Below are 57,671 nucleotides of genomic sequence, written 5' to 3' on the forward strand. Positions count from 1 at the left end.
ATTTTAGGCAAAAACAGAACTTAGTCTGAGACTAAATTCTGTTGGTTTTATGCAGTTTTCTCAGAGTAACTTCTAGATGGACGGGAACTAGAACTTACTTTGAGAATTTACCACGGATTTTAGGAAAATTAAAATAGAATTCTCTTGACTATTTTTGACCAAGTGATACAATAGGAAATGTGAGTTAGCACTCGGAGGTAAGGAGTGCTAAAAAGACCAGGAGGTAATACCATGTTGAAACCATTGGGCGATCGTATCGTCGTAAAAATTGAAGAAAAAGAACAAACTGTTGGTGGCTTTGTTCTAGCTGGAGCAAGTCAAGAAAAAACCAAGGAAGCAAGTGTCCTAGCGATTGGAGAAGGAATTCGTACTCTGAACGGAGACCTGGTTGCACCTGCTGTGGCAGTTGGTGATACAGTGTTGATTGATGCTCATGCAGGTTTGGAAGTCAAAGACGGTGACCAGACTGTTTACATCATTCGTGAAGCTGATATTTTAGCAATCGTTGAATAAGAAACTAATAGAAAAGGATTTGAACCCGCTTGTGAAATTGTAAGAAATGTGAAATAGGATTTTTTATTGATTTAGGCGGGAGGGTATAATTATGGCAAAAGAAATTAAATTTGCAGCAGATGCTCGTGAGAGCATGGTTCGTGGTGTCGATATTTTGGCTGATACGGTCAAAGTAACCTTGGGGCCAAAAGGTCGCAATGTTGTCTTAGAAAAAGCTTATGGATCACCACTCATTACAAACGACGGTGTGACTATTGCCAAAGAAATCGAGTTAGAAGACCATTTTGAAAATATGGGTGCTAAGTTGGTATCCGAAGTGGCTTCAAAAACCAATGACATCGCTGGTGACGGTACAACAACTGCAACTGTTTTGACACAAGCGATTGTTCGCGAAGGCTTGAAAAACGTGACTGCAGGTGCTAACCCAATCGGTATCCGTCGCGGGATTGAAGCAGCAGTTGCAACAGCAGTTGAGGCTTTGAAAGCGCAGGCCAATCCAGTTTCAAATAAAGAAGAAATTGCTCAAGTCGCAGCTGTTTCTTCACGTTCTGAAAAAGTTGGTGAGTACATTTCAGAAGCTATGGAGCGCGTGGGCACAGATGGTGTTATCACCATTGAAGAATCTCGCGGTATGGAAACAGAATTGGATGTGGTTGAAGGCATGCAATTCGACCGTGGTTATCTGTCACAATACATGGTAACAGATAATGAAAAGATGGTGGCTGAACTTGAAAATCCATTCATCTTGATTACCGATAAGAAAATTTCTCATATTCAAGATATTTTGCCACTTTTGGAAAGCATTCTCCAAACCAATCGTCCATTGTTGATTATTGCTGACGACGTGGATGGGGAAGCCTTACCAACACTTGTACTCAACAAGATTCGTGGTACTTTCAACGTAGTCGCTGTTAAGGCGCCAGGATTTGGTGACCGTCGTAAAGCTATGTTGGAAGATATTGCTATCTTGACAGGCGGTACAGTGATTACAGAAGACCTTGGTTTGGACTTGAAAGATGCGACCATTGAAGCACTTGGTCAAGCAGCTAAAGTTGTGGTCGACAAAGATGGTACAACCATTGTTGAAGGTGCTGGAAATCCAGAAGCCATTGCCAACCGTGTCGCTGTTATCAAGTCACAGATTGAGGTAACCACTTCAGAATTTGACCGTGAAAAATTGCAAGAGCGTTTGGCTAAATTGTCAGGCGGTGTTGCAGTTATCAAAGTCGGTGCCGCTACTGAGACTGAGTTGAAAGAAATGAAACTCCGTATCGAAGATGCCCTCAACGCAACTCGTGCCGCAGTTGAAGAAGGAATCGTAGCCGGTGGTGGTACAGCTCTTGTCAATGTTATCGATAGCGTAGCGAAATTACAGTTGAAAGGCGACGATGAGACAGGGCGCAATATTGTCCTTCGTGCCTTGGAAGAACCAGTTCGTCAGATTGCTTATAACGCAGGTTATGAAGGTTCAGTTATCATTGATAAACTGAAGAATTCAGAACTGGGCATTGGCTTTAACGCAGCGACAGGCGAATGGGTCAACATGATGGATGCAGGTATCATTGATCCTGTTAAAGTAACACGTTCAGCCCTTCAAAATGCAGCTTCTGTAGCCAGCTTGATTTTGACGACAGAAGCAGTTGTTGCTAACAAACCAGAACCAGCCGCTCCAGCTATGCCACAAGGTATGGATGGAATGGGAATGGGTTACTAATTAGATGAAAAGAAACACAGTCGAAAGGCTGTGTTTTTCTTGAAAATTTCAATCACATCTATTTGACAATAGGTTTGGGATGTGGTACTATATTAGACGGTACTTTTTACTTTTGGTCTCTCAAGAGTGTACAGGGACGTGCTGACAAATGTTGCAAAAGTACACACAGATAGGGGTTGTCACCAATGCCCTATCACCAAAAATAAAAAATATATACAGGAGAATGTAGATGCCTACAATTAACCAGTTGGTACGTAAACCACGTAAGTCTAAAGTAGAAAAATCTAAATCACCAGCTTTGAACGTTGGTTACAACAGCCGTAAAAAAGTTCAAACAAATGTTTCATCACCACAAAAACGCGGTGTTGCAACTCGTGTCGGAACAATGACACCTAAAAAACCTAACTCAGCCCTTCGTAAATTTGCTCGTGTACGTTTGAGCAACCTTATCGAAGTTACTGCTTACATCCCAGGTATCGGTCACAACTTGCAAGAACACAGTGTGGTTCTTCTTCGTGGTGGACGTGTAAAAGACCTTCCAGGGGTACGTTACCATATCGTTCGTGGTGCACTAGATACTGCTGGTGTAAACGATCGTAAGCAAGGCCGTTCTAAATACGGTACTAAACGTCCAAAAGGCTAAGAAGGGGGAAATATAAATGAGTCGTAAAAATCAAGCGCCTAAGCGCGAAGTATTGCCAGATCCATTGTATAACTCAAAATTGGTAACTCGTTTGATCAACCGTGTTATGTTGGACGGTAAACGTGGTACTGCTGCATCAATCGTTTACGGTGCCTTTGATCAAATCAAAGAAGCAACTGGTAACGATGCACTTGAAGTATTTGAAACAGCAATGGAAAACATCATGCCTGTACTTGAAGTACGTGCACGCCGTGTTGGTGGTTCTAACTACCAAGTTCCAGTTGAAGTTCGTCCAGAGCGTCGTACAACACTTGGTCTTCGTTGGTTGGTAACAATCGCTCGTAACCGTGGTGAGCACACTATGATCGATCGCCTTGCGAAAGAAATCATGGATGCAGCAAACAACACTGGTGCAGCTGTTAAGAAACGTGAAGACACCCACAAAATGGCAGAAGCAAACCGCGCATTCGCACACTTCCGCTGGTAAGATAGGATGTTTTAGCGTTAAACAAATGCTAGCCAAAATAGGAAAATCGACGAAGAAACTTCGGTTTCTAGGAGGTTTTACACCTAAAGGTAGCCACACTTGTAATTGGCTAAAGCCAAAACAATTGCGTCTCTTTTTAGCAGACATTTGTAGCTAAAATTCAACTAAGATTAAGATACGAGGGCGTCAAGCAACTCCTAGACAAAATAGGGAAGCGAAGCAGATTGCTGTGCAATCAATGAGGTTCATCTTTTTGTCAGCGAGTTGTAGCCCGAGTTCAATTAGGATGTGAGGACGTTAAATCAATTCTACATAAATCAATTGAGATTATGGTAGCAACTTATCGTTCAATCATCACAAACCGGATCGAGGCTTGCCTCATCCACTTCACACCATTAGTAAGAAATCAAGCGGGTGGGACTTGCCCACTCGCTTTTCTTAAAATATGGTATAATCAGAATAGAAATCTAAAAATATAGGAGAACAAACCTCATGGCACGCGAATTTTCATTAGAAAAAACTCGTAATATCGGTATCATGGCGCACGTTGACGCGGGTAAAACAACGACAACTGAGCGTATTCTTTACTACACTGGTAAAATCCACAAAATCGGTGAAACTCACGAAGGTGCATCACAAATGGACTGGATGGAGCAAGAGCAAGAGCGTGGTATCACAATCACATCTGCTGCGACAACAGCTCAATGGAACAACCACCGTGTAAACATCATCGACACACCAGGACACGTGGACTTCACAATCGAAGTACAACGTTCACTTCGCGTTCTTGATGGTGCGGTTACCGTTCTTGACTCACAATCAGGTGTTGAGCCACAAACTGAAACAGTATGGCGTCAAGCAACTGAGTACGGTGTTCCACGTATCGTATTTGCTAACAAAATGGATAAAATCGGTGCGGACTTCCTTTACTCAGTAAGCACACTTCACGATCGTCTTCAAGCAAATGCACACCCAATCCAATTGCCAATCGGTTCTGAAGATGAGTTCCGTGGTATCATCGACTTGATCAAGATGAAAGCTGAAATCTATACTAACGACCTTGGTACAGATATTCTTGAAGAAGATATTCCAGCTGAATACCTTGAGCAAGCTCAAGAATACCGTGAAAAATTGGTTGAAGCAGTTGCTGAAACTGATGAAGAATTGATGATGAAATACCTTGAAGGTGAAGAAATCACAAACGAAGAATTGAAAGCTGGTATCCGTAAAGCGACTATCAACGTTGAATTCTTCCCAGTATTGTGTGGTTCAGCCTTCAAGAACAAAGGTGTTCAATTGATGCTTGATGCGGTTATTGACTACCTTCCAAGCCCAGTCGATATCCCTGCTATCAAAGGTATCAACCCAGATACAGATGCTGAAGAAGAGCGTCATGCTTCTGATGAAGAGCCATTTGCAGCTCTTGCCTTCAAGATCATGACTGACCCATTCGTAGGTCGTTTGACATTCTTCCGTGTTTACTCAGGTGTACTTAACAGTGGTTCATACGTAATGAACACTTCTAAAGGTAAACGCGAGCGTATCGGACGTATCCTTCAAATGCACGCAAACAGCCGTCAAGAAATTGAAACTGTTTACGCTGGTGACATCGCCGCTGCGGTTGGTTTGAAAGATACTACAACTGGTGACTCATTGACAGATGAAAAAGCAAAAGTAATCCTTGAGTCAATCCACGTTCCAGAACCAGTTATTCAATTGATGGTTGAGCCTAAGTCTAAAGCTGACCAAGACAAGATGGGTATTGCCCTTTCTAAATTGGCTGAAGAAGACCCAACCTTCCGCGTTGAAACAAACGTTGAAACTGGTGAAACAGTTATCTCTGGTATGGGTGAGTTGCACTTGGATGTCCTTGTTGACCGTATGCGTCGTGAATTCAAAGTTGAAGCAAACGTAGGTGCTCCTCAAGTATCATACCGTGAAACATTCCGCGCTTCTACACAAGCTCGTGGTTTCTTCAAACGCCAGTCTGGTGGTAAAGGTCAATTCGGTGACGTTTGGATCGAATTCACACCAAACGAAGAAGGTAAAGGTTTCGAGTTCGAGAACGCTATCGTCGGTGGTGTGGTTCCACGTGAATTCATTCCAGCGGTTGAAAAAGGTCTCGTAGAATCTATGGCGAACGGTGTTCTTGCTGGTTACCCAATCGTTGACGTTAAAGCTAAGCTTTACGATGGTTCATACCACGATGTCGACTCATCTGAAACAGCCTTCAAAGTGGCAGCATCTCTTGCCCTTAAAGAAGCTGCTAAATCAGCTCAACCAACTATCCTTGAGCCAATGATGCTTGTAACCATCACTGCACCAGAAGATAACCTTGGTGACGTTATGGGTCACGTTACTGCACGTCGTGGTCGCGTTGACGGTATGGAAGCTCGTGGTAACACACAAATCGTTCGTGCTTATGTGCCACTTGCTGAAATGTTCGGTTACGCAACTGTACTTCGTTCAGCAACACAAGGTCGCGGTACTTTCATGATGGTATTTGACCACTACGAAGATGTACCAAAATCTGTACAAGATGAAATCATCAAGAAAAACGGCGGCAACGCTTAATTGATTGCCCAAGCCTGCTCGAAAGAGCGGGCTTTTTTCATACCTTCTATCTCTTTTTCGTCAAGAACAAAATGAAAACCACCAGTTAAACTGGTGGCTGAGAAGATGTTGTAGTTCACTAAAAATCACCTCCAACAGTCTAGGGCTGAACTGTGCAAGTGGAAGTCGGACAAACCAAGTGGAAAGCAAATAATCAAGTAGACGTTTTCCCATCCCTATTAGATATAAAATCATTGTTCTTGGATGGGGAATATTTTAAAATATTGTAATTGTTCTTGATACAGTTTTGTGTATTTGTTGGCTTGTGAAAGGCTGGATAATACTGTTTGTGTACGAGTTGGGTAGTCGGTGATGATACCATCTACTTCTATGGTGTCTGCTTGTTGTACTCCTTCAGGAGTATTGACAGTCCATACGTAGAAAGATTTTCCTGATTTGCGAATATAATTAAGTAAATCATCAGTGAGTTGATCTAAGGGAACACTATAGCCAGTCAGGTTAGGTAATTCAATTTCCGGAGGTGCGCTCATCAATAAGTAGGTTTCAAATTTTGGAGCATACTTTAGAATAGCGTTTATGAAATGAGAGTCAGCAGACTGAAGCTGATGCCCCTCCTCTTCAAAGCTTGCTTGGTATTTCTTCATAAAATTGTCTACCATTTTGGGACTATCTTGTGCAGAAGTTTTAAAATCAATTAAGAGTTTCTGATTTTGTGTTCTGGCTTCAGTTAGAATTTGGTCAAAACTTGCGATTTGAGCAGTATGTCCAGCTGCATCTGTTATGATGGTTTCTGTTAAGTTTGCCAAAGTAAGATCATGGGGACGATAGTCTACACCAGCCCAATTGATTAAACTTGCATCGTGAAAAGCAATAAACTCTAGGTCAGCTGTTTCCCAAAGGTCGATTTCGATGTAGTCTGGCTGGCTCTTACTTGCTAATTGCAGTGCTTCAACGGTATTTTCAATAGCGTGGTGGTCGTTTAAAGCGCGATGAGAAATAATAAGTGGCGCTTTTGGGGTATGAAAGGAGGCTTCATATCGGGCTAATAAGAAGACCGGCACAACTGGAAGGAAGATGAAAAGGAGAGAAGAGGGCTTCCACCAAGTAAATTTTTCGTTAAAGAGTATTTTCCACCAGAACCACAAGGTAAGTGTGAGCGCAAGGATTAAACTACTGTAAAGAAAAGCGAAAAATAGGCTATAGTTCATTTGCACATGACTGGTAAAAATATTTGAGATGACTGGCTGGATAGATATGCTGATTGTATTTAATCCATACCATAATCCTAAACTGAATAAAGGAGTGAGAATGCTGAGGATGGCTTTTTGAAATTTAGACCGATGTTTTCTTTTGGATAAGTGTTTCTGGCGAATTTTTGAGTATTTTGTCGGCATAGGAGTAATAACTTTCTAAAACATTACTTATGATTGTATCAAATTTTATAGGTTTTATCCAATTGATCAGTAAGTTTTCAGAAATTCCATGCAGTTCCGACAATATTAACAATGAAACTATATGAAATTCTTGCTTTTTTATTGAATAAGTTATATAATAAAAACGTTGAAAAGATGCTTGTAGGCTTACAAGTTAATATTTTCACAAAAGGATTAAAAGGCTTGCCTTTTAAAATAAAGAACTCGATTTTCATAAGGAGGAAATCATTCATGGTAGTTAAAGTTGGTATTAACGGTTTCGGACGTATTGGTCGTCTTGCTTTCCGTCGTATCCAAAACGTAGAAGGTGTTGAAGTTACTCGTATCAACGACCTTACAGACCCAGTAATGCTTGCACACTTGTTGAAATACGACACAACTCAAGGTCGTTTCGACGGTACTGTTGAAGTTAAAGACGGTGGTTTCGAAGTTAACGGTAAATTCGTTAAAGTTTCTGCTGAGCGTGAGCCAGGAAAAATTGACTGGGCTGCTGACGGCGTAGAAATCGTTCTTGAAGCAACTGGTTTCTTCACTTCAAAAACTGCTGCTGAGCAACACATCCACGAAAATGGTGCTAAGAAAGTTGTTATCACTGCTCCTGGTGGTAACGATGTTAAGACTATCGTTTTCAACACTAACCACGATATCCTTGATGGTACTGAAACAGTTATCTCAGGTGCTTCATGTACTACAAACTGTTTGGCACCAATGGCTAAAGCTCTTCACGATGCATTTGGCGTTCAAAAAGGTTTGATGACTACAATCCACGGTTACACTGGTGACCAAATGGTTCTTGACGGACCACACCGTGGTGGTGACCTTCGTCGTGCTCGTGCTGCTGCTGCGAACATCGTTCCTAACTCAACTGGTGCTGCTAAAGCTATCGGCTTGGTAATCCCAGAATTGAACGGTAAACTTGACGGTGCTGCACAACGTGTTCCAGTTCCAACAGGTTCTGTAACTGAATTGGTTGCAACTCTTAACAAGAAAGTTACTGCTGAAGAAGTAAACGCTGCTATGAAAGCTGCTGCTACTGAATCATACGGTTACACTGAAGATCAAATCGTTTCTTCAGATATCGTAGGTATCTCATTCGGTTCATTGTTCGATGCAACTCAAACTAAAGTTCTTGACGTTGATGGTGAGCAATTGGTTAAAGTTGTTTCATGGTACGACAACGAAATGTCTTACACTGCACAACTTGTTCGTACTCTTGAGTACTTCGCAAAAATCGCTAAATAATCCTTAGTGAAAATCAAAGAGGCTTCGGCCTCTTTTTTTTTTACACAAAGAACATATATAACCATGTTTTGTACAGAAAAGCTTGTTATACTATGCATAACAAGTATTGACTTACCAGTCAATACTTGTTATACTATGCATAACAAGTATTGACTTACCAGTCAATACTTAACCTAATAGTAACACGGAGAAAGTTATGAAAAAATTTTTTAAACTACATTCCAAGTCGGTTCGTTTTATTTTGTTACTTGTTGCAGCATTGGCTTGTTTGTCATTTGCCTATTCACAATATGAAAATTATCGGTTAACTCCACGTATCAGTGAGGAAGTGAAAAATGCTCCCTTAAAGATTGATACTAGTTCAGTAGTGTTAGAAGATGGTAAGTCCTATCGACTACCGAGAAACATTGCTAATTTAGTAGGTGTTTATAAAGGGCTTGAGAATGGGCATGAAGTTCAAGTGAGAGTTAATCCTGACGGTACCTATGAAATAATTAGTAAGGGGGAGCGACTTACTGAAACATATTTGGATAAGAATGGAGAGCTTCGCTATAAGCAGGAAGAAACGGTTGGATTAGAAATAGGTATTCTTGTAGAGGAGCATGGTTATGTTCGATTTTATCGGTATAAAGATACTATAGATGATGATACGCTGATGGGGCTAGAGATATTATCAAATGGCTTATATATAGATAGTGATGGTAAAGTTGATCTCTTAAAATCTATGTTCCAGAAGCTTCGGAGAGAAGCAGTTTTCCGCCATAATGAATATGTTCCGCAAGATGTGCTGACGATTGATGAAACAAATGCAGTGTTTACTCCTAATTTTTTACTGTTTGACAAGGAGAAACTGGTTAGCTATTCCCATTATCATGCACATAGTTTTAGAGATGGTCCCTTTAAGACAAGTTATACTCCAAAATCTGAATTCACAAAATCCAAAGATGTTTATGACATTTGGGAACAACCGATTGAGAAATGGGCAATTGAGGAAGTCTTGATAGAGGAAGTCACCTTATCCGACTTTTTACAAATGTATGGCTCGAGTATTCGGAAAACAGCTAAGGGGCTGTGGCAGATTGCTAATAATAAAGTTACTGATCCGACAGATACAGAGTTGGAGAGCTACATAAAAGAAAACGGTCGAGCATTAACGGATGAGGAATTGGCTCATATCAAGAAGAAGTACGGAGTGGAGTTTGATGTTTCGTTTGGTATTGAGAATAAGGGATATTTTACGACCATAAATGTTTTCGGCTGGTCTGAGGATACTGGTTTTGACGAATTTGGGCTCCTGAAGGAGAATGGGAGGTTTTAGGAAACATATGTTATCAATAGCATCAGATATTGTCACGATTATTGGAGGTCTGACCATTGTAGGAAGTCTTTATCAGTATCTAAAAGCAAAAAGTTTTGAGAAAGAAGTATCTTTTCTGGAAATCATTGACAGTTTTAATTCTTCTATAGAAGTGATGGAAGAAAAATTAGAGCTAATTGAGGGATGGAATGATTATATTCTATATGAGGAAGGTCCGGAGGTATTTGATAAACAATTAAATCAATTACGGATGCAGGAAAGTCGTTCTCAAAAGAATATGCTTTATTTGGACATGCTCAAGACACTTATTACCTATTCAGGTTCAATGCCTTTGCAGGATATTTTTGAAAGCAATCCGTATATTGTTGAAGAATTGGTAGAGTTGCTTGCTCAAAAATCAGAGGCTCTCCTGTCTGACTATAAGACAGAACAGATACTCAGGTTTCGCAAGTATTGTTTGCAACTATCGGATCACTACCTTTCTATTCATAGAGGTGATCTAGAAGAAGAGGATGTTATGAGATATAAGGAGTTATACTTAGATATTCTCGAAGATATAAAACGTTGTTTAGAAACTTATTTAAAGGAGAAATAATTATGAAAAAGTATTTATCGGCTACAGTATTGGTTTTGGGAACCTTTTTCTTGGTTGCTTGCAGTAAGGCTGAGGAAGTTGTTGTAGAAACTATCAATAATGTAGATGGACGTTATATTGCCAATGCCTATGGTTTCGAGCTCGACCTTGAAATCGATGGTGAAACTATTACTGGTGAAGCCAGTGTTGGTATTGTGGATAGTGACATTACTGGCAGTGTAGATTTGCAGGGGCAAGAGATAGATATCGATCTTTCAGATAGCAAATCGATTTCAGGAACCTATGAAAAATTAGAAAATGGAGATTTAGAGGTCGATTTTTCAGGGAAGATGATTGTATTTGAAAAGCAGTAGTCGCTATCTAAGGTGAAGCAGGACAAGAGTTTTAGGATGAGGAGGACGGAACTGCTAACCAAGAGGCTTCGGCCTCTTTTTTTCATTCGTTCTTTTTGTAGATTTGTGAAAAAACTATCTTTATGAGAGAAAAAATTCAGAAAATATGGTACAATGGTAGGGTAAATATAAATTAAGGAGTTCTTATCTAATGGCAAAATTGACTGTTAAAGATGTAGAATTGAAAGGCAAAAAAGTTCTTGTCCGTGTGGACTTCAACGTGCCTTTGAAAGATGGCGTTATCACTAACGATAACCGTATTACAGCAGCTCTTCCAACAATCAAGTATATTCTTGAGCAAGGTGGACGTGCAATTCTTTTCTCTCACCTTGGTCGTGTGAAAGAAGAAGCTGACAAAGAAGGTAAATCATTGGCTCCTGTAGCAGCTGACTTGGCAGCTAAATTGGGTCAAGATGTTGCTTTCATTGCAGGTGCTACTCGTGGTGCTGAATTGGAAGCAGCAATCAACGCTTTGGAAGATGGACAAGTTCTCCTTGTTGAAAACACTCGTTTCGAAGATGTTGATGGTAAGAAAGAATCTAAAAACGACGAAGAACTTGGTAAATACTGGGCTTCACTTGGTGATGGTATCTTCGTTAACGACGCATTTGGTACTGCACACCGTGCACACGCATCAAACGTTGGTATCTCAGCAAACGTAGAAAAAGCTGTAGCTGGTTTCCTTTTGGAAAACGAAATTGCATACATCCAAGAAGCTGTTGAAACTCCAGAACGTCCATTCGTGGCAATCCTTGGTGGTTCAAAAGTATCTGATAAGATTGGTGTTATCGAGAACCTTCTTGAAAAAGCTGACAAAGTTCTTATCGGTGGTGGTATGACTTACACATTCTACAAAGCTCAAGGTATCGAAATCGGTAACTCACTTGTAGAAGAAGACAAGCTTGATGTGGCAAAAGCACTTCTTGAAAAAGCTAACGGTAAATTGATCTTGCCAGTTGACTCAAAAGAAGCTAACGCATTTGCTGGTTACACTGAAGTTCGCGACACAGAAGGCGAAGCAGTTTCAGAAGGCTTCCTTGGTCTTGACATCGGTCCTAAGTCAATTGCTAAGTTTGACGAAGCTTTGACTGGTGCGAAAACAGTTGTTTGGAACGGACCTATGGGTGTATTTGAAAACCCAGACTTCCAAGCTGGTACAATCGGTGTAATGGATGCTATTGTGAAACAACCAGGCGTGAAATCAATCATCGGTGGTGGTGACTCAGCAGCAGCAGCTATCAACCTTGGCCGTGCAGACAAGTTCTCATGGATCTCAACTGGTGGTGGTGCATCTATGGAACTCCTTGAAGGTAAAGTCCTCCCAGGTCTTGCAGCATTGACTGAAAAGTAAAAACTTACGACGAAAAGAGTTGGATTTCCAGCTCTTTTCTAGTGCATCGCGTAGAGTTTCTACGAAGCTAAGCGAGTTAGAAAGTCTAGCAAGGTGTAAGGCTCTTCCAGGACTTGCGACGGCACGGAGTGCCTAGTGCCATGCCTAGTCTTTCTGGGAAGTGTGACCTAGAAAGACTGGCTAGGTGCAGCCTTGACTGAAAAGTAAAAATTATGACGAAAAGAGTTGGGTGACCAACTCTTTTCTGCCTTTCTTGGGATAATGACCCCATTTTCCATAAAATCATGTTAGAATAGAGATATGTTTGAAAAATATAAGTTTGATCCGAAAAAATTTCGATTAGGAATGCGGACCTTTAAATCTGGTCTAGCGGTTTTTTTGGTTATTTTGCTTTTTGGTTATCTGGGTTGGGCAGGTATTCAGATTGCAGCCTTGACAACGGTCTTTAGTTTGCGTGAGGACTTTGACCAGAGTGTCCATTTTGGGACCTCTCGTGTTTTAGGCAATTCGATAGGTGGTTTCTACGCCTTGATTTTCTTTTTACTAGATAGATTATTTTCTGATCAGTTCTGGGTAACTGCGGTTTTTGTACCTATCTTTGTCATGCTGACTATTATGACTAATGTAGCTATGAATAATAAGGCTGGCATTATCGGTGCGGTATCGGCCCTGTTGATTATTTCTTTATCAATTCCAGCAGGTGATACCATTCAGTATGTCTTTGTTCGTGTTTTTGAAACCTTTGTGGGTGTTTTTATAGCGATTTTGGTAAATTACGATGTTAATTTGATAAAAAAACGTTTCCAAAAGAAGAGATGTTAGAAGATATAACATAATCACTTGACCCATGGTCAAAATTCTCCTATAATAGTCTGCAGAAAGGAGTTCATTATGAGAGAAAAAGAGTTCCGTCGTTCCTTGGCCATTTTTCCAATTGGCAGTGTTATGAAATTGACAGACCTAACGGCTCGTCAGATTCGTTACTATGAAGATCATGGCTTGATTAAGCCCGATCGTAATGAGGGCAATCGTCGCTTGTATTCTCTAAATGATATGGATTTGCTTCTTGAAATCAAGGATTTTTTGGACGAGGGTTTGAATATTGCGGCTATTAAGAAGGAATATGCAAACCGTGAAGCAAAAGCTAAGGTCCAAAAACAACAGAAAACCTTGACCGATGAAGATGTACGCCGTATCTTACATGATGAATTCAGTCGTCAAGGACGCTTTTCAAGTCCTAGTTCTATTTTCCGTTCATCGTAATTACTTTTTAAATAGAGGAGAAAACTAATGGCATTCACAGTGGCAGATATCAAACGCGATATTAAAGAGAAAAACGTTACCTTCCTGCGTCTGATGTTCACAGATATTATGGGAGTGATGAAAAACGTAGAGATTCCAGCAACTGATGAGCAGGTTGATAAAGTATTATCAAACAAGGTTATGTTTGATGGTTCATCAATCGAAGGATTTGTACGTATCAATGAATCAGATATGTATCTTTACCCAGACTTGAATACTTGGACAATCTTTCCTTGGGGTGATGAAAATGGTTCAGTAGCGGGTTTGATTTGTGATGTTTATTCAACTTCAGGTGAGCCATTTGCAGGCGACCCTCGTGGAAATTTGAAAAAAGCCCTTCGCCACATGGAAGAACTTGGATTTTCTTCATTCAATTTGGGTCCAGAGCCAGAATTCTTCCTCTTCAAGATGGATGAGCAAGGAAATCCAACTCTTGAAGTGAACGACAAAGGTGGCTATTTTGACCTTGCTCCAACAGATTTAGCAGATAATACACGTCGTGAAATTGTGAATGTCCTTACTCAAATGGGCTTTGAAGTAGAAGCAAGTCACCATGAGTGTGCCGTTGGTCAGCATGAGATCGACTTCAAATACGATGATGTTTTGAGTGCTTGTGATAAGATTCAGCTTTTCAAGTTAGTTGTTAAAACAATTGCCCGTAAACATGGAATGTATGCAACCTTTATGGCTAAGCCAAAATATGGTATCGCTGGTTCAGGTATGCACTGTAATATGTCACTCTTTGACAAGGATGGAAACAATGCCTTCTTTGATCCAGAAGATCCACGTGGTATGCAATTGTCAGAAACAGCCTATCACTTCTTGGGTGGTTTGATCAAGCATGCTTACAACTATACTGCTATCACAAACCCAACTGTAAACTCCTACAAGCGTTTGGTTCCAGGTTTTGAAGCTCCTGTTTACATCGCTTGGGCTGGTAAAAACCGTTCTCCATTGGTTCGTGTTCCAGCTTCTCGTGGTATGGGAACTCGTTTGGAATTGCGCTCAGTTGACCCAACTGCTAACCCATATTTAGCAATGGCTGTGCTTTTAGAAGTAGGTCTAGAGGGTGTTGAAAACAAGATTGAGGCTCCAGCACCAGTTGAAACCAACATCTATGCAATGTCAGACGAAGAACGCCGTGAAGCTGGTATTACAGACCTACCATCAACTCTTCACAATGCTTTGAAGGCACTTCGTAAAGATGAAGTCGTTCGAGCAGCCCTGGGCGAACACATCTACACTAACTTTGTAGAAGCTAAGAAAATCGAGTGGGCAAGTTACGCAACATACGTTTCTCAATGGGAAATCGACAACTATTTGGATATGTATTGAAAAAAATGGTCCGGTGGACCATTTTTTCATGAGCTTGAAAACTAGATAGCGAATTAGGACCCCGACGGGTCCTTTGTTCACGAGCTTAGAAATTAGAGAGTGAGTAATGGCGCTTAGACCATTTTTTCATGAGCTTGAAAACAAGGGAGCGAATTAGGCCCCCGACGGGTCCTTTGTTCACGAGCTTTAGAAATTTGAGAGCGAGTAATGGCGCTTGGACCATTTTTTCATGAGCTTGAAAACCAGATAGCGAATTGGGACCCCGACGGGTCCTTTGTTCACGAACTTTAGAAATTCGAGAGCGAGTAATGGCACTTGGACCATTTTTCATGAGCTTAAAAACCAGATAGCGAATTAGGCCCCCGACGGGTCCTTTGTTCACGAGCTTTAGAAATTTGAGAGCGAGTAATGGCGCTTGGACCATTTTTTCATGAGCTTGAAAACCAGATAGCGAATTGGGACCCCGACGGGTCCTTTGTTCACGAACTTTAGAAATTCGAGAGCGAGTAATGGCACTTGGACCATTTTTCATGAGCTTAAAAACCAGATAGCGAATTAGGCCCCCGACGGGTCCTTTGTTCACGAACTTGAAAAAGACTACCCTTATATAGATTAAAAAAATTGGAGGCGATGTGGATGGATGAATTTGTAAAAGCTGTATTTGATGAACAGTATAGAGCGGTTTTTGGAGAAGGGCAAGACCTTGCTCCTAGTCAGCAGGAGATTGTGTTGGTAGAAGAGGAAGCAGGTCAATTAGTAGCTGTCTTGCAGGCCCAGCAGACCTTGGAAACGATTCATGTAAAGGCTTTGGTGGTTGTCAAACACAAGCAAGGTCAAGGATTGGGGAGGCGTTTGCTGATTCGTTTGGAAAATGAAGCTAGACAAAATGGAGTAAAGAGTATCACACTGTCAACTAAGTCCTATCAGGCTAAGGATTTTTATCTGAAGGCTGGATATTCTATTTATGCTCATCTAACAGATGTGCCGAAAAAAGGAATTTCCAAATATCATTTTATCAAGTGGTTGTAAGGTATTCCTATTGGAAAACAAGTGAAGCCTCGGCAGTTGCCGAGGCTTCTTTCTTAGTGATCAGGCGTTAAAATCATTGGAATGATAATTGGTTCACGCTCTGTTTTTTCGTATAGGAATGGTCGTAGGGCATTGACGATAGCGCCATTGACTGTCTGGATATTGGCATCTTTATTACGCATAGCGATGCGGATAGCGTTGAAGAGAACGCGTTGGCTTTCGCGGATCAGATCGCCAGATTCGCGCATATAGATGAAGCCTCGGCTGAGGATGTCAGGTCCTGCTAGAATCATCTTGGACTTGAAGTCAACAGTTGCGACAGCTAGAACAACGCCGTCTTCTGAGAGGTCTCGGCGGTCTTTAAGTACAGCTGCTCCGATTTCACCGATGCGGTTTCCGTCCACGTAGATGTCTTGGGCGTTGAACTTGCCAGCCAATCGCGCAGAATCCTTGGTCAGTGCTAGGACATCGCCGTTTTCCATGATGAAGATGTTGTCTTTTGGTACACCTGTATCCACTGCTAGACTGGCGTGGATTTTTTGCATGCGGTATTCGCCATGGACAGGCATGAAGTATTTTGGCTTGATCAGGCGGAGCATGAGTTTTTGTTCTTGCTGGCCACCGTGTCCAGAGGTATGGATGTTGTTGATTTTGCCGTGAATAACATCGACACCGGCTTCAATCAAGATATTGATGAGCTTGTTAACACCTGTGGTATTTCCCGGAATAGGACTGGACGAGAAAATAACCGTGTCGCCCGGCTGGAGTTGAACCTGACGGTGAGTACCGTGGGCAATGCGGGAGAGGGCAGCCATTGGCTCACCCTGGCTACCTGTACAGAGAATCATAATCTCGCTGGCAGGATATTCTTTGATCTCATTTGGTTCGATAAAGGTGTCTTTTGGAACCTTGATGTAGCCGAGCTCGATACCGTTAACAATGGCCTTCTCCATAGAACGTCCAAAGACAGCAATTTTGCGACCAGTCTTGACTGCTGCATCAGCCGCCTGTTGCAGACGGAAGATGTTGGAGGCAAAGGAAGCAAAGATGATGCGTCCGTGAATGCCTTCGATCAGTTTCATGATGGACTGACCGACCACTTTTTCCGAGTTGGTAAAGGTTGGAACTTCGGCGTTGGTAGAGTCGGAGAGGAGGCAGAGAACGCCTTCTTCACCCAAGGCTGCCATGCGATGTAAGTCAGCTGGCTCACCAACAGGGGTGAAGTCGAACTTGAAGTCACCGGTACAGACGATTTTCCCTTGCGGGGTGTCAATGACGATACCGAGAGGTTCTGGGATAGAGTGGGTGGTGCGGAAGAAGCTGACCTTGAGGTGCTTGAAGGTCAACTCAGTATTGTGGTTGATTTCATGCAAGGTTGCATCACGAAGCAGTCCGTGTTCTTCCAGTTTTCCGCGAATAAGGGCGAGGGCCAAAGGACCTGCATAGATTGGGACATTGGCTTGTTTGAGCAAGAAGGGGATACCACCGATGTGGTCTTCGTGACCGTGGGTAATAACCAGACCTTTGACGCGGTCTAGATTTTCAACGATATAGGAGTAGTCAGGGATAACGTAGTCGATACCCAAAAGGTCATCTTCAGGGAACTTGATACCCGCATCGACGATGAGAATTTCATCCTTGTACTCGATACCGTAGGTATTTTTCCCGATTTCTCCCAAACCACCGATGGCGAAAACGCCAACTTCATGAGGTTTTAGATTGACTGATGACATAAATTAGAACTCCGTAAGTTTGAAATCTGCGTGCTCTTTTTCGTATTCGAGGTGTTTGTCAGAGAGTAGGTCAACGAATTCAACGTTGTAGGCTGGGAATTTTGCTTCAACCAATTCTTTGACTTTGATGCGACCTTCCAATTCAGAAGTTGCGTCAACTTCGACATAGAGGGCTTGTGTCTGCTCACGGCGTGGGCTGACTTTTGTTTCTTGGTAAAATACTTTATAAATCATGTGTAGTATAGTTCCTTTCTTTTTGACTGGCAACTATGAAAAAAGTCCCAAACAGCTATTCTGCTTGGTATTTTCTATTCAATTTTCTCGAGTTGTCAATTTATTCAGTCTAGATGTTACTCTTCATTATACCATAAAATATGCTGATGGTAAAAGGGTTTGGTAGGAAAATGGAAAAGTGTCATGATTTTCAGAAACAAGCAGTCATTTGGCAGAATAATAAGCAAAATTGACAAAAATATATTTGGATATTATAATAAATGGAAGTGGAATTTTAATGCATCAAGAAAGGGGATGAGTCATGGGTACAGTACCACAAATGAGTTTAGGCGAATTTTACAGGGAACTCCGAAATTCTCGCTTGGTTAAGCAAAAGGATGTTGTCAGAGGAGACTTTACAGCAGCACAGTTGTCACGCTTTGAATCGGGAAAATCCATGTTGGCAGCGGATAAGTTAATCGTGGCTGTCGAGGGTATTAACATGACCATGGAAGAATTTACTTACAAATACCATGGATATAAAGAAGCGCCCCATATTGAGCTGGCTAATCTGATTTCAGATTTGTATTACCAGCAGGACAAAGAAGCTTTGAAAGCTTTATTAACATCAGATTTGTTAGCAGATGAAGGAGAACTTTACTCTCGGCTTAATGCTATTGTTATCAAGGTCGCTATAGTCGCTTTAGAAGGGATAGATAATGTTGAAGAAGAAGATAGGCAATATTTGGCAGACTATCTCTTCGCTATTGAGGAGTGGACAAGTTTTGAGCTTTATCTATTTATGAATGCACAGATGTTGTTGAATAATCGGATGTTATTGTATTTTGCTCATGACTTATGTAAGGAAGAAAAATCTTTTAATAAACTTAGGAAACATCAGGAACTTATAAAATCTACGTTACTCAATACGATTTCGGAATTATTTGATAGAGGAATATACTCTCAAGTTTCCTATTACTTAGATAAAATGGAGTCTATGATTAGTTTTAAAGATACCTTTGTAAAGATAATGGCTCGCTATTATCGTCTGCTATTGGACTATATCGAAAATGGTCGTTCAGACAAAGAAAAAGAGATAATCGAAACCTACATTCAATCTATACAGGAATTGATAGATGATCAGACAGCTTCGATTATCCGGGTTCATTTTTTAAGATTTGAGTCTTAAAAATAAGAAGTTAGGAGAATGGGGACAGGATTGGATAATGGGTCAATAACGATTGGAATTGATAGCAACAAAGCGAGTACAATAATTGATATATTCTTTTTCATAGAACGCACCTCTTTTTCTTTTTAGTATAGCACAACATTTTATTTGTTAAAATGACTTACATATTTGTAAGTTTAAAAAATTGACTTACAGATTTGTAAGTGGACTTTATTTCGTTTTGAAGATGATACAATGTAGATGTACTATAAAAAGATAGGAGTAGTCTTATGAAAAAGAAGTTCTTAGCAGTTACTATGCTGTTTTCATTGGTTTTTCCAGCTTCTTTAGTGTTTGCTGAGTCTCATGGAGACCACTCTAGTCACGGAGACCATTCTGAGGCTGTTGTTATTAGTGAAATGGCTGAAGGTCAGTTGATTGTGGAGCAACAAATAGAGGTTGCAGCACAGACGGAGCCTCTATATAGTTTTGAAGAAATCTTAGATCTACCAAATGAGGCTTTTCCGAATGCGACTCCTGATGAGGTGGAGAGTATTAAAGGTATGATTGAAGCCACTATGGATTACAATCATTCTGATATGAAGGTACCGTTATCAATGGTATATATTGATAAGACCGCAGAAAATTCAGATGCAATTCTTTCAGGCGGTGGTCTTCCATACTGTTTAGATAATAATGGTTGGGGATACCAAAATTTTATTACCTCAGATTGTAACATAGCTATGGCAGTTGTTAGCCAATGTGTTTATGAATCTATCATTAAGAATCCCAATTTGCGTTACTGTAGAGCGGATTTATATAGAAATTGTTCTCCTAGGATTGGTCACAGTCCATATTGGCATAGACATTAATAAATGTGTTTGTATAAAATTAGAAGGAGTTGCAGGTTGATTCAAAAAATACTAAGACTGTTTGGGCTTGTTAGTTGTCTTCTTGCCTTGGTTTGTGCGGTGGTATTTAGAGAGGGGCTGGTTTCCAATCCACTTGGTCAATTTTCGGGTTTTCCACTTAACCACCAGCATACAGGTTGGGGAACATCGCGTTATTATCCCAACATTGATCCGACAGCAAAGCCGACTCAGGAGGTCAGAGTTGCTATCATTGACTCTGGTATAAGGGAAGAAGCGGTAGATGAGTTTTATGTTGAGGATATGCAAGTTTTTTCCACTTCAACCTCTGTCTTTGATACCATTGGTCACGGGACAAAGATTGCCAGTATCATTGGTGCTAAGAATAATCATGTGCTAACGCTGGGATTGAGCCCGGAAGCAAGATTGTTTTCCTACAAGGTAACGGATGATGACGGGACGATAAAAAATGACTACCTTGTCAAAGCTGTTCAGCAGGCTATTGAAGATCATGTTGATGTTGTGAATCTGAGTATGGTGGTGACCAATCCAAGTAAAGAATTGGAAGATGTGGTTGAAGCCTACCTTCAACAAGGTGGCTATATGGTTGTCCCAGCTTATGATTTGAAAAAGGTAGAGGCCCTAAACCCTCTTTTGACGATTGAAGGGGTTGTCTCCGTAGGTACCTACAATGAATTTTTTACGTTATTGAATCCGCAGGAAGAGATTGCTTACTACGCACCGTACTCTCAAGAAACGCTGTCAATGGAAAACAGGATTGTACGAAGCGAGGGTTCCTCTTTTAGCACGGCCTTTGTTTCGGGGACAATTGCCCACTTGCTCTCCGTCGGACAAACCGATGCAGAAATCACCAAGCAACTAGATGACTTTTTTAGTGCACGGTCTGTGAAGAGCAAGCAGTCTCCATTGTTGGCTGGTTATGAAACGCATCAAGCTTTGGTAAATAACAGCTACACAGTGCTCTCTCTATCTCTGATAGGTCTTCTTGTTTTCCAGACAATCCTAGGGATACTCACCGCGAGAAAAGAGAGTGAGGTGCGGGGTGCTTATATGCGGTACATCGTTGTAACGGACGTGTTACTGGTTATTCTTGCCTTGTTAATTTTGCCGACTCAAATGTGAGGTGTTAGATGGAATTAATTTCAATTGTGTTCGTTGTCCTTATTGTTGGAGTTCAAGTCTATTTTTCGACAAGGTACTTTGCTAAGGCTACTTCCAAGCTACAAAAAGGATTTGTCGTCGTAACGTCCCTCTTTCAAATTGTATTTTCAATCTGGTTGATGCTGTTTGTTACACTGGGATATTTCGGTAGTATTCATTTTTGATGAGATTTTTTTGCCTCCTATACTCATAGGAGGTTTTCTATATTTGAAAAATTCCCCAAGTTAGCATACAATAGAAGGTAGTATTGTAAGGAAAGAGAAAAAGATGAAAATACTAGCTTTGGACAGCTCCAATCAGGCTCTTTCGGTGGCCTTGGTGGAGGACGGTCGTTTGCAGGCGGAAACCCTGCTGGCCGTTAAGAAAAATCATAGTATCAGCCTCATGCCTGTGGTCGATTTTTTGGTGGCTCAGGTAGGCTGGACGCCCAAAGACTTGGATAGGATTGTGGTCGCTCAGGGGCCAGGCTCCTACACGGGTCTACGGGTGGCGGTGGCGACTGCCAAGACCCTGGCCTACACTCTCAAGATTGACTTGGTGGGGCTATCCAGTCTTCAGTCCCTGGTTCCCCCTAGCCTGACGGGTCTGGTGGTGCCCGTCATCGATGCCCGCCGTAACTGCGTCTATGCAGGTTTTTATGAAAATGGCAGAGCAGTTGAGGAAGATAAGTACTGGTCTTTTGATGACTTGCTTTCTAGCCTGTCTGGCAAGGAAAACATCACCTTTGTCGGAGAAGTAGAAAACTTTATCAATCAAATCGAGCAAGCTCTGCCAACTGCCCATTACCAAACTAGTCTGCCGTCTGCCTATCAGCTGGCGGTGCTTGGTCAAGACTTGCCAGCGGTAGATGTCACCAGCTTTGAGCCTAGCTATCTCAAGCGAGTAGAGGCAGAGGAGAACTGGCTCAAGGACAACCAAGCTGGTTCAGAAAGTTATATCAAGCGTGTATGATAGAGATTAAACACTACGATGGTCAGGAAAATCTGGCAGGGGCTGTTTTGGCAGTTATGCAGTCGGTCTATGACCAATCTCCATGGACTGTAGAGCAGATTGCCTCTAGCATGGCTAGTCAGGATGAGGATTATTATCTGGCCTATGAGGGTCAGGAGCTAGTCGGTTTTTTGGCTGTGCAGACGGTGCTGGATGAGATGGAAATCTTGCAGATTGCTGTTAGGGCTGATTTTCAGAGGTTGGGAATCGCCAGTCAACTGATGGCTGCTGTGATGGACTGGGATGGGGACATCTTCCTCGAAGTGAGGGAGTCCAATAGCGCAGCTCAGGCCCTCTATACACGCCAGCATTTTACCAAAATAGGAAAAAGAAAAGACTACTACCGTAATCCTGTCGAGGACGCGGTGATAATGAAGAGAGAACGTGATGAAAGATAGATTGATTTTGGCGATTGAGACCTCCTGTGACGAGACCTCGGTGGCTGTTTTGCGAAATGAGGCGGAGCTTTTGTCCAATGTCATTGCCAGCCAGATTGCCAGCCACCAGCGGTTTGGTGGGGTGGTGCCTGAGGTGGCCAGCCGTCACCATGTAGAAGTGATTACGACCTGTATCGAGGAGGCCTTGTTGGAGGCAGAGGTGACGGCAGAGGACCTGACGGCTGTGGCTGTGACCTATGGGCCTGGCTTGGTCGGCGCCTTGCTAGTCGGGATTTCGGCTGCCAAGGCCTTTGCCTGGGCTAATGGTTTGCCACTCATTCCTGTCAACCACATGGCAGGGCATTTGATGGCGGCGCGTGCGGTTAAGGAATTGGAGTTTCCGCTCTTGGCCCTTTTGGTCAGCGGTGGGCACACGGAGTTGGTCTATGTCTCAGAGGCGGGCGACTACAAGATTGTCGGCGAAACGCGAGATGATGCGGTCGGTGAGGCCTATGACAAGGTGGGACGGGTCATGGGTCTGCCCTATCCAGCTGGTCGGGTGATTGATGAGTTGGCACATGAGGGGCAGGACATTTATGACTTCCCACGGGCTATGATCAAGGAAGATAATCTGGAGTTTTCTTTCTCAGGTTTGAAATCCGCCTTTATCAACCTCTACCACAATACCCAGCAAAAAGGGGAAAGCTTGTCCAATGCGGACCTGTCAGCTTCCTTCCAAGCCTGTGTCATGGACATTCTCATGGCCAAGACCAAGAAGGCTTTGGAGCAATACCCTGTCAAGACCTTGGTGGTGGCGGGCGGTGTGGCAGCTAATCAGGGCTTACGAGAGCGATTGGCTGCTGAAATCACCGATGTGGAGGTTATCATTCCCCCGCTTCGCCTCTGCGGTGACAATGCAGGCATGATTGCCTTGGCAGCGGTCAGTGAGTACAATAAGGAAAACTTCGCTGGCTGGGACCTCAATGCCAAGCCCAGTCTGGCTTTTGAGAATTTGTAAGAAAGATGGGTCGCGAAAGCGACTTTTTCTGTTGACGGAGGGGGGCTTGTCCTCTATACTAGAATGATATAACTTGCTTTTCAAAGGAGAGAAGATGAAAAAAGAGGATTTTCGTGAGGGTCTGCGGGACGCTATTCCCACAGCTCTGGGCTATGCTAGTATTGGCCTAGCCTGCGGTGTGGTATCGGTTAACTCCGGCATTTCTGCGGTGGACATGGGGCTGATGAGCCTTTTGGTCTATGCAGGAAGTGCCCAGTTTGTTATGTGTGCTATGATTTTGGCAGGGGCGCCCTTGGTGTCCATTGCAGTGACGGTTTTCTTTGTCAACCTGCGGAATTTCCTCATGTGCCTCCATACGACGACCATTTTTCAGGGCAACAGTCTGGGGTCTAATATCCTGATTGGCTCTTTTGTGACGGATGAGTCCTATGCGGTGCTGCTCCGTAAGCATATTGAGGACAAGAAGATTGCACCAAGCTGGATGTACGGCAACAACTTTGCGAGCTACGCTTCTTGGGTTACATTTACGACTCTAGGCAATCTGATTGGTGGTCTTATTCCAAATCCTGAGCAATTTGGGTTGGACTTTGCCTTGGTCGCTATGTTCGTCGGGATTTTCTCAGGGCAACTAGAGGCGATGGCTCGGACTATTCCTTTGAAAAAAATCGGCTTGATTTTGCTGGCGGTTGGTCTAGCCTATGTCGGCCTGTCTGTGCTAGTGTCGTCTTATGTTGCTGTGCTCTTGGCGACGATTTTGGGTTGTTTTGTGGGGGTGATGATTGATGATAAAAACTAGTATTCTATTGATTATTCTAGCAGCGGCCCTAGTGACTTGGGTGCCACGCGTCCTGCCTTTTGTCCTGACACAGAACAAATCCCTGCCTCCAAAGTTGGTGAAATTTCTCAGCTTTCTACCCATCACCATTATCTTTGCCCTGACCCTCTCTAGCATCATGGACGAAGAAGTGGGCTCGCTACCTAGCCTGCTCCCTGTCGAAAGCCTAGCCCTCCTTCCGACCTTCTGGGTGGTTTTGAAGACAAAAAATATCCTCTTGGCTGTCCTGGTTGGCGTTCTGACGACTGCTGCCCTCCGCTTGCTTTTTTAGGAGGGACTTATGGTAAAGGAAAATGCCAGAGGTATGGTACTTTGTATAGTCTTGGCTGGAATAAGCTGGTGCTTAGGAAGTTGGTTTTCAGTAGTGGGTGGGCCCGTTTTTGCCCTTCTAATCGGGATGAGCCTGCATTCTTACATTTCAAGGAAAAATTCATTTCAGTCAGGCTTGACCTTTACCTCTAAGAAGATTTTGCAGTATGCGGTGATTTGTTTGGGATTTGGATTAAACTTATCTGCGGTCTTGGCAGTCGGTCGCCAATCTCTACCGATTATTCTGTCAACCATCAGTTTTGCTTTGATTTTGGCATTCCTGATGTGGAAAATCTTGCCCATTTCATCTCATCTGGCGACCTTGATTGGCGTAGGGACCTCTATCTGTGGAGGCTCTGCCATTGCGGCGACAGCTCCCGTTATTCAGGCAGATGATGAGGATGTGGCTCAGGCTATCTCAGTCATCTTTCTCTTTAATGTTTTGGCGGCTTTGATTTTTCCGACTTTGGCAACTTGGCTTGGGTTTTCGACCGATTCGGGTCAGGCCTTTGGGATCTTCGCCGGAACGGCGGTCAATGACACCTCGTCGGTCACCGCGACAGCAGCCACTTGGGACAGCCTTTACGGACTGGGCAGTCAGACCTTGGACACGGCAGTGACCGTCAAGCTGACGCGGACTCTGGCAATTATTCCCATTACGTCGGTTTTGGCGATTTGGCAGGCTCGAGGAAAGGGAGTTCAGGCAGACAAGCAGTCCCTCTTGGCAAGTTTTCCGACCTTTATCCTCTATTTTATCTTGGCTAGTCTGGTGACTACAATGGCAGGTCATGTTGGATTGGGGACGGATCTTTTTGGCCCGCTCAAAACCCTGTCCAAGTTTCTCATTTGTATGGCCATGGCTGCTATTGGCTTGCGGACCAATTTATTTTCCTTGGTGAAAAATGGCAGAGCTGCACTCTTGGTCGGACTGGTTTGCTGGCTGGGAGTGATGGTGCTGACACTGGTTTGGCAGGTAATTTTGGGAATTTGGTAATAAAATAGAAAAATCCTAGTTTGGAGCTAGGATTTTTTTGTTTATATAGACCAGTTAATTATTTGACTTAAGCATAAATAGTAACTGGAAAAGAATTTGCGTTTGTAATGATTGCTAGATTTAGATGTCTGAATAGGCAAGTCCAAGCGAAGCAGCAACGGCTTGGTTGGTTACTTTTCCACGATAGATGTTTAGGCCTGTTCGTAGGGCTGTGCTGTCAGCGATAGCTTGCTCTGCTCCCTTATTGGCTAATTCGAGAGCGTAAGGAAGGGTGGCATTTGTGAGTGCCTGAGTGGATGTACGAGCAACAGCACCAGGCATGTTGGCAACCGCATAGTGAACAACTCCGTCTACTAGATAGGTTGGATTGTCATGTGTGGTGACACGGTCGGCTGTTTCAATGATACCACCTTGGTCTACAGCAACATCGATGATGACAGAGCCAGGTTTCATACTAGCAACCATTTCCTTGGTCACTAATTTCGGTGCGCGTGCTCCAGGGATAAGGACTGCCCCAATCAATAGATCGGCATCTTTTACACTTTCAGTAATATTGAGTGTATTGGACATGAGAGTTTGAACCTTGCCATCGAATTGGGCGTCTAGTTCAGCCAGACGTTTTGGATTGATATCTAAAATCGTCACTTTTGCACCAAGTCCGACAGCCATTTGCGCAGCGTTGACACCGACATTTCCGCCACCGATGATCACCACATGACCTTTTTTGACCCCAGGAACACCACCTAGTAGAATACCCGAACCACCTTCAATCTTGGTAAGGAATTGGGCGCCTAATTGTGTTGCCATGCGACCAGCAACCTCACTCATAGGATTTAGGAGAGGAAGTGTCCCATGATCAACAACTGTTTCGTAGCCGATGGCAATCATATCGCCGTCTATCAAGGCTTGTGTCAATTCTGGTGCAGGAGCTAGGTGGAGATAGGTAAAGAGTAACAGGCCTGGACGAAAGAATGTGTATTCACTTTCTAGTGGTTCTTTAACCTTGAGCACCATATCGGCTGCCCAGGTTTCTTCGGCAGTATTTTTGAGAATGGCACCTTGTGCTTCATATTCTGCATCACTATAACCAGATCCAAGACCTGCTCCTTTTTCTACCCAAACTTCGTGACCTGCTTGTGTAAAACTCAGGACACCTGCTGGTGTGATTCCGACACGATTTTCATTGTTTTTAATCTCTTTAGGAACACCAATAATCATAACAAATATTCTCCTTTAATAAATGTAGTATTCTTATAGTTTATCATAAAAGCGCTTTCTTGAAAAGACTAGACCTAGATACTCCATAAAAATAGTGTTACTTATTATTTCAATCTAAAGGTCTGCGGCGCTTTTTTCAATAAAATCCAGTAGCCGATGCTGACATAGGCAATCATGGCAAGAGAAACCAGCAGGATATAGGTGTGACTGCCCAGGTCCAGCTGGGTATTGAGGTAGGCTACCCAGTAGAGAGCTCCACTGAGAAATTTATAGACTGGGTTGACAACCTCCATGTCCTTGGTAAAGGGTTGGAGAATATAGTAGATAAAGAGATCGTGGAAGGAAAATAGGGCTGTTAGACTCAGCAGGAGCAGAGCAGTTAGGAGATAGGTTGCAATAGGTAGCTGCCCTCTAGTAAAGATGATGAGGGCTAATAATAGAGATCCTGAGAATGCAGCATTTAATTTTACAGTTTGCAGAAAACGATAATGAAAGCCTGCAATAATGGTTTTTGCTTCGCGGTAAAATGGATAGTGGAGCATGGAAATATCGCAATTAACAAAGACCATCTGTGCGACAGCCTTACCCATGGAGGCGGCATACATGACCATGAAAGCAAAAGGCAGTCCCTCGATATAGTTGGTATTGCTTATCTGAATGTCATCTTTTGAGAACCAACGAATTCCTTCACTAAAAAGGACAATAGCCAAAAGACAACCCAAGCGAAAATGCAGTTTTTTCGTAAGGACAGAACGATAGCGGTCAAATAGCAGAGCGTTTAAGTAGGTCATGCCAGACAGGTGGGACAGGTCTTTTCCTGTTTCCATATTCAGTTTTGCCTGCATCTGCAAACCCTGACGAGTATATTCATTACCCTTGGTCATCTCAAAGATTTTTTGATCCATCTGCAAGGACTGATCCATGCAATATTGGAGATAGTCTAGGTGGTTGGTCTGTTGTTTCAAATAACGATAGCCAAACCAAATGAGCAAGACCTGACAGACAAGGACAGGCAGTAAAAAGATGGGCGACAGATGGTTGTGGAAAAGGATAAGGCAGCCAATTGCTACGATACCAATTCCTACGATGACCCAAGATTGCCAAGAGTTTCTACGTGCCAAAACACCTCTGTTGAATAGTGCTCGATTGAGAGCCTGTCCAGTAAAACTTCCTGCTGGAATGGTCAGTAATCCTAGAGGTAGATAGAGCCAATTTCCTGACAGGCTAGAAAAAATCAGCAGGGCAGGCAGGTAGAACAGACTGGTGATAATGGGCTCTACAAAGAGTTGACTCTGGAGAAAACTAGATTGGGAAAGTCCAAAATTTTGCATGAATTCCCGCTCGGACTTAGCGATAAAAGGCACAAATCCCTTGCCAAACCGATTGGCATAGCCAACAAAGACCAGCCATAGAGAAAAGCCAAGGAGCCAGGTTCCTGGAAGAATATTCCAAAAGGTCAATTCCTCACTGGCTAAGATATTCATCCAAAAGGAAGCAAAGTAGAAATTCAAGGCCAGCCACAAACCCTTGACAAGAAAGCGACTGGGAATAGACAGAATGTGTAGGAATAAAAAGAGATCGGACTTAAAACTGTAAGACTTGAAAATACTCTCTGGAATGCTCTTGCCAACAAGTGGCAGTTTTCGCAAATAGTAGAAAAATCCATTGACGGTCCGATAGAGGTTGTACTTTTCCTGATACCAAAAATAACGTAGAATGGTTTTCATAAGCTCCTCCTAGTCTGCTGTCAGCAAGGCAACCACTTCCTGTTCAAAATCAGGATCGTGGAGCTTGTCACTCGGAACTGCTTGCAATTCTTGGTGATGGAGCAAAACAATCTCGTCGCAGAGATCTTGAGCTAGCTGTAAAATGTGGGTAGAAAAGATGACAACAGAATCCTTCTTAGCCTCTCGAATCAGCTGTTTAAACTCGTGGGCTGCCACAGGGTCAAAGGAAGTCAGTGGCTCATCCAAGAGAAGAACAGGTGGCTGGACAATCAAGGACAGGAGCAACTGGACCTTGTTCTGCATACCGTGGGAAAAATCCTTGAGCAGGCGATGTTGGTCTTCCTCTCCGATACCGACTAAGTTCAGCCATTCTTCTGGACTGCGAGGAGATTTGAGCTTATCCTTGTGAATATCCATATAGAAACGGACAAACTCATAGGCCGTCATAAAGGCAGGCAGTTGCGGATAGGTCTGGGTAAAACCGATGTCCGTATTATCGTAGTCAAGGACTTCCTCGCCCTCTACAAACTGAATATTGCCACTATCCAAGGTCAGATTGCGGGCAATGCAGTTGAACAGGGTTGTCTTACCAGCCCCATTCCGCCCTAGCAACCCGTAAATCTTGCCTTGTTCGAAGGTAAAGGAAGTATCTTCCAAAATGATTTTATGGTCGAATTTCTTGGAAACAGAAGATAGTTTCAGTTGCATAGCCAATCTCCTTTTTGTTATATTGTTATGGATTTATCATACAATAAAAAACAAAAAAATTCAAGCAGATTTTTGCTTGAATTTGATGTAAAAACTAATAATGCAAACTTCCAGCCACCCAGCCAGTTGCCAGACAGTAGGTGATGTTAAAGCCACCTGTGTGGGCATTGATGTCCAAGACCTCACCGGCAAAGTGGAGGCCAGGGATTTTCTTACTTTCCAAGGTTTTGGGGTTGATTTCCTTGAGGTCAACGCCTCCCTTGGTCACAAAGGACTTGGCCAGGGACATCTTACCTGTAATCTTAATCGGCAGGGCTTTGAGCAGAGTGACTAGCTGGGTCAGGTCTTTTTGAGGAACCTGTTTGACCTTGCAGTCGTAGTTTTCAGCGAAAAAGTCGGCTAGGCGGTCTGGCATGAGTTCTCGAAGGGCATTCTTGACGGATTTTTCCCTGTTGGCTTCTAAATGCTCAAACAAATCTTGTTCAGAATGGGTCGGCAGAGCATCGAGAAATGCGGTTTCGCCGCCTTTGACAAAACTAGACAGACGAAGGGCAGCGGGTCCCGACAGGCCAAAGTGGGTAAAGAGCAGGTCGTGGGTGATGATGTGCTTGCCGTAGGTCAGGGTGACGTCGTCCAGGGAAATGCCTTGGAGTTTCTTGTGGGGGAAGTCGGTCAGGACAGGGCTTTCTGCGGCTTCAATCTCTGTAACTTCCAGCTTGAAGTGGCGAGCAATGTCGTGTCCAAAACCGGTTGAGCCAGTAGAAGGATAGGTCTTGCCGCCGGTGGTGACAATCAGCTGGGGTGCCGTAAAGGTTTCCTCGCTGGTCTTGACATGGAAGAGTTCATCAATCTTGCGGACGGAAACCACCTCAGTCCCTGTACGGATGTCCACGCCATTTTCCAGCATCTTCATCTCCAAGCACTTGATAATGGTCTGGGAGCGGTCGGTAGTCGGAAAGACACGGCCGTGGTCTTCCACCTTGAGCTTGACCCCGTTTTCCTGAAAGAAATTCATGATGTCATGGTTGTCAAACTGGGAAAAGACGCTGTAAAGAAAGCGGCCATTGCCGGGAATGCCAGCCAGCAGGTCTTCCAAGGTGCCGTTATTGGTCACATTGCAACGTCCGCCGCCTGTGCCAGATAGTTTCTTGCCCAAACGCTTGTTTTTTTCGAGGAGTAGGGTCTTCTTGCCGTAAAAACTGGAAGAAATCGCAGCCATCATGCCCGCAGGCCCCGCTCCGATAATAATAGTATCTACTGTATTCATGTCCTTATTGTACCACAAAATAGCGGAGGTGGATGTGAGTAATTTCTCGAAAGATAAACCATGAATTTTTAGGCGAAAATTCCCCATAATTTGACAGAACTTGGGCTTTTGTGGTAATATTTTAATGATACAAACTATGAGAAATCTAAGTACCGAGGATATTATGGGAATCGAAAAAACAGTCAGCGAATTAGCTGAGATTTTGGGAGTGAGCCGCCAGGCTATGAATAATCGTGTAAAGTCACTTCCGGAAGAATTTGTAGATAAAAATGATAAAGGTGTAACGGTTGTCAATCGTGCTGGCTTGATTGAGCTAGAAAAAATCTATAAGACGACGATTTTTGAAGATGAGCCGATTAGCGACGAAGTTAAGCACCGCGAAATGATGGAAATTCTGGTGGACGAGAAGAATTCTGAGATTATCCGTCTATATAGTCAACTAAAGGCCAAGGACAAGCAGCTAGCTGAAAAGGATGAACAGTTGCGGGTCAAAGATATCCAGATTGCCGAGAAGGATAAGCAGATTGACCAACAGCAGCAATTGACCCTCAAAGCCATGGCAGACAAGGATGTCCTCAAGCTAGAGCTGGAAGAAGTCAAGGCTCAGGCAGAAGGCGTCCAAACCAAAGGCTTCTTTGCACGATTGTTTGGGAGAAAATAAAAAGGTCCAGTGGACCTTTTTATCATGAGCTTGAAAACAAGAAGGCGAATTAAGGTCCAGTGGACCTTTTTATCATGAGCTCGGAAACAAGAAGGTGAGTAAAGGTCCGGGGAGTGAAACAGTCTGGGGATAGACTGTTTCAGCCCGCGCCAAGAACTGAAAAAACCAACTAAGCCAGTAAAAAATCAAGCTCTTATGAACTTGATTTTTTCTTTCTCTCTAGCCATTCTTTTCTCAGAATTCCATATTTGACTGAATCGTGATAATGGCCTTGCCAGTAGCGGACTTTTCGGATTTGGGCCTCCTTGGTCATGCCTAATTTTTCAGCAGTCCGCATCATGCCCTTGTTACCAGACCAGGTGGTTAATCCGATGTGTTCTAATTCTGCAAATTGCTGGAAAATGGTATCAATCCAGAGCCCAAGGGCTGCGGTACCATATCCCTTGCCCCAGACCTTATCATCATGGATTTCTATTCCGATTTCTAACCAGCGTGTCGGTTTGCATTCCCAGTAATATGAAACAAAGCCGATAGGTTGTTGGTTCACCAGGATGGCCCTAACGCACTCTTTTTGTAACCACTGGTAGAGTTCTAGTGCTTGAAAGTCTTCAAAAGTAGCGCAGGCCTGGTAGTCATCAAAATAGGGGGCCGCAAATTCTTTCCAGCGGGGTGCGGCTTGACGGTAACCAATCTCCCAAAGTCTATGTAAATAGCTTTCATTCATAGGTGCAATCGTAATCATGAGTACCTCCCTTATTTTCCTAGTCTAGCATATTTACGACACCCTTGCAATTCCTTGTAGAATATGGGAAACTAGGTATATGAAAAAGATACGACGAACATTCCAGAAAGTGTATTACAATTTAGATAAGATTTTACTGCTCTTTTTTACCCTCTTTTCCGTGATGGAGTTTATTTGGATACCGCTAAATTCCTGGGTTTCCGAAGGATTGTTGGCCATGACGGGTCATGCTTATCTGTCTCCGACAAATTTTTTCTCCGTTCTCTCTGAAAATATCTTGGTGACAGGTCTTTTTATCCTTTTATTCCTCGTCAATCTAGCCATAGCCTACTTGGAACTTGCTCTGCTATTTTCCGGAGTAGGACAGCTTCTAGACCAGAGGGTTAAGCATTTCCCGGATTATGTGAGGGATATGAGGGACAGTATGCTGGATATTATCAGACATAGTAGTGTGCCCAAGGTGCTTTTTCTCCTCTTTTATTCGGTCATTCTCCTGCCCTTTCTTCGACGGATTTTAAATATCTACTATTTTAATAAGATTGTGGTTCCCCAGTTCTTGATTGACCATTTTTCCAATACTTTGTGGCTGGCAGTCTTGATTTTCCTCTCTTTTATACTCTTCTTTTGGTTGGCGGCTCGCTTCATGTACGCCCTGCCCAAGATTTATTTTGAACACAGGAGCGTCAAAGAGTCCATCGCTTATTCATGGGAGAGGACAAGGGGTTGGCAGCAGGTCCGTTCCATGGGTAAATTATTCTGGCTGGTGACCCTTCCGGTCTTTCTGTTCTCAATCGGCGGCACCTTGCTTTACGAACTGCAATTAGTAGTCGAAAAAATAGCTCCTCAGCTGTCATTTCTCCTAGCCGTCTTTTGCTATATTCTCCTCAAATTGCTCTACTACGGTGTGGTTTCCCTCTTCATGATTGGCTTTATCAGCTATGTGACGGGCACGAAACTACCTTCTTACCGACGGAAACGGCTCCGTCATCGCCTCCGACTGACCATCTTGGCAGTGTCTAGTCTGGTTTTTGGTATGCAGGGCGGTCTGGTCCTTCACTATCCCTTTGATAGCCTACCGGTGACCATTTCCCATCGCGGGGTGGACGCTGGAAATGCCGTGCAGAACTCGATTGAGGCTCTGGAAGCAACCTCTCAGCTCCAGCCGGACTACATTGAGATGGACATTCAGGAAACCAAGGACGGTCAGTTTGTGGTCATGCACGATACAGACTTGATGGCTTTGACGGGAAATCCCGGAGGTACACATGATTATAGCCTAGCAGAGATGACTGCCATGACTGCATCCGAAAATGGTATGACAGCTCCAGTCCCTTCTTTTGATACTTATCTTGATAGGGCGGATGCCTTAGGGCAAAAATTATTGGTGGAAATCAAAGTAACCAAGCAGGATTCGCCAGACTTGACCAAGAATCTCCTGAAAAAATACGGACAACGTTTGTTAGCCAAGGGGCATCAAATTCAATCTCTGGATTACAAAACAATTATAGAAGTCAAAGAGTACAGTAAAAAGCTGGTATCATTCTTCATCCTCCCTTTCAACTCCATTTATCCCACGACAGTAGCAGATGGCTACACCATGGAATATACATCCTTGGATCAAAACTTTATCCTAAAGTCATGGATTAAGGGAAAATCTGTTTATGCTTGGACAGCCAATGATGAGGAAACCATGACAAAGATGGTCATGTTGCAGGTGGATGGTATCATAACGGACAATATGACGGAATTGAAAGCCTTGCTGGAAGATGTTAAGGTTCACCACAGGTATGCTGACCTCTTTTTCCTACAATTTCAATCCTTACTCTATCATTTTGAATAAGCAAAAAACGCGAGGGCCTAGCCCAATCGCGTCTTTTTCTGTCTTAAAATGGTAATTTACCAGCAAAGGCACCCAATTTTTTCTTAGTGGCATCGTCAATTTTTGAAAGAGCATCATTGACTGCTTGGATAGTCATATCCTGCAAGGTTTCAAGATCGTCAGCATCCACCACCTCAGGCTTGAAGTCGATCGAAACCAACTTTTTATCGCCAGTAAAAGTAGCAGTGACCAAGTCCTGCACAGAGCTACCGGTAAATTGAGTAGCTGCCAATTCAGCCTGGCTCTGCTCCACTTGCTTTTGAAGCTTCTGAGCCTGTTTCATCATTTGTTGCATGTTCATCATAAGGGAATATTCCTCCATAAATAGTGATATGGAAGTATTATAGCATGTTTTTCAGTTTTTTTCTTTAATTTAGATAGATGTCCTGGTTGGGTACACTGGGGAGATGCATTTTTAGCAAGCAACAAATTACATATATCAATCTATTTTAATTTGACTTTGTAAGCACTTTCTTGTATAATAAAAGAAAAACTGGTTATAACCAGAAAAACAAGGAGGAGCTATGTTCCGTTTAGCAAAAGAAGAATTAGAAAAATTGGGGGCCCATATCACAGCCACTGAGATTTACCAACAGCCTGGCTTGTGGAAAGAGGCTCATCAACTCTATCTTGACCAGCTTGAGAAGATTGAGGGCTTCTTGAAGGCTATCAAGGATAAGCATGATTTTGTTCATGTTATTTTTACGGGTGCTGGAACTTCAGACTTTGTTGGTCAAAGTATTGCCAACTATCTCAATCAAGTCAATGATTTGAAGCATATCCGTTTTTCTGCCATTGGTACGGTTGAATTGGTTGGTCGTCCACATGACTATTTACAGGCAGATGTACCAACTATTTTGGTATCCTTTGCCCGTTCAGGCAATTCACCAGAAAGTGTGGCAGCAGTAGAAGTTGCCAAGCAATTGGTTGATCAGCTTTACCAAGTGACTATTACCTGTGCACCAGAAGGTAAGCTGGCACTAGCGGCTGAAGGAGATGCGGAAAATCTCCTGCTCTTGCAGCCTGCGGGTTCAAACGATAAGGGCTTTGCCATGACAGGCTCATACAGCTGTATGTCCTTGACTGCTCTGCTTGTCTTCTCACCAGCTAGCCAAGAAGAAAAAACTGCTTGGGTCGATACCATTGCCCGTCTGGGTCAAGATGTCTTGGACCGTGAGGATTATGTACAAGAGCTTGTTGATCTAGATTTTGAACGAGTGATTTACCTTGGTTCGGGTGGCTTCTATGGGGTAGCCCACGAAGCGCAGCTCAAGATTTTGGAGCTGACAGCAGGTAAGATTGCGACCATGTACGAGTCACCGCTTGGTTTCCGTCATGGACCTAAATCCTTTATCAACGACAAGACTCTGATTTTCCTTCTTGCATCAAATGATACTTACACACGCCAGTACGATGTGGACTTGCTCAATGAAGTTCATGCTGATGGCATTGCCGAGCGGATTGTAGCCTTGTCAGCTGATAAACTAGCCGGTACAGAGGCAGCTAACTTTGTCTTGGCAGAAGGCGGAGCAGACCTGCCAGATGTCTTCCTGACCTTCCCTTACATCATCTTTGCACAGACAGTGTCTATCATGGCAGCCATCAAGTGTAAGAACTTACCAGATACACCATCCCCAACAGGCACCGTAAACCGTGTGGTGCAGGGTGTAATTATTCATCCTTTGGAAAAATAGGCAGTTAAAAACGAGTTGCGAGAGCAGCTCGTTTTCTTGTCTTATGGTCTTGGGAGATGGATGGTTGAATGGTCCAAATCAATCGAAATAGTCCAGTCACTATTATCCCGAACAGTGCATTCAAAGTCTGTCGTGTAGAGAATGAGTTCTAGCATATCTCCTTTTTTCAGCTGATAAATGGTTGGCTGCAGTTTCCAGGTCAGATTCATCCACTGTCCAGGCACCACTTCCTCGACAGTCATCAGGTCGGTACGGTTTTGCAGGTTCATAAAGCCCTTGGTTACCAAGCGTTGTGGCATCTCCACATAGGGCAACTCCACTAGATTTTCTTGGGCATGGTAGCGGCCGTTGTCCAGGCTCAACCGCGTTTTTGGCGTTGGGATTGGGGCTAGACGTTTTTTATTTCCCTTGTCCAATAGCTGAGCAGATAAGAGGCCCTTGGCTACACTAGAAGATACACGGAGTTTCAGCGTGACCTGTCCGTTAATCAGGAGATCCTCCGTTATAGGCAGTTCCATGCTGATTTGGTTGGCCTTGCCTGCATAGAGGTCTTGGTGGAAGGCTGGGTAGGACTTGCCGTAGCGGTCAAAATCTTCTTGGGCATAGAGATTGGAGATGGTCTGGCTTCCAGTACCTAGTGGCAAGACAGCCTCATTTTCACCGCCAAAGGTGTCCAAGGTTGTCCAAGTTTGCTCACCGCTGTTGTCCTGCCAGATGACCGTTGGCAGTTGGTAGTTATTCTCGTAGCCCAGCAGTTTTTGACTGAGCAGGGCGTTCATGGACTCACGGAAGTCGATGGATTGCCAGTTGTTCATATACACGTGGGCACCGTTGTGGAAGAAGAGGTGCTTTTTGATGTGAATTGGCAGGGCATGGAACATATTCCAAACATGGATTGGCTTGACATTCCAGTCCTGTGAGCCGTGGGTAAAGACCACCTCACACTTGACTTTGTCAGCCTGGAGCAGGTAGTTACGGTCATGCCAGTATTGATTGTAGTCGCCACTGGTGCGGTCCAGGGCAGCACGTTCTGCAGCCAGTCCTTTTTCGTAGGCTGCTTTATTGCGGAGGAAGTCACCTGCTTGCAGACTCTTGGAGTAGGTCAGGGCGGTCAAGCTGTCCAAGTCCTCTCCTGGATAGCCACCAGGGCTGGTCACCAGCCCGTTTTCACGGTAGTAGTCATACCAAGAGGAAATCCCTGCTTCTGCGATGATGACTTCCAATCCGTCCACGCCAGTTGTTGCCAAGGCATTGGACATGGTACCGAGATAAGACAGTCCCGTCGTCGCTACCTTACCATTGGCCCAATCAGCCTTGACCTCTAGCGAGCGAGTGTGGTCTGTGTAGGCCTTGGTGCGACCGTTCAGCCAGTCAATCACCGCTTTGTAGCCCTCCACCTGCTGGTAATCGCCGGATGTCATGTAGCCCGTCGAGCCCAGGGTGCCGACACCAGACACATGGAGGCTGGCGAAGCCGCGAGCGAGGAAGTAGTCATTGAGGGAGTAAGAAGTAATGTGGCCTAGTTTTTCGATGGCAAGGCTGACGGGCAGCTCTCGCTGGTCCAAGTCTAGCTTGGTGATGCTGGTCTGCTTGACCTCAATGGTGCCAGCTGGTTTTTCCGCCAACTCCCCTTCCATCTTGTGCAGGGCCTTGTCGCTAGCTACATCGTTAACCCCTTGATGATAGGGGCTGTTGGTAATGACCGCAGGGATTTTCCCGTCAAACTGCGGACGGAGAATGGACAGCTTGACAATATCAGTCTGGCCAGTCCCAGCCGTATCGACAGGCGTTTCGACATAGACCACCTCACGAATGAGGTTTTTGGTTGAAAAGGTCGCCAATGACTTGCCGTTGAAGAAGTGGTAGTGATTGTCCTCAGGAATTAGGTCGTCGCTGACCAGCTGGTCAATCAAGGTGTTTCCAGACTTGGTGCGAGTATTGAGGAGCTGGTAGAGGTTGTCAATGATGTCCCCATAGACAATTGGGAAGTTGCTTTTCTCCACGAAATCCATGACATCTGTATAATCCACACCAGGCACAAAGCCCAGCAACTGAAAGGCAACTTGGTAGAAAATCTGGTCAGTCAACTCACGGTCAGACTGGAAGAAGGTCAGCAGGTCTGTATCCCAGTCTGCGATCATGTTTGATAGGGCAAAGTCAGTATTGGCTGTTAAAAAATGGCACTTTCTGACAAAGATTTCCAGATTTTTCTTCTGACTGTGGTCGCTCTGCAATGCGAAACCAAGATTGATTAGCTCCTCCAAAGAGCCAGGTACATCGTTTTTTATAAAAGAAAACTGATTAAAACGCATAGCTTTTCCTCTTTTTTCTGCTAGTAGTCTGTACTTATTATTATAGCTGATAAGAGGTGCTTTGTCTAAGATTTGTTGGAACCTCAGTATATCTATGTAGAAAATGACAGTATAATTAGTTGTAAAATAGTGATTTTTTTTATACAATATTCTAGTATTTATTGAGGAGAGAGTGACTATCGTGTTGAGAAAAAATGATGTGATTGTGCCTGTATTGCGTGTCAATAATCGTGGTATCAATCAAGCCTTCCTAGAAGATCAACTAGGAATGAAAGTGAAATTAGAAGACGGTCCTTTTGCTGATTTTGGCGATAGAACCAGTTCTGCAACAAAATTGGTTTTGATGGAGTCGCCGGGTAATCGCACTCGGGCTGTCAAGGGACTAAAAAAATTAAATAAACTGGTGGTAAAGGTTGAGCAGGCTAGTGACATTGAAGCTTTGTTAGCTCGAGGCACAGTGTTTACCAAGCTCTATAAAGGAAAAGCTGGGTTTGGATTTGAGGCTATCTCTCCAGAGGGAGATACTTTCTTGCTCCATGCAGAACAGTTTATCGAGGATTTGACGGCTATTCTTCCCCCAGTTCACTTTACTGGTCAAGCTGATTTTTCAGGTCTGACTGCTTTTGTGGTGGAATCAGTGTGGATCAATAGTCCACAAGCCAGCGTTAGCCAAGATTTCTATGAGGCAATCCTACCTGAACAAGACTTTTTGCGTTTTGTGGGAGCAGAAGGTGAAGATCTAGTAACCCCTGCGGATCAGGTTTGGGACTTGGACAGTTTGCGTTTTCCTGTCGAGCAGGATTTTGACTGGGCAAACTTGGAAAGCCAGTTGGAAGGTCCCTTCTTTAAAGACAAAAAAGAAACCTTTATCCAAACGGTTGATCCGAGTGGTATTGAATTGTGGTTTGAAAAATGAGAAAAATAATTTTAGACAAGATTTCAGAGCAGATTGTAGCAGGAGTCTATCCTGGTGCCAGTCTGGCTCTTTTTTCTAGGGGACAGTGGCAGGAGTATTATCTGGGGACTCAAGATGGTCAGACGCCAGTAGAGGCGGGTTTGACCTATGATTTGGCCTCCGTATCCAAGGTGGTTGGTGTAGGCACTCTTGCGACTTTTTTGATCAATAGCGGAGCTTTGGAGCTAGATAGGACCTTGCAGTCTTACTATCCTGCTTTTGAGAATAGTCAGGTGACCATCCGGCAATTATTGACCCACACCAGCGGTATTGACCCCTTCATTCCCAATCGGGATAGTCTGGATGCCGACCAACTCAAAGAAGCGATTTTGAAGATTAGGGTGACGGACAAGAAAGAATTTCTCTACACAGACATCAATTTTCTCCTGCTGGGCTTTTTGTTGGAGGAACTGGGTGGAGCTAATCTGGACCAGCTAATCAGTCAAGGCGTTCTAGAGCCCTTTGGCATGTCCCAAACCTCCTATGGTCCTGTCAGTCAGGCGGTGCCGACGGTACGTGGCGTAAAAGCAGGTCTGGTGCACGATCCTAAGGCGCGTGTCTTGGGTGTCCATGCGGGTAGTGCGGGTCTCTTTTCGACCGTCAAGGATTTGGAAATCTTTTTGGAGCGCTATCTGACCGAGGACTTTGCGGCGAATTTGAATCAGGACTACGGCTTTGATGACAAGCGCAAGCGGTCGCTGGCCTGGGATAAAAAGGGGGACTGGTTGTCCCATACGGGCTATACGGGGACCTTTATCATGTACAATCGTCCCTTGCAAAAGGCGGCTATTTTCCTTTCGAATCGAACTTTTGAAAAGGATGTCCGTGCCCAGTGGAAACTAGATAGAAACCAAGTCATGGCTCTGATTCGTCAGGTCTTGGAGGATGAGTGTTAGACAGAAGGTTTACCAACTACCAAAATAGTTTGAGGATTGAAGTTAGAGAAGAAACCGTTAGCAATTTGTAATCAATTTGACATTTTTTACGGTGAAAATATTGGTAAAATGAGAATATGTATTGGAGGTGTAAAATGAAAAAGTATATTTGTCGGTCAGCCTTGTTGTTGGCAGGTTTTGTGACTACTGTTATGGGTGTCTATAGTGTTCAAGCAGACAGTCATATTGTGGTAGAAGGCGATTCCCTTTACTCAATCGCAGACCAGTATGGCGTCGATCCCAATCAACTAGCAGAAACCAATGGATTGGACATTCTAGGCCTAATCACACCAGGACAAGTTTTAGAAGTGCCAGGTCAAGCTTATGTCGAAGAAGTTGTAGAAGCTGGTGCAGGTCAGTCTGACTATGTTGTTCAAGAGGGAGATTCACTATATGGAATCGCAGATGCTTTTTCATTGGACATTTACGATTTATTAGCGCAAAATCAATTGACCCTCGAAACGACTTTGCATCCTGGTCAAATTTTGAAGTTGACAGAAACAATATGGGGGCAGACTGTCGATACGAGTAGCGATAGCTACTATCTACCGGGTTATGAATATGAGCCGGGGATTAACTATCCTGTTGGTCAATGTACTTGGGGTGTACAAAAAGTTGCTCCGTGGGCAGGAGACTGGTGGGGTGATGCAGCTACTTGGGGAGCCAATGCGGCGCGTGATGGTTTTCGTACAGGAACAGTGCCAGAAGTCGGTGCTATTATTTCCTGGAATGACGGTGCTCTAGGGCACGTTGCCTATGTGACAGCTGTTAATGAAGAAGGGCAAATCCAAGTTCTTGAAGCCAACTATCGTGGGCAACAGTGGGTGGATAATTTCCGTGGTTGGTTCAATCCAACGGATACAGCTGGTGAAATTACCTATATTTACAATAACTAGGATAATAAACTATCCCCTCTCGAATTGGATTTCGGGAGGGGATTTTTTATGCACTATAGTCGCATGAAGAGCTTTCAGACAAGGAATTGAGGTGTAGGTAGCTAGAACAGCCTAGAGTGTTCTAAGTTGGAAATAAGACTTGCGAAACAAGTCTCTTTCGTAGAGTAGGGCAAGCCGAACGTGACGATGTATCAAAGCTCTTCAAATGACTATGGTTCTGTATCCTTCCGTAAATCATCTAGACATCCTTCTGCAATTGTGGGAGGATTTTCTGATACAGCAAAAGGACCTGCAATGCAAGTCCTTTTGTCTTTGTTTGATTAAGCTTGACCTGAAACTTCAGCAGCGTGGTCGTCCATTGAAAGAACTTCGTGGAAGACACGTTGTGTCAATTCAGTTTTTTGCTCTTTAGTGAGGTATTTAGTGTTTACGCAGTATCCAGAGATACGAACGATAACATCTTCACCCGCCATAATCTTGTCATAAACATCGTTCAAGTCCATAACGTTCAAGTTAACGTGCTGACCACCTTGCTCGAAGTATCCGTCAAGGATGGTTACCAAGTTTGCAACTTGCTCATCGAAGGTTTTACCAAGAGCTTTTGGAGAAACCTGAGTTGTCAATGAGATACCGTCGTTGGCATGTTTGAAGTTGAGTTTAGAAAGAGTGTTCAAGTTTTGCAACCAACCACCACGTGATTTAGAAGTTGGGTTAGCACCTGGTGGGAAGAATTCTACTTTAGAAGTGTTGACAGAGCCATCTTCGTTGAGGAATACACCACGGTGAACTGGAGAGTTACCAGTTTGTTTAGAGTAAGCAACGTTTGAAGTGATGGTCAAGATAGACACAGTTGCTTCTGCATTCTTGTAGAGTTTGTGTTTGTTCAAACGTGAGAAGAATGCTTCCATGAGCCATTTCGCGATGTCATCTACGCGGTCATCATCCTCACCGTAGCGTGGGAAGTCACCCGTTACTTCGTAGTCGTAGATGAAGCCATCTTCGTCACGGATTGGTTTCACTTGTGCGTACTTGATAGCTGACAATGAGTCAACGGTGTTTGCGAAACCACAGATACCGAAGCCCATGTTTGCACGAAGGTGAGTTGGCAAGAAGGCCATTTGAACAGCTTCGTAGTTGTACTTGTCAGTCATGTAGTGGATGATGTTCATGGCATCTACATAAGTATCAGTCAACCAGTCAAGAGCGATTTCGAAGTTTTTCACAACTTGGTCATAGTCAAAGACCTCAGATGTGTTTGGCTCAACGCCGTCAAATACCTTGTAGTCTTTATGAACATCGTCGTAACCATTGTTCCAGCTTGAAAGAAGTGCTTTAAGGACGTTTACACGCGCACCAAAGTACTGGATGTTGTGGCGTTTGTCTTCGCTTTCTGGGTCAAGTGGTGACACACAGCAAGAGATACATGACATTTCACCGTAACCGTCTTTAGCCATTGTTGTTACACCTTCGTATTGGATAGAAGAGTGCTTGTGGCTCATTGCCATACAGTAGCGACGGAATGCGTATGGAAGTTGGTCAGACCAAAGAACTGTCAAGTTTGGCTCTGGAGAGTTGCCGATGTTGTCAAGTGTGTTCAAGAAACGGTAGTCCATCTTGGTTACACGGTGACGACCATCGTTACCCATACCTGCCATAGATGTTGTAAGGAAAGTAGGGTCACCAGAGTAGATTTCATCGAAGGCTTTTGTACGAGCGAATTTCACTGTACGGAGTTTCAATACGAAGTCATCAACAAATTCTTGGATTTCTGATTCAGTAAATGTACCACGAGCCAAGTCACGTTCAGCGTAGATGTCAAGAACGATTGGCACACGGCCAAGAGAAGTAGCGGCACCGTTGATTACGCGAGCAACAGCCATGAAAGCAATGTTTGTCCATTGGATAGCTTCTTTAGTGTTCATGGCTGGTTTACGCACATCAACACCGTAGTTATCACCCAAGCGTACAACTTGTTGAAGAGCTTGGTACTGCATGTTGATTTCTTCGCGAAGACGGATTGATTCTTCATCGATTTCAGTGATAGCGTTCCAGTCAGCTACTTTTTCTTCCATCAAGTAGTCAGCTCCGTAGAGGGCCAAACGAGCGTACATACCGATGATACGACCACGTGAGTAAGCATCTGGAAGACCAGAAACGTGGTGTGAGTGACGTGCACGACGGATGTCAGCTGTGTAGGCACGGAAGATACCATCGTTTACAGTTGTAGCGTGTTTTGTATAGATTTCATGAAGAAGTGGGTCTGGAGTATAGCCGTTTTCGATAAGAGTTGTTTCAGCCATACGAATACCACCACGTGGCATGAAGTTCAGTTTGAAGAGCTCATCGTTTTGGATACCGAAAATCAATTCATTGTCTTTATCGATGAAACCAGCTGGGATATCAGCGATAGAAGTAGCACGATCTACGTCCATTGGGAAACGAGTGTCCTCGTAACCGGCTTTTGTTTCTTCAATGATTTTTTTGATATGAAGTGAGCGCTCAGTTGGACCTGCAAGGAAGCTTTCATCTCCATCATAAGGAGTGTAGTTAGCTTGTACGAAGCGTGTTACACTAGCTTTTTCTTGCCAGTCCACACCTTTAAAGCCTTCCCAGGCTTGAGCGAAAATGTCTTCAGCAACATTCTTAGTTTTAACTTTTGTTGACATGAGGATTCTCCTTTAATACATTTTGGTATAACACCAACATGCCTTTATTATACCATCTGGAAACACTTTCCACAAGATAAAAATGCCTGAAAATGTATTGAAAAAACTTTCAATATGCATGAAAATAAAAAGAAAATAAAGGTGTGTTTTCATAACGGTGAAAATTGATATAGACAGTAGTTATAGGTCGTCGATGTATGAAAGTTTTTGCAAAATGATGTATAATATTTTGAATTGTAGATTTAGCAGAAAGGAGCACCATGTTAATTTTTCCCCTAATCAATGATTTATCTCGAAAGATTATTCATGTAGACATGGATGCGTTTTTTGCTGCTATAGAGGTCAGGGATAATCCTGCTTTGAAAGGGAAGCCAGTTATTATTGGTGCAGATCCGCGACTGTCTGGCGGTCGTGGAGTGGTATCTACCTGTAGTTATGAGGCGCGTGCCTTTGGCATTCATTCGGCCATGTCCTCCAAGGAGGCCTATGAACGCTGTCCGCAAGCCGTCTTCATTTCTGGAAATTATGAAAAATACCAGGAAGTGGGGCGACAGGTCAGGGAGAATTTTCACCGCTATACCGACTTGGTGGAACCCATGTCCATTGACGAGGCCTATCTGGATGTGACAGAAAACAAGCTGGGTTTAAGCTCGGCAGTCAAAATTGCCAAACTCATCCAATACGACATCTGGAATGAACTGCATCTGACAGCTTCTGCAGGGGTTTCCTACAATAAATTCCTGGCTAAAATTGCCTCGGATATGGAAAAACCGCATGGTCTGACCCTGATTTTGCCAGAGGATGCTGTTGGAGTACTAGCCTCTTTGCCTGTTGAAAAATTTCACGGGGTTGGTAAGAAGACGGTCGAACGTCTGCATGAGATGGGAGTTTCTACTGGTCAGGATTTGCTAGACGTGCCAGAAATGGTCTTAATTGACCGTTTTGGTCGCTTTGGTTATGATTTGTATCGGAAAGCTAGAGGCATTTCAAATAGTCCCGTCAAAACCAATCGGGTGCGAAAGTCTATCGGTAAGGAAAGGACCTATCGCAAGCTCCTCTATCGTGATGAAGATGTCTTGAAAGAGCTAGTCAGCCTCTGTCAACGAGTGGCCGCCAGCTTGGAGCGAAATGAGAAACAAGGGCGAACCATTGTTCTGAAAATCCGCTATGGAGATTTTTCAACTCTGACCAAGCGACATAGTTTGGAAGAAGCGACCAATCAAGCTCAAGTAATAGAGAAAGAAATCCGTCAGCTTTTTGAAGAAGTTGGACAGGCTGAGAAAGGTGTCCGCTTGCTAGGAGTGACCGTTACCAATTTTATGGAAGGAGAAAGTAGAATTGCAAATTTCGAGTAGATTTACCATTGCTAGTCATATCTTGGTCTTGCTAGCCTTGGAGGGGGAAAAGGAAAAACAGACCAGTACCAGCATTGCAGGCAGTGTAGGTGTCAATCCAGTCATCATCCGCAATATCCTGGCTCAGTTGAAAGAGGCTGGTTTGGTTCAGGTGGCGCGTGGTGTAGGTGGCGCACGTTTGGCCCAAGCTCCAGACAAAATTACCCTCCTCCATATCTATCAGGCTGTAGAGTTATTTGGAGAAAAGGGGAAACTTTTTGGCTTTCATGAACAACCCAATCCAGCCTGTCAGGTCGGCCGCTCTATCCATCCTCTGCTAGATAGCCGTTTGGAAAATGCCCAGTCGGCTCTGGAAAAAGAGTTGGGACAAACAACAATTGCTGATTTATTGGCAGAATTATAGGTATTCAATCATCCTCGTGGTGATTTTTTTAAACTTTTTAGTTGTAATATTTGACATTACAACGAACATAGTATAAACTAAGCATTGTAAACAAAAACATTACAAGAAAGCAAGTGAGGTAAACAATATGAAAATCGCCATTATCGCAGCAAACGGTAAAGCAGGTCAAGCCATTGCCAAAGAAGCAGTAGAACGTGGTCATCAGGTGACGGCTATTGTCCGCTCTGAAAACAAGAGCGCAGCCCAGGAAGTAATCCAAAAAGATGCTTTTGCACTTAGCAAGGAAGACTTTGCAGGTTTTGATGTGGTTGTCAACGCCTTTGGTGCTTGGACACCAGAAACGCTACCAGATCACAGCCGTCTAGCAAGCCATTTGACAGACTTGCTTGCAGGGACATCCACTCGCCTCTTGATTGTCGGTGGTGCAGGTAGCCTCTACCTAGACCAGAGCCAGACAAGCATGCTCAAGGATGCCCCAGACTTCCCAGCGGACTACCTACCAGTCGCAGAGGCTATGGGCGCAGGTCTTGACATCTACCGTCAGGCGACAGCGGTCAACTGGACCTATATCAGCCCAGCAGCTGATTTTGATGCAGAAGGTCAAAAAGCAGGTGCTTATACCCTTGCTGGCGAGGTTTTCCAGGTCAATGGTCAAGGTGAAAGTTATATTAGCTATGTAGACTATGCAGTGGCCTTAGTAGATATTGCCGAAAAAGGTGGCTACCAGCAAGAACGCATTTCGGTTTTTGCATCGTAAAATAGTAGAAAAGATAGTTCCCATCGAGGAATTATCTTTTTTATTTTTGTTCTATATAGTATAATAATATGTATAAAACAAAAAGGAGTTCCCTATGATTCACTTGATTTGTCCCAATCCAGCCCTAGACCGTACGCTTCTTGTGGAGAAGATAGAAAAAAACATTCCCCTACGTCCGTCAGAAGTCAGAGATTATCCAGGAGGTAAGAGTTTCAACGTAGCCTATGCCCTTCGAGAAAATGGTGTGACAGACTACACGATCCATACCATTTTAGGTGGGCAGATCGGTCGCTATATTCAAGACCTTAATGTCCAAAAGGGAAATCAACTGCAGGTCGTTGAAAATGACCAGAACACAAGAACCTGCAATATTTACGTGGAAACCAGCACAGGCGATGTCGTTCTTTTCTATGAAAAAGGCTTTGAACTGACAGAGGACCTGCTTGACCAATTTACCCAGCAGATAGCAAATAGCCTAGAAGCTGGCGATATCCTAGTCTTCTCAGGCAGTCTCATGAAGGGCATGCCGGATGATTATATTCAGCGATTTATTGAAAAATACCCAGAGGTCTTGACCATTGTGGATACCAGTGGACCAGCCTTACAAGCTGCCTATCAAGCTCGTCCAGCCCTGATCAAAATCAATAATGAGGAGCTCAAGGACATCTATCCAGAGCTGGATGAAGAAAGTCCAGAGGATATTTTGAGGATACTAAAAGAAGTCACTCCTCATGAGAATATCATCATTACCATGGGTGGAAAGGGCAGTTTGGCAAAGATCGGTCAGCGTTTCTTCCGTATCCAGTCGCCTAAAAAAGAAACACGCAATCCCATTGCGGCAGGAGATTTCTACCTAGGCTTGCTAGTTAAGGGTATCAGCCAAGGGCAAGAGCCTGAGATTTTCTTGAAAGAGGCAGCAGCCTTTGCGACTGCCAACTGCCTTAACTACTTCCCAGAAGTCGAAGCAGAGCAATTTGCAGAGATAGCGGGTAAAGTTGTTCTAGAAGAGGTGTAATACATATTCATCTATCAGCATTTATTTTTTGATATTTTTCAAAAACGATGCTTTTAGTGAGTTTTGGTGTGATAATGCAAAAAAGCAAATAGCAACTCGTGCTATTTGCTTTTTAATAAGTGCTAGATACAATATGTTACTCTACCTTATCCAAGGTTACATGTACATGAGGTTCTGATACCAGGTCGTACACGGCTTCTACAGATGGGTCAAAAGGATTTCCCCACATAATGACCTTGTATTGTCCGTCCTCTAGGATAAAACCTGGTGCAATCCGTCCGCCGAGGCCAGTTACTCCTGGTAGAAGGGCAGAACCTTCGCCATCAACTCCACGGATTAGGTAGTGGTTTGGAGCATATTCGACTAGGTCTGTAATTTGAGCTGTGTAGGTCTGGATGAGGTGTTCTCCTTCCTCATCTTCACTAAGTCGAAAATCTTCATAAGTAGTAAAGGTGCCGTCTGCGCTGATAGTTACTTCAACATTGCGCGCTTGCTGGCTACTTCCTTGCCATTTTCCAACTAGGTCGTCGGGGATATTAGTGGCTGGCAAAGTTAGTAGCTGAGTGTGAGTTGTTTCGGTACTTAGGACACTTTCTTGGGCTTGAGAGCTTTGGCTGTCTTGATTTTCCTGACTTCCCTCAGTTTGTTGGCTTGTATCTGTCGAAGAGCTGGTTTCACTTGTTTTTTCCACAGAGCTAGAACTGTTAGCAGTGCTTGTCTGTTTGGTACTTGCTTGGGTCGTTTTACTAGTGGTTGCTTCTGTCTGGCTTTCTTGTTTTTTTGCTGAACAAGCTGTCAATAGACAGGTTACAGAGAGCAACAATACTGAGTAGTTGAATATCTTTTTCATTTGTTCTTACCTCCGCTTATAAACAGAGTATAACAAATAAAAACAAGCTTGTCAACACAAAGTTGTAATATTTGTAACATTTTTGTAATAAAAGAAATATTTTTGTTACTTATTCTTGAAAAATTCCTCTATATCTGCCTCTTGGATGCCAATCATGGGGTCGATGGTTAGTAGGTTGTCTACAGTCAAAATGTATTCTCTGGGTTGGGCACTTGTTTTTTCTGGCTGGTCTTGTTCAAGAAGGGAGAGTTGTTGGCTGTTTTCTTTGACTACTTTAACCTGTTCTTTCCTGTCTGGCTGAGTAGGTAGCTGGGTTTGCGTGGTTTCAGTTGTTTTGCTTTGGTCTTTTTCAGTCAAAGCTTCCTTGCTGTCCTGCTCTGCCATTTCTCCTTGGAAACGTGGGACCAGATAGGTTTTTCGGACGGTGCCGGCATTTTTGACGGCGTAGTCGAAGGCGGAAATTTCGCCTAGGAGGATGAGCTTACTCTTGGAGCGGGTGATGGCTGTGTAGACCAGATTGCGCTGGAGCATGCGGTGGCTGGTGCGGGTGATGGGAAGGATAACGACCTGAAACTCACTACCTTGGGACTTGTGGATGGACATGGCATAGGCCAGGGTAATCTTGTACCATTCGTTTCGAGGATAGGTGACCTCGCTGCCGTCGAAGTTGATGGTAAGCTCGTCCTGCTTGGAGTCGGTATACTTGGCAGGTAGGAGGTCGGTGATGTAGCCCAAGTCGCCATTGAAGACATTGGCTTCGGCGTCGTTAACTAGATGAATGACTCGGTCGCCTTGGCGGAAGGCTTGCTCATTATGGAGGAATTCTAGCTCTCCCTCTTCCAGTGGGTTGAGCAGGGCCTGGGTCATGGTGTTGAGTTGGTCAATACCTGCAGCACCTCGGTACATGGGAGCGAGGATTTGTACTTCGTTTGCAGGAATGCCCGACTTGATGGCTGCGCCGACAATGCGCTCAATCAGGGCTGGAATTTGTTCATTCTGGGATTCAAAATAGGAGCGGTCTGCCTTTTTTTCACGGAAATCGCTAGGTAGAGCCCCCTGTCGAATTTGGCTGGCAAGTGTGACGATGGTCGAATCGTCTGATTGGCGGTAAATACGTTCTAGAGTAATGCTCGGAAGCTTGTCAATTTTTAAGAGGTCAGCTAGGACTTGACCGGGGCTGACAGAGGGCAATTGCTCGGCATCGCCGACAATGAGAACTTGGGTCTGGGATGAAATGTTCTGGAAGAGCTGGTTGGCCAACCAAGTGTCGACCATAGAAAATTCGTCTACGATGATGAAGTCAGCTTCGAGGTAATCATCTCGGTAGGATTCTTCCTGTCCTTCAACAAGCCCCAGATGGCGGTGAATGGTGGCAGAAGGTAGACCTGTCAATTCATTCATCCGTCTGGCTGCTCGTCCAGTTGGAGCTGCGAGAAGGACTGGGCATTCTTGCCGATTGCGAGTCAAGTCAATCTTATGTAAGATGGCATAGACCGCGATAATACCGTTGATAACCGTTGTTTTTCCAGTCCCTGGTCCGCCTGTCAGAATGAAAAGCGGATTGGTAATGGCTTGGACGATGGCTTCTTTTTGAATATCGTCATAGGTCAAAGAGGACATACTTTCCAGCTCTGCTATGGCAGCCTCAACGTCTGCGCGTGGGAAGGGTTTGAAGCCATTTTTTCCCATCAGGCGGGTCAGGTTTTTATGGATACCATGTTCGGCAAAGTAGAGGCTGTTGTCGAAAATCTTGGTACCTTCTTGTTGAACCTTGCCATCTTCTATCAGCCCGGTCAATTCTTGGGCAACAGCAGCAGGGTCTAGTTCGGTATGGCGGGATTTTTCCAGCAGTTCAAGGGTAGCTTCTAGTAAATCTCTAGCCTCCACATAGGTATCACCTGTTTCCATAGAGCGATGAATGAGGCTAAAGAGCATACCAGCTCGGAAACGTTGGGGAGAATCACTGGCAATTCCCAGGTTTTCCGCAATCCTATCGGCAATGGTAAAGCCAAGTCCCTGTACATCTTCGACCAGTTGATAGGGATTTTCTTCAATAATTTGGAGTGTTTTTTCCTTGTACTGGTCTTGGATTTGAAAGGCTAGCTTATTAGGAATACCGTACTCAGCTAGTTTGGCCAGTATCAGCTCCGTTCCATAATTGAGGCGGAGTTTTTCGATAAAGGCCTGCCTATTTTTGCTGGATAGTCCAGAAATTTGGGTCAGTTTTTCAGGCTCAGCTAAAATTTTGTCGATGGTGTCTTCTCCATAGAGTTCAACAATTTTCTCGGCTGTTTTACGACCAATGCCTTTGAAATGGTCACTAGAAAAATACTTGACTAGACCAGCAGAAGTGGGCTTGCTGCGTTCGTAGCGCGTGATTTGCAACTGCTGACCGTATTTGGGATGGGTGACTAGATTGCCATAAAATCGATAGTCTTCCCCCTCAATGACATCGGCAATGGTCCCTGTTATGATGATTTCGTAGTCTTCATAGTCTGCGTCTGTTTCCTCGATCTCAAGGAGAAGGATTTTGTAAAAATTACTAGGATTTTCAAAGATAATTCGGTCAATAGTACCGGTAAAATAAACTTCGTTCATAGAGTATCATTCCTACAACTAGTGAAAAAAGAAGTTTGGAACAATGCTCCAAACTTGTTTGTGTTATACTCAATGAAAATCAAAAATAGCCTAGGAAACGAAGCTGATGATAGAACTCTGTTACTGTCTTGTTTCAAGGTAACAGGCTGAAAAGCTCCACCGGAGCTTTTCACTCATCAAGGCTCTTGACAACGGATAGTTTTGATTTTCGAAGAGTATTAATCGACAGTTCCAACACGGTTGAAAGGCCAAAAGCGGAAGACAACCTCTCCCTTGATTTTATTCCGTGCGAATGTTCCTACGCTACGGCTATCTAGAGATACCAGGCGGTCATCACCTAAGAGATAGTATTGCCCTTCTGGTACTGTGACGCTGAAATTAATAGAACGATTGGCATCTTGTGTAAAGGCTTGGGCCGCTTGTGCAACTGCTTGGAATTGCTTGTTGTATGCATATTCCTCTTGCAGTTTATCCTTTTGAAAGGCAGCGAGGTATTCATCTAGGTAGGGTTCGTCAACTTCCTGATCATTGATATAGAGGACATCGTTTTCATAGCGAATGGTGTCGCCGGGCATACCGACTACCCGTTTAACAATCAATTTTTCCTTACCGTCGCTATCTGTTTCGCTGGCCACGACAATATCAAAACGATCTATAGATGTTGTCTTGAACATAACCAATTTTTCTTGATGTTGGAGAGTAGGATCCATGGAGTGCCCATCAACGGATACCGGGTCCCATAGAAAATATCGGCTGGCAAATATTACTAGCATAAAGAGAATGAGGAGGCCCCATTCTACAAGAAAGTTAGCAAAGCTTGAACGTTTTTTATTTCTGATCATAAATTTTTCCTCATTTCACTAATTTTTGTGCTTTTTGTGTATTGGCAAAGTGGAGCTTGGCAGTTTGGTTGAGTCCTGCCATGCCATAGTCTTTTAAGATGCTGGCTGCGACTTGGTCGGACTTGCTGCCTGCACCAGAAGGTAGGTTTCTGCCTACCAGTTGACCAAGCTGGGTAAGGTTCTCTAAAAACATAGCTCTAGCAATAATAGAAGATACTGCCACAGCCAAATACTTGCCTTCAGCCTTTTCTTCTAGAGTGACGGGGTTGGCAAATTGGTTGGCCTCCTTCTTCAAGTATTTTTGATAATTTTGACTGGAAGTGAAGGCGTCAATGACAATCTTCTCAGGCAGGACACCCTTTTGCAAGAGTAGGAAAATAGCCTGATTGTGTAGGGCGACCTTGACAGACACTGCATTGTAGCCTTGCTCAATGACTTCATTGTATTTTTTCGGTGACAATAGCAGAGCTTGGTGGGGGATTTTCTCTTTTAAGAGAGGGGCGATTTGGCAGATTTTTTGGTCTGTCATTTTTTTGGAATCATCGACACCAAGCGACTTGAGAAAGGCATGGTCTTCTGGGCGGACAAAACTAGCAACGACTGCCAAACCTCCAAAATAAGACCCGTTTCCAACCTCATCGGTACCAATCATGGGCAGGTTTTGACCAGGTACAGTCGTCTGTCCAGAGCTTTCTGGCTCATAGCCCCAGAGCCCTGCTTCCTGCTCTGCCATTTCCCCCTGAAAAACGACTTTTCCAGAAGTGTAGATGGACAGGCTGGCACCGGTCAGTTTGAAGAATGCTTCAATATAAGGATTTTTGCTGTTCTGCTGATAGCGGTCATAGTGGGTCATCATGGCCTGTTTTTGCTGGGCAGAGGCCTTTAGTACAACGGTATTCATGTTCTTATTGTAACACAAATGCTGGCTAGAGTGTGCAGAAAAGGGTGGAATTTACTATAATGGTAGAAGAAAGTGAGGTAGACAATGAAAGTTCAAGTACAGTACAAGTGGGCGTCCCTGGGAACAGGTGTCATTGCCAATGAATTGGTTCAGGCCTTGCAAGCTATGGGAGGAAATCTTTACTCAGTAGCCAACCGTACCTATGACAAGGGTGTGGAATTTGCCAATAAGTATGGCATCGAGAAAGTTTATGAAGAAATCGATGAAGTGTTTGAGGATCCTGAAGTAGACATTATCTATATTTCTACGCCTCACAATACCCATATCAATTATTTGAGAAAGGCCTTGAAGGCTGGAAAGCATGTCCTCTGTGAAAAGTCTATTACGCTTAATTCAGAAGAATTAGCAGAAGCTATTCAACTGGCAGAAGAAAATCAGGTTATCCTGGCGGAAGCCATGACCATTTTCCACATGCCAATCTATCGTCAGTTGAGCGAAGTGGTTGCCAGTGGCAAGCTGGGAGATTTGAAGATGATTCAGATGAACTTTGGCAGCTACAAGGAATACGACATGACCAACCGCTTTTTCAATAAGAACTTGGCAGGCGGTGCCCTCTTGGATATTGGTGTCTACGCCCTGTCCTTTGTCCGTTGGTTTATGACAGAAAAGCCAAATCAGGTTTTATCTCAGGTTAAACTAGCTCCGACAGGTGTGGACGAGCAGGTAGGTATTTTGCTCAGCAATGATGCAGGAGAGATGGCAACCATCGCATTGACCCTTCATGCCAAACAGCCAAAACGGGGGACAATTGCTTATGACAAGGGTTACATCGAACTATATGAGTATCCTCGTGGCCAAAAAGCAGTCATTGCCTATACCGAGGACGGTAGTCAAGAAGTCATTGAGGCAGGTCAAACTACCGAGGCCCTCTCTTATGAAGTAGCTGATATGGAAAAAGCAGTCGCAGGACTTGAAAATACCATGCACCTGGCCTACACCCAAGATGTCATGGACATTATGACCCAACTCCGCAAAGAATGGGGCTTGGTCTATCCGGAGGAAGTTTAGGAAGCTCCTTGAACTCTATTTGGGAGCTTTAGGTAGATTTTGGGAATGGCTTTCTTTGGAGAGTAATGTGACAGAACTGTAACAAATATATAGGTTGTGTAACAGAAAAGAAGCAATATTACGTAAGGGCAACAGTTTATTTAAAAGCCCTCTTCGTTCTTGTTTTTCACAACAGAATTAGGTATGATAGTACTATCAAATCAGAAAAGGAATAGAAGATGAAACGTAAAAGAGTTACAAAACCAAAGCATATGCGTCGTAAGAGAAAAACATCCCTTTTGCAAACAAATAAAAAAATGATGTACGCGTCAACCTTGGCCCTTTCACTTTTCACAACTGGTATGGTTAGTCCACAAGTTCTCGCATTGGAGTGGACACCACGAACTGTTGAAGAAATCGTTACTGAAATTACCAACAATGAAGGTCAGTTGACTTATACGGTTAAGTATGGTGATACCCTTAGTGCTATCGCTTCAGCTATGAATGTTGATATGCATTTGTTGGCTAAAATCAATCAGATTACAGATATTAACTTGATTTTCCCAGATACAGTTTTGACAGCTACTCTTGATCAAAACAATCAAGTTACCCAGATTGAAATTGAAACACCAAGCCAGGAAAATCCAGCAGAAACTGTTCAAGCAACTGTGGATGTGACAGCTAATCAGGCGACTATTGATAATACAGTTGTAAACTTGGCTGAAGTTCCTGTAGTAGCCCCAGTCGCTCCAGCAGTAGAAGCTCCAGCCGAGGCGACAGCCCCAGTCGCTCCAGCAGTAGAAACTCCAGCCGAGGCAACAGCACCCGTTGAGCCAGCAGTAGAAACTCCAGCCGAGGTAACAGCGCCCGTTGAGCCAGCAGTAGAAGCTCCAGCCGAGGCAACAGCCCCTGTTGAGCCAGCAGTAGAAGCTCCAGCCGAGGCAACAGCCCCTGTTGAGCCAGCAGTAGAAACTCCAGCCGAGGTAACAGCCCCTGTTGAGCCAGCAGTAGAAACTCCAGCCGAGGTAACAGCCCCTGTTGAGCCAGCAGTAGAAGCTCAAGCGGCAGCAGAAGCTCAAGCGGCAGCAGAAGCCCAAGCGGCAGCAGAAGCCCAAGCGGCGGCGGAAGCTCAAGCGGCAGCAGAAGCCCAAGCGGCGGCGGAAGCTCAAGCGGCAGCAGAAGCTCAAGCAGCGGCGGAAGCCCAAGCGGCAGCAGAAGCCCAAGCGGCAGCAGAAGCCCAAGCAGCAGCAGCTCAAACTCAGGCAGCAACTAGCTCTTACGATGTAGGCTTGCAACCACAGGTCGCAGCCTTCCGTGCAGAAGTAGCTAACGCCTTCGGTATTACTTCTTTCTCAGGTTACCGTCCTGGTGATTCTGGCGACCATGGTAAGGGATTGGCAATTGACTTCATGGTACCACAAAGTTCAGCATTAGGTGACCAGGTGGCAGAGTATGCTATTGCCAATATGGGTGCGAAAAACATCTCTTATATCATCTGGAAACAACGTTTCTATGCGCCATTTGACAGTATCTACGGTCCAGCTTACACTTGGAACTTGATGCCAGACCGCGGAAGCATTACAGAAAACCACTACGACCACGTACACGTGTCATTTAATCCATAAGACAAGTAGTGAAACTCATCCTTTAGAGGATGAGTTTTTTTGCGTCCTCTTATTGGATAAAAAGGGAATAATATTTCGATAGATGTGAAAAATAGGGGAAAGTGAGTGGCTATGTAGGTAAACCAGGTCTAGAAGTAATTCCTTGTCAGTGTCAATTGGATTATGAATTTGCTGAGAAAATGCTCCTATCTTTTTCACGGGTAGTCCGAGGGGGTTCTATCAACTTTCACACTTTTTCCCCGAAAATTAACTAGGGCATTACAAACGATGGATAATCAAAAAAACAGCTATCTCCCCCCTGGGATAGCTGTTTCTGTAATATAATTATAACAGTATTTCTTGAAAAATAGCTAAAAATACTACGATTTTTTTGAAGTTATTTTCCAGGCAAATTTTTATTCGTTTCTTATCTCCAGAACTTATCATAGCCTTTCTTCTCGTCCATGTTATAGGCGATGATATTGCGGAGCAGGTCCCAGTTGACTTCTTGGTCATCCTTGATTTTGAAGAGGTTGGAGGTTGCTTCGTAGCCTGCTTCCTTGATGTCCTGGGCAAAGGTTTCCATAGTGACCGTTTCAGGTGCAATGGAAATATGAGTCTTGGCAGCAGAGAAACCAATGATAAAGGTTCCGTCCATGATAAACATGGGCTGGTTCCATTTGATTTCTGTGGTTAGACTTGGAAATTCTTGTTGGATTTGATTGAAAATGCCTTCTAGTTTATCCTTCAAGACAGGATTGTTGACCTTGTTCAAAAATTCTTGGAGCATGATGTTTCCTTTGCTTTTTTATTTCATTGTATCACAAAAGGCTGGGACAAAAGTCCTGGCCTCCTTAGTTTTTTTCAATAGTTAAACTTGACGCAGTGGTTGAGTGGGCTCTAATTAGCTGATTTTATCAGCTTTTACAGCCCTACTCAACTGTGCGGGGGTGGGACGAAAAAATCGAACCCTGCGGGTTACCGATTTTTGTCCCACTCCCTTCTTGCTTATTTCACCAAAATCGCTAAAGCTTGATAGGGTTTCAAGCTAATTTTTTTACCGAGTTTGCTGTCAGGATAGTTGCTAATTAGGACTTGACCGTGGGCATAGTCGTCTGCCAGGTCTAGTTCAACCTCTTCTGCGAAGAAATTGTTGAGGACCAACAGTTTTTCGTCATTTAGCAAGCGTTCAAAGGCATAGACTTTCTGGCTGTCCTTATAGGCTGCCTTGTAGTCCCCTTCTGAAATCAGAGGGAGTTCTTTCCGCAGGCGAATGAGTTCTTGGTAGAAGGTAAAGATTGGGCCTATTTTTTCCTGCTCAACGTTAATGGTTGGATAGGATTTGCCAGCTTTCAGCCAAGGAGTTCCTGTTGAGAAGCCTGCATTGTCAGAAGCATCCCATTGCATCGGAGTGCGGGAATTGTCGCGGGACTTGGCCTGGATAATCTTGAAGGCCTGATCAGGCGTGTGACCTTGGTCCAAAAGCATCTGATAGGCATTGATGGACTCGACATCTACGTAGTCGTCCATGCTGTCGTAGTCAGGGTCAATCATGCCGATTTCCTCGCCCATGTAGATGTAAGGCGTACCGCGTGACAGGTGGATAGAGGCTGCTAGCATGGTCGCTCCTTCCTTGCGGAAATTCTCCACATCGACAAAGCGGTTGAGGGCACGAGGCTGGTCGTGGTTGTTGTAGAAAAGAGCATTCCAGCCATTTCCGACGGACATTTCTTCCCCCCAAGTATGGAAGAGTTGTTTGAGTTCTTCAAAGTCAAAGTCCATGATGGTCCATTTTTGCCCGTCCTTATAATCCACTTTCAAGTGGTGGAAGTTGAAGGCCATGGACAATTCTTCACGCTCAGGAGCTGTGTAGAGAATGCAGTTTTCAATGGTGGTGGCAGACATTTCCCCGACGGTCATGAAGCCTTTTTCGCTACCAAAAGTGGCATTGTTCATCATCTTGAGGTAATCGTGGGTGATTGGGCGGTCGGTGTAAGCAGGCTTACCGTCATTGATTGGGCAGTCTTCGAGGACTTCGTCCTTACCAATCAGGTTAATGACATCGAAGCGGAAGCCTTTGACACCCTTGTCTTTCCAGAAGTTTACCACCTTGAACAGTTCTTCACGGACATGAGGATTTCGCCAGTTGAGGTCGGCTTGGGTCGCGTCAAAGAGGTGGAGGTAGTATTTCCCAGTATCTCCAAAAGGAGCCCAGGCATTGCCACCAAATTTAGACACCCAGTCAGTTGGCTGGTTACGCAGGATAAAGAAATCCTGGTAGTATTTGTCGCCGGCTAGGGCTTTTTGGAACCATTCGTGGTCGGTTGAGCAGTGGTTGAGGACCATGTCCAGCATGAATTCGATACCCAGCTCTTTACCGACAGTCACCATTTCTTCAAAGTCAGCCATGGTGCCAAAATCAGGATTGACAGCTGTATAATCAGAAATATCATAACCGTTGTCCCGTTGCGGACTTGGGTAGAAAGGATTGAGCCAGATCATGTCAATGCCTAATTCCTTTAGATAAGGAAGTTTTTCAATAATTCCTCGTAAATCCCCGACACCATTTCCTGTCGTGTCCTTATATGATTTGGGGTAGATTTGATAGACGACTTTGCGTTTGTCTATGGTCATAATATGTTTACCAATTCCTTTCTTAAAAATGATGTTATCAACGGCAAAGAGTTGGGGTCACCAACTCTCTACACTTATTTTGTTTTATGCTTTTGTTGCTTTCAAGATAGCTTGGCCACGTTCTACTGAACGAGGAAGCTCTCCAAGAACCTCTGTGTTGAAATCAGTTTGGTTGGTCACGATGACTGGTGTTTCCGCAATAAGACCAGCAGCCTTGATGACATCGATGTCAAAGCTGATCAATTTATCACCAGCTTTGATGGTGTCGCCTTGTTTGACATGGGCTGTGAAGCCTTTGCCTTCCAATCCAACAGTATCCATACCGATGTGCATTAGTAATTCCAGACCATTTGCAGCAGTGATACCAACTGCATGGTTGGTTGGGAAGA

The 57,671-nt window shown here is 43.9% G+C and carries 54 protein-coding genes (1 of these 54 running past the window's edge); 35 read left to right on the plus strand and 19 right to left on the minus strand.

Annotated elements, in window-relative coordinates; translation table 11 throughout:
* Positions 1-231: 231 nt before the first annotated feature.
* From groES to fusA, 5 genes are all read left to right on the plus strand, one after another.
* Positions 232-513 (plus strand): co-chaperone GroES, encoded by a 282-nt coding sequence (gene groES, locus C1G49_RS02295; protein ID WP_024392681.1) that lies wholly within the window; start codon positions 232-234, stop codon positions 511-513.
* A gap of 91 nt (positions 514-604) precedes the next feature.
* Positions 605-2,227 (plus strand): chaperonin GroEL, encoded by a 1,623-nt coding sequence (groL, locus tag C1G49_RS02300; RefSeq protein WP_024392682.1) that lies wholly within the window; start codon positions 605-607, stop codon positions 2,225-2,227.
* Positions 2,228-2,456: 229 nt separating this feature from the next.
* Positions 2,457-2,870, plus strand: coding sequence for a 30S ribosomal protein S12 (gene rpsL / locus C1G49_RS02310; protein WP_002940030.1), 414 nt, complete (start codon positions 2,457-2,459; stop codon positions 2,868-2,870).
* A 16-nt stretch (positions 2,871-2,886) separates the two neighbouring features.
* A complete protein-coding gene (gene rpsG, locus C1G49_RS02315; RefSeq protein WP_002940031.1) occupies positions 2,887-3,357 on the plus strand; it encodes a 30S ribosomal protein S7 in 471 nt (156 codons plus the stop codon).
* 492 nt (positions 3,358-3,849) lie between these two features.
* Complete coding sequence (gene fusA / locus C1G49_RS02320) at positions 3,850-5,931, plus strand: elongation factor G (protein ID WP_105114182.1); 2,082 nt, start codon at positions 3,850-3,852, stop codon at positions 5,929-5,931.
* On the opposite strand, the gene C1G49_RS11365 is transcribed toward fusA, so the two are convergent.
* Both C1G49_RS11365 and C1G49_RS02325 read right to left on the minus strand, forming a co-directional pair.
* Entirely contained in the window at positions 5,928-6,050 is a 123-nt protein-coding gene (locus tag C1G49_RS11365) for a hypothetical protein (protein ID WP_269088200.1), read from the minus strand. The two genes, fusA and C1G49_RS11365, sit on opposite strands and share 4 nt — an antisense overlap.
* Positions 6,051-6,161: 111 nt before the next feature.
* On the minus strand, positions 6,162-7,325 hold the full coding sequence (locus tag C1G49_RS02325; protein WP_105124455.1) for a glycerophosphodiester phosphodiesterase family protein: 1,164 nt from the start codon (positions 7,323-7,325) through the stop codon (positions 6,162-6,164).
* A gap of 270 nt (positions 7,326-7,595) precedes the next feature.
* Between C1G49_RS02325 and gap the strand changes: the two genes are divergently transcribed.
* From gap to C1G49_RS02375, 9 genes are all read left to right on the plus strand, one after another.
* Complete coding sequence (gene gap / locus C1G49_RS02330) at positions 7,596-8,606, plus strand: type I glyceraldehyde-3-phosphate dehydrogenase (RefSeq protein WP_029176999.1); 1,011 nt, start codon at positions 7,596-7,598, stop codon at positions 8,604-8,606.
* Between the two features lie 196 nt (positions 8,607-8,802).
* The gene (locus tag C1G49_RS02335) at positions 8,803-9,924 is read left to right on the plus strand and encodes a hypothetical protein (protein ID WP_105114180.1); all 1,122 of its coding nucleotides are present in this window, start codon (positions 8,803-8,805) and stop codon (positions 9,922-9,924) included.
* Positions 9,925-9,931: 7 nt separating this feature from the next.
* On the plus strand, positions 9,932-10,519 hold the full coding sequence (locus C1G49_RS02340) for a hypothetical protein (RefSeq protein ID WP_105124456.1): 588 nt from the start codon (positions 9,932-9,934) through the stop codon (positions 10,517-10,519).
* A 2-nt stretch (positions 10,520-10,521) separates the two neighbouring features.
* On the plus strand, positions 10,522-10,872 hold the full coding sequence (locus C1G49_RS02345; RefSeq protein WP_105114178.1) for a hypothetical protein: 351 nt from the start codon (positions 10,522-10,524) through the stop codon (positions 10,870-10,872).
* Positions 10,873-11,062: 190 nt separating this feature from the next.
* Positions 11,063-12,262: a phosphoglycerate kinase gene (locus C1G49_RS02350; RefSeq protein WP_014637337.1), complete on the plus strand. Its 1,200-nt coding sequence runs from the start codon at positions 11,063-11,065 to the stop codon at positions 12,260-12,262.
* 300 nt (positions 12,263-12,562) lie between these two features.
* Positions 12,563-13,084: an FUSC family protein gene (locus C1G49_RS02355; protein WP_105116799.1), complete on the plus strand. Its 522-nt coding sequence runs from the start codon at positions 12,563-12,565 to the stop codon at positions 13,082-13,084.
* A gap of 69 nt (positions 13,085-13,153) precedes the next feature.
* A complete protein-coding gene (locus C1G49_RS02360) occupies positions 13,154-13,525 on the plus strand; it encodes a MerR family transcriptional regulator (RefSeq protein ID WP_105117596.1) in 372 nt (123 codons plus the stop codon).
* Positions 13,526-13,552: 27 nt separating this feature from the next.
* Complete coding sequence (gene glnA / locus C1G49_RS02365) at positions 13,553-14,899, plus strand: type I glutamate--ammonia ligase (protein WP_029998373.1); 1,347 nt, start codon at positions 13,553-13,555, stop codon at positions 14,897-14,899.
* Positions 14,900-15,529: 630 nt separating this feature from the next.
* A complete protein-coding gene (locus C1G49_RS02375) occupies positions 15,530-15,928 on the plus strand; it encodes a GNAT family N-acetyltransferase (RefSeq protein WP_323156109.1) in 399 nt (132 codons plus the stop codon).
* 53 nt (positions 15,929-15,981) lie between these two features.
* On the opposite strand, the gene rnjA is transcribed toward C1G49_RS02375, so the two are convergent.
* Together rnjA and C1G49_RS02385 are read right to left on the minus strand one after the other, a co-directional pair.
* Positions 15,982-17,661 carry a ribonuclease J1 gene (gene rnjA / locus C1G49_RS02380; protein WP_105114175.1) on the minus strand — a complete coding sequence of 560 codons (1,680 nt, stop codon included), beginning with the start codon at positions 17,659-17,661 and terminating at the stop codon, positions 15,982-15,984.
* A 3-nt stretch (positions 17,662-17,664) separates the two neighbouring features.
* A complete protein-coding gene (locus C1G49_RS02385; protein WP_044753363.1) occupies positions 17,665-17,895 on the minus strand; it encodes a DNA-dependent RNA polymerase subunit epsilon in 231 nt (76 codons plus the stop codon).
* 301 nt (positions 17,896-18,196) lie between these two features.
* Between C1G49_RS02385 and C1G49_RS02390 the strand changes: the two genes are divergently transcribed.
* The 9 genes from C1G49_RS02390 (at position 18,197) to C1G49_RS02435 (ending at position 25,616) form a co-directional block, all read left to right on the plus strand.
* Positions 18,197-19,063 carry an Rgg/GadR/MutR family transcriptional regulator gene (locus C1G49_RS02390; protein ID WP_024377813.1) on the plus strand — a complete coding sequence of 289 codons (867 nt, stop codon included), beginning with the start codon at positions 18,197-18,199 and terminating at the stop codon, positions 19,061-19,063.
* A 269-nt stretch (positions 19,064-19,332) separates the two neighbouring features.
* On the plus strand, positions 19,333-19,914 hold the full coding sequence (locus C1G49_RS02395) for a hypothetical protein (protein ID WP_024377814.1): 582 nt from the start codon (positions 19,333-19,335) through the stop codon (positions 19,912-19,914).
* A gap of 36 nt (positions 19,915-19,950) precedes the next feature.
* Complete coding sequence (locus C1G49_RS02400) at positions 19,951-21,054, plus strand: S8/S53 family peptidase (RefSeq protein ID WP_073259261.1); 1,104 nt, start codon at positions 19,951-19,953, stop codon at positions 21,052-21,054.
* Between the two features lie 306 nt (positions 21,055-21,360).
* A complete protein-coding gene (gene tsaB / locus C1G49_RS02410; protein ID WP_105124458.1) occupies positions 21,361-22,044 on the plus strand; it encodes a tRNA (adenosine(37)-N6)-threonylcarbamoyltransferase complex dimerization subunit type 1 TsaB in 684 nt (227 codons plus the stop codon).
* Positions 22,041-22,481: a ribosomal protein S18-alanine N-acetyltransferase gene (gene rimI, locus C1G49_RS02415; protein WP_105124459.1), complete on the plus strand. Its 441-nt coding sequence runs from the start codon at positions 22,041-22,043 to the stop codon at positions 22,479-22,481. The genes tsaB and rimI overlap by 4 nt, the downstream gene beginning before the upstream one ends.
* Complete coding sequence (tsaD, locus tag C1G49_RS02420) at positions 22,471-23,478, plus strand: tRNA (adenosine(37)-N6)-threonylcarbamoyltransferase complex transferase subunit TsaD (protein WP_105124460.1); 1,008 nt, start codon at positions 22,471-22,473, stop codon at positions 23,476-23,478. Before rimI ends, tsaD begins: the two co-directional genes overlap by 11 nt.
* A gap of 94 nt (positions 23,479-23,572) precedes the next feature.
* A complete protein-coding gene (locus C1G49_RS02425) occupies positions 23,573-24,274 on the plus strand; it encodes an AzlC family ABC transporter permease (RefSeq protein WP_105124461.1) in 702 nt (233 codons plus the stop codon).
* Entirely contained in the window at positions 24,261-24,584 is a 324-nt protein-coding gene (locus tag C1G49_RS02430) for an AzlD domain-containing protein (protein WP_105124462.1), read from the plus strand. The genes C1G49_RS02425 and C1G49_RS02430 overlap by 14 nt, the downstream gene beginning before the upstream one ends.
* A 9-nt stretch (positions 24,585-24,593) precedes the next feature.
* Entirely contained in the window at positions 24,594-25,616 is a 1,023-nt protein-coding gene (locus C1G49_RS02435) for a YeiH family protein (RefSeq protein ID WP_105124463.1), read from the plus strand.
* A 120-nt stretch (positions 25,617-25,736) separates the two neighbouring features.
* Here the strand turns inward: C1G49_RS02435 and ald are convergent, their stop codons facing one another.
* From ald to C1G49_RS02455, 4 genes are all read right to left on the minus strand, one after another.
* Entirely contained in the window at positions 25,737-26,834 is a 1,098-nt protein-coding gene (ald, locus tag C1G49_RS02440) for an alanine dehydrogenase (protein WP_105124464.1), read from the minus strand.
* 104 nt (positions 26,835-26,938) lie between these two features.
* Positions 26,939-28,561: a hypothetical protein gene (locus C1G49_RS02445; RefSeq protein WP_105124465.1), complete on the minus strand. Its 1,623-nt coding sequence runs from the start codon at positions 28,559-28,561 to the stop codon at positions 26,939-26,941.
* 9 nt (positions 28,562-28,570) lie between these two features.
* On the minus strand, positions 28,571-29,269 hold the full coding sequence (locus C1G49_RS02450; protein WP_105124466.1) for an ATP-binding cassette domain-containing protein: 699 nt from the start codon (positions 29,267-29,269) through the stop codon (positions 28,571-28,573).
* A 94-nt stretch (positions 29,270-29,363) separates the two neighbouring features.
* Positions 29,364-30,536, minus strand: coding sequence for an NAD(P)/FAD-dependent oxidoreductase (locus tag C1G49_RS02455; protein WP_105124467.1), 1,173 nt, complete (start codon positions 30,534-30,536; stop codon positions 29,364-29,366).
* 163 nt (positions 30,537-30,699) lie between these two features.
* Here C1G49_RS02455 and C1G49_RS02460 point away from each other — a divergent pair, with 163 nt between their 5' ends.
* Entirely contained in the window at positions 30,700-31,197 is a 498-nt protein-coding gene (locus tag C1G49_RS02460; RefSeq protein WP_105124468.1) for a DUF536 domain-containing protein, read from the plus strand.
* A gap of 193 nt (positions 31,198-31,390) precedes the next feature.
* On the opposite strand, the gene C1G49_RS02465 is transcribed toward C1G49_RS02460, so the two are convergent.
* Positions 31,391-31,939, minus strand: coding sequence for a GNAT family N-acetyltransferase (locus C1G49_RS02465; protein ID WP_105124469.1), 549 nt, complete (start codon positions 31,937-31,939; stop codon positions 31,391-31,393).
* Between the two features lie 79 nt (positions 31,940-32,018).
* On the opposite strand from C1G49_RS02465, the gene C1G49_RS02470 reads away from it, so the two are divergent.
* Entirely contained in the window at positions 32,019-33,779 is a 1,761-nt protein-coding gene (locus tag C1G49_RS02470; protein ID WP_105124470.1) for a glycerophosphodiester phosphodiesterase, read from the plus strand.
* Positions 33,780-33,822: 43 nt separating this feature from the next.
* On the opposite strand, the gene C1G49_RS02475 is transcribed toward C1G49_RS02470, so the two are convergent.
* Positions 33,823-34,122: a YbaB/EbfC family nucleoid-associated protein gene (locus C1G49_RS02475; RefSeq protein WP_105124471.1), complete on the minus strand. Its 300-nt coding sequence runs from the start codon at positions 34,120-34,122 to the stop codon at positions 33,823-33,825.
* A gap of 220 nt (positions 34,123-34,342) precedes the next feature.
* Here C1G49_RS02475 and C1G49_RS02480 point away from each other — a divergent pair, with 220 nt between their 5' ends.
* Positions 34,343-35,512 carry an SIS domain-containing protein gene (locus tag C1G49_RS02480; protein WP_105124472.1) on the plus strand — a complete coding sequence of 390 codons (1,170 nt, stop codon included), beginning with the start codon at positions 34,343-34,345 and terminating at the stop codon, positions 35,510-35,512.
* 41 nt (positions 35,513-35,553) lie between these two features.
* Here the strand turns inward: C1G49_RS02480 and C1G49_RS02485 are convergent, their stop codons facing one another.
* A complete protein-coding gene (locus tag C1G49_RS02485; RefSeq protein WP_105124473.1) occupies positions 35,554-37,824 on the minus strand; it encodes a Xaa-Pro dipeptidyl-peptidase in 2,271 nt (756 codons plus the stop codon).
* A gap of 181 nt (positions 37,825-38,005) precedes the next feature.
* Between C1G49_RS02485 and C1G49_RS02490 the strand changes: the two genes are divergently transcribed.
* The 3 genes from C1G49_RS02490 (at position 38,006) to C1G49_RS02500 (ending at position 40,610) form a co-directional block, all read left to right on the plus strand.
* Positions 38,006-38,740 (plus strand): CppA N-terminal domain-containing protein, encoded by a 735-nt coding sequence (locus C1G49_RS02490; RefSeq protein WP_105124474.1) that lies wholly within the window; start codon positions 38,006-38,008, stop codon positions 38,738-38,740.
* Positions 38,737-39,675: a serine hydrolase domain-containing protein gene (locus tag C1G49_RS02495; protein WP_105124475.1), complete on the plus strand. Its 939-nt coding sequence runs from the start codon at positions 38,737-38,739 to the stop codon at positions 39,673-39,675. Before C1G49_RS02490 ends, C1G49_RS02495 begins: the two co-directional genes overlap by 4 nt.
* A gap of 134 nt (positions 39,676-39,809) precedes the next feature.
* Positions 39,810-40,610 (plus strand): COG3942 and LysM peptidoglycan-binding domain-containing protein, encoded by an 801-nt coding sequence (locus C1G49_RS02500; protein WP_105124476.1) that lies wholly within the window; start codon positions 39,810-39,812, stop codon positions 40,608-40,610.
* A gap of 320 nt (positions 40,611-40,930) precedes the next feature.
* Here the strand turns inward: C1G49_RS02500 and pflB are convergent, their stop codons facing one another.
* Complete coding sequence (pflB, locus tag C1G49_RS02505; protein WP_105124477.1) at positions 40,931-43,276, minus strand: formate C-acetyltransferase; 2,346 nt, start codon at positions 43,274-43,276, stop codon at positions 40,931-40,933.
* A 260-nt stretch (positions 43,277-43,536) separates the two neighbouring features.
* Between pflB and dinB the strand changes: the two genes are divergently transcribed.
* From dinB to C1G49_RS02525, 4 genes are all read left to right on the plus strand, one after another.
* Positions 43,537-44,631 carry a DNA polymerase IV gene (gene dinB, locus C1G49_RS02510; RefSeq protein ID WP_105124478.1) on the plus strand — a complete coding sequence of 365 codons (1,095 nt, stop codon included), beginning with the start codon at positions 43,537-43,539 and terminating at the stop codon, positions 44,629-44,631.
* Positions 44,615-45,034 (plus strand): Rrf2 family transcriptional regulator, encoded by a 420-nt coding sequence (locus C1G49_RS02515; RefSeq protein ID WP_105124479.1) that lies wholly within the window; start codon positions 44,615-44,617, stop codon positions 45,032-45,034. Before dinB ends, C1G49_RS02515 begins: the two co-directional genes overlap by 17 nt.
* Positions 45,035-45,161: 127 nt before the next feature.
* The gene (locus tag C1G49_RS02520) at positions 45,162-45,791 is read left to right on the plus strand and encodes an NAD(P)-dependent oxidoreductase (RefSeq protein WP_105124480.1); all 630 of its coding nucleotides are present in this window, start codon (positions 45,162-45,164) and stop codon (positions 45,789-45,791) included.
* Positions 45,792-45,885: 94 nt separating this feature from the next.
* Positions 45,886-46,806 (plus strand): 1-phosphofructokinase family hexose kinase, encoded by a 921-nt coding sequence (locus C1G49_RS02525; protein WP_105117637.1) that lies wholly within the window; start codon positions 45,886-45,888, stop codon positions 46,804-46,806.
* 136 nt (positions 46,807-46,942) lie between these two features.
* On the opposite strand, the gene C1G49_RS02530 is transcribed toward C1G49_RS02525, so the two are convergent.
* From C1G49_RS02530 to rnhC, 4 genes are all read right to left on the minus strand, one after another.
* Positions 46,943-47,656: a hypothetical protein gene (locus tag C1G49_RS02530; protein ID WP_105117638.1), complete on the minus strand. Its 714-nt coding sequence runs from the start codon at positions 47,654-47,656 to the stop codon at positions 46,943-46,945.
* Between the two features lie 105 nt (positions 47,657-47,761).
* A complete protein-coding gene (locus C1G49_RS02535; protein WP_105124481.1) occupies positions 47,762-50,254 on the minus strand; it encodes an ATP-dependent RecD-like DNA helicase in 2,493 nt (830 codons plus the stop codon).
* Between the two features lie 218 nt (positions 50,255-50,472).
* Positions 50,473-51,096 carry a signal peptidase I gene (gene lepB, locus C1G49_RS02540; protein WP_105124482.1) on the minus strand — a complete coding sequence of 208 codons (624 nt, stop codon included), beginning with the start codon at positions 51,094-51,096 and terminating at the stop codon, positions 50,473-50,475.
* 10 nt (positions 51,097-51,106) lie between these two features.
* The gene (gene rnhC, locus C1G49_RS02545; protein ID WP_105124483.1) at positions 51,107-51,997 is read right to left on the minus strand and encodes a ribonuclease HIII; all 891 of its coding nucleotides are present in this window, start codon (positions 51,995-51,997) and stop codon (positions 51,107-51,109) included.
* An 84-nt stretch (positions 51,998-52,081) separates the two neighbouring features.
* Here rnhC and C1G49_RS02550 point away from each other — a divergent pair, with 84 nt between their 5' ends.
* Positions 52,082-53,065 carry a Gfo/Idh/MocA family protein gene (locus C1G49_RS02550; protein ID WP_105124484.1) on the plus strand — a complete coding sequence of 328 codons (984 nt, stop codon included), beginning with the start codon at positions 52,082-52,084 and terminating at the stop codon, positions 53,063-53,065.
* A gap of 218 nt (positions 53,066-53,283) precedes the next feature.
* On the plus strand, positions 53,284-54,669 hold the full coding sequence (locus C1G49_RS02555) for a LysM peptidoglycan-binding domain-containing protein (RefSeq protein ID WP_105124485.1): 1,386 nt from the start codon (positions 53,284-53,286) through the stop codon (positions 54,667-54,669).
* A gap of 406 nt (positions 54,670-55,075) precedes the next feature.
* Here the strand turns inward: C1G49_RS02555 and C1G49_RS02560 are convergent, their stop codons facing one another.
* The 3 genes from C1G49_RS02560 to treP form a co-directional block, all read right to left on the minus strand.
* Positions 55,076-55,438 carry an iron chaperone gene (locus C1G49_RS02560; RefSeq protein ID WP_105124486.1) on the minus strand — a complete coding sequence of 121 codons (363 nt, stop codon included), beginning with the start codon at positions 55,436-55,438 and terminating at the stop codon, positions 55,076-55,078.
* Positions 55,439-55,656: 218 nt separating this feature from the next.
* Positions 55,657-57,282, minus strand: coding sequence for an alpha,alpha-phosphotrehalase (treC, locus tag C1G49_RS02565; protein WP_105124487.1), 1,626 nt, complete (start codon positions 57,280-57,282; stop codon positions 55,657-55,659).
* Positions 57,283-57,366: 84 nt separating this feature from the next.
* Positions 57,367-57,671 carry the final stretch of a PTS system trehalose-specific EIIBC component gene (gene treP, locus C1G49_RS02570; RefSeq protein ID WP_105124488.1) on the minus strand. 1,639 nt of this gene lie beyond the right edge of the window, so only the last 305 of its 1,944 coding nucleotides appear in the window; the start codon falls outside the window, past its right edge; the stop codon is at positions 57,367-57,369.

Source organism: Streptococcus suis, from assembly GCF_002960625.1.
GTDB lineage: Bacteria > Bacillota > Bacilli > Lactobacillales > Streptococcaceae > Streptococcus > Streptococcus suis_T.

Coding starts and splice junctions, on each gene's coding strand:
- lepB (WP_105124482.1), bottom strand. CDS start 51,096: ATGATCAGAAATAAAAAACGTTCAAGCTTTGCTAACTTTCTTGTAGAA.
- rnhC (WP_105124483.1), bottom strand. CDS start 51,997: ATGAATACCGTTGTACTAAAGGCCTCTGCCCAGCAAAAACAGGCCATG.
- C1G49_RS02350 (WP_014637337.1), top strand. CDS start 11,063: ATGGCAAAATTGACTGTTAAAGATGTAGAATTGAAAGGCAAAAAAGTT.
- C1G49_RS02485 (WP_105124473.1), bottom strand. CDS start 37,824: ATGCGTTTTAATCAGTTTTCTTTTATAAAAAACGATGTACCTGGCTCT.
- C1G49_RS02525 (WP_105117637.1), top strand. CDS start 45,886: ATGATTCACTTGATTTGTCCCAATCCAGCCCTAGACCGTACGCTTCTT.
- C1G49_RS02425 (WP_105124461.1), top strand. CDS start 23,573: ATGAAAAAAGAGGATTTTCGTGAGGGTCTGCGGGACGCTATTCCCACA.
- C1G49_RS02455 (WP_105124467.1), bottom strand. CDS start 30,536: ATGAATACAGTAGATACTATTATTATCGGAGCGGGGCCTGCGGGCATG.
- C1G49_RS02340 (WP_105124456.1), top strand. CDS start 9,932: ATGTTATCAATAGCATCAGATATTGTCACGATTATTGGAGGTCTGACC.
- C1G49_RS02520 (WP_105124480.1), top strand. CDS start 45,162: ATGAAAATCGCCATTATCGCAGCAAACGGTAAAGCAGGTCAAGCCATT.
- rpsL (WP_002940030.1), top strand. CDS start 2,457: ATGCCTACAATTAACCAGTTGGTACGTAAACCACGTAAGTCTAAAGTA.
- tsaB (WP_105124458.1), top strand. CDS start 21,361: ATGAAAATACTAGCTTTGGACAGCTCCAATCAGGCTCTTTCGGTGGCC.
- rimI (WP_105124459.1), top strand. CDS start 22,041: ATGATAGAGATTAAACACTACGATGGTCAGGAAAATCTGGCAGGGGCT.
- pflB (WP_105124477.1), bottom strand. CDS start 43,276: ATGTCAACAAAAGTTAAAACTAAGAATGTTGCTGAAGACATTTTCGCT.
- C1G49_RS02480 (WP_105124472.1), top strand. CDS start 34,343: ATGTTCCGTTTAGCAAAAGAAGAATTAGAAAAATTGGGGGCCCATATC.
- C1G49_RS02445 (WP_105124465.1), bottom strand. CDS start 28,561: ATGAAAACCATTCTACGTTATTTTTGGTATCAGGAAAAGTACAACCTC.
- C1G49_RS02470 (WP_105124470.1), top strand. CDS start 32,019: ATGAAAAAGATACGACGAACATTCCAGAAAGTGTATTACAATTTAGAT.
- C1G49_RS02355 (WP_105116799.1), top strand. CDS start 12,563: ATGTTTGAAAAATATAAGTTTGATCCGAAAAAATTTCGATTAGGAATG.
- C1G49_RS02375 (WP_323156109.1), top strand. CDS start 15,530: ATGTGGATGGATGAATTTGTAAAAGCTGTATTTGATGAACAGTATAGA.
- C1G49_RS02385 (WP_044753363.1), bottom strand. CDS start 17,895: ATGATTTATAAAGTATTTTACCAAGAAACAAAAGTCAGCCCACGCCGT.
- groL (WP_024392682.1), top strand. CDS start 605: ATGGCAAAAGAAATTAAATTTGCAGCAGATGCTCGTGAGAGCATGGTT.
- C1G49_RS02500 (WP_105124476.1), top strand. CDS start 39,810: ATGAAAAAGTATATTTGTCGGTCAGCCTTGTTGTTGGCAGGTTTTGTG.
- ald (WP_105124464.1), bottom strand. CDS start 26,834: ATGATTATTGGTGTTCCTAAAGAGATTAAAAACAATGAAAATCGTGTC.
- C1G49_RS02335 (WP_105114180.1), top strand. CDS start 8,803: ATGAAAAAATTTTTTAAACTACATTCCAAGTCGGTTCGTTTTATTTTG.
- C1G49_RS02450 (WP_105124466.1), bottom strand. CDS start 29,269: ATGCAACTGAAACTATCTTCTGTTTCCAAGAAATTCGACCATAAAATC.
- C1G49_RS02325 (WP_105124455.1), bottom strand. CDS start 7,325: ATGCCGACAAAATACTCAAAAATTCGCCAGAAACACTTATCCAAAAGA.
- C1G49_RS02550 (WP_105124484.1), top strand. CDS start 52,082: ATGAAAGTTCAAGTACAGTACAAGTGGGCGTCCCTGGGAACAGGTGTC.
- C1G49_RS02555 (WP_105124485.1), top strand. CDS start 53,284: ATGAAACGTAAAAGAGTTACAAAACCAAAGCATATGCGTCGTAAGAGA.
- rpsG (WP_002940031.1), top strand. CDS start 2,887: ATGAGTCGTAAAAATCAAGCGCCTAAGCGCGAAGTATTGCCAGATCCA.
- glnA (WP_029998373.1), top strand. CDS start 13,553: ATGGCATTCACAGTGGCAGATATCAAACGCGATATTAAAGAGAAAAAC.
- rnjA (WP_105114175.1), bottom strand. CDS start 17,661: ATGTCATCAGTCAATCTAAAACCTCATGAAGTTGGCGTTTTCGCCATC.
- C1G49_RS02535 (WP_105124481.1), bottom strand. CDS start 50,254: ATGAACGAAGTTTATTTTACCGGTACTATTGACCGAATTATCTTTGAA.
- C1G49_RS02435 (WP_105124463.1), top strand. CDS start 24,594: ATGGTAAAGGAAAATGCCAGAGGTATGGTACTTTGTATAGTCTTGGCT.
- C1G49_RS02560 (WP_105124486.1), bottom strand. CDS start 55,438: ATGCTCCAAGAATTTTTGAACAAGGTCAACAATCCTGTCTTGAAGGAT.
- fusA (WP_105114182.1), top strand. CDS start 3,850: ATGGCACGCGAATTTTCATTAGAAAAAACTCGTAATATCGGTATCATG.
- C1G49_RS02475 (WP_105124471.1), bottom strand. CDS start 34,122: ATGATGAACATGCAACAAATGATGAAACAGGCTCAGAAGCTTCAAAAG.
- C1G49_RS02465 (WP_105124469.1), bottom strand. CDS start 31,939: ATGATTACGATTGCACCTATGAATGAAAGCTATTTACATAGACTTTGG.
- C1G49_RS02460 (WP_105124468.1), top strand. CDS start 30,700: ATGGGAATCGAAAAAACAGTCAGCGAATTAGCTGAGATTTTGGGAGTG.
- C1G49_RS02395 (WP_024377814.1), top strand. CDS start 19,333: ATGAAAAAGAAGTTCTTAGCAGTTACTATGCTGTTTTCATTGGTTTTT.
- dinB (WP_105124478.1), top strand. CDS start 43,537: ATGTTAATTTTTCCCCTAATCAATGATTTATCTCGAAAGATTATTCAT.
- groES (WP_024392681.1), top strand. CDS start 232: ATGTTGAAACCATTGGGCGATCGTATCGTCGTAAAAATTGAAGAAAAA.
- C1G49_RS02430 (WP_105124462.1), top strand. CDS start 24,261: ATGATAAAAACTAGTATTCTATTGATTATTCTAGCAGCGGCCCTAGTG.
- tsaD (WP_105124460.1), top strand. CDS start 22,471: ATGAAAGATAGATTGATTTTGGCGATTGAGACCTCCTGTGACGAGACC.
- treC (WP_105124487.1), bottom strand. CDS start 57,282: ATGACCATAGACAAACGCAAAGTCGTCTATCAAATCTACCCCAAATCA.
- C1G49_RS02390 (WP_024377813.1), top strand. CDS start 18,197: ATGGGTACAGTACCACAAATGAGTTTAGGCGAATTTTACAGGGAACTC.
- C1G49_RS02530 (WP_105117638.1), bottom strand. CDS start 47,656: ATGAAAAAGATATTCAACTACTCAGTATTGTTGCTCTCTGTAACCTGT.
- C1G49_RS02345 (WP_105114178.1), top strand. CDS start 10,522: ATGAAAAAGTATTTATCGGCTACAGTATTGGTTTTGGGAACCTTTTTC.
- C1G49_RS02360 (WP_105117596.1), top strand. CDS start 13,154: ATGAGAGAAAAAGAGTTCCGTCGTTCCTTGGCCATTTTTCCAATTGGC.
- gap (WP_029176999.1), top strand. CDS start 7,596: ATGGTAGTTAAAGTTGGTATTAACGGTTTCGGACGTATTGGTCGTCTT.
- C1G49_RS02495 (WP_105124475.1), top strand. CDS start 38,737: ATGAGAAAAATAATTTTAGACAAGATTTCAGAGCAGATTGTAGCAGGA.